Here is a 55,999-nt window from a genome sequence, read left to right as displayed (position 1 = left end):
GGCCTTCGAGCTCCTGGTGCTCCAGCGTGCTGGTCGCGGTGAAGTGCGCGAGCGGCGAGTCGACGTAGCGCTCCATCACCACGATGGAGCCGCTGTCGAGGGCGGGGCGCACCTGCCGTTCGACGACGTCGGCACGGACGGCGGCGGCCACGAGGGCCTGCGCGCGCACGCCGGCCAGTTCGGCGGACGACAGCATCGTGCGCAGCCGGCGTTCGTCGTGTTCGGGATCGGCGGCCAGCAACACCTCGAGACCCTCGGCGCGCAACGCCGCGGCCAGGCGCCTGGCCTGCACCGACGTGTCCTCGCGGGTGTCTCCCTCGACCGCGATCAACAGGCCCTTGTTGTGCCGGCGGCCGCGGATCGCGGCGAACAGCGACGACAGCACCGGCTCCTCGCGGCGGTCGTCCATCTGCCGGTACGCGACGAGGCCCAGCACGATCGCGATCACCGCGCCGCCGAGCATCACCGGACGGCTGGCGTCCACCTCCATCGGGTGGCCGAACACGCTGATCTGGCGCTTCTGCAGCAGCGTCAGCAGCAGCGGCGCGCCACCCGACGCACCGAACAGCACGACCTTCAGCAACGTCTGGATCAACGCGACCGTGCGGCCGCGCATGTCGTCCTGGACCTGCGAGCCCACGATCGTGAGGCCCGTCAGGAACGCCACGCCCGCGCACGCGCCGACCAGCGCCACGGTCAGCAGCGCGATCCACAGGTGCGGGGCCAGCGCGACCAGCGCGAGCGAGATGCCGGCGAGCACGATCGTGACGCCGAACAGGCGGTTGTAGGCGAGGCGCTGAGCCAGCCTCGGTGCCGTCGCCATGCCGACCGCAAGGCCGAGGAACACGGCCACGAACAGCAGTCCGAACGTCGAGGCGCCGCCCAGCAGCGACAACGCGTAGTTCTTCGCCGTGCCGATCACGACACCGGCCGCGGCGAACGCGCCGACCATGCCGATGAGCAGACCGCGCACGAGGGGCGTCCGGCCGGCGAACTTCAGGCCGTCGCGCAGCATGCCGACGAAGCCGAGCTCGTTGTCCTCGGCCTCCTTGCGGCGGGTCGACGAGACGCGGCCGGAGAGCTCCGGCAGGCGGGTCGCGACCAGGATCGCCGACGTGAAGTACAGCAGGCCGTTGATCACCACGGCGATCGTCGCGACCGTGAACTCGAGGTTCCCGCCCTGCATGTTCAGGTAGCCCGGGATGCCCGAGATCAGCGAGTACAGGCCGAAGCCGCTGATCGTGGAGATGCCGTAGGTCATCACCAGGCCGAGCTGGTTCGCCGACTCCACCTGGTCCGGGCGGCGCAGCAGGTTCGGGACCGCCGACTCCTTGGCCGGGATCCACAGCATCGCGCAGCAGCCGACCAGGAAGTTCGCGACGAACAGCCAGACCGGCGAGCCGACCAGCGCGATCGAGATGAACAACGAGCCGCGCAGGACGTCGCAGACCACCATGACCTTGCGGCGGTCGAACCGGTCCGCGAGCACGCCGCCGATCGGCGCGAAGAGGATGCCCGGCAGCAGCTGCGTGAGCACGACGAGCGGCAGCGCGAACGACTGCCACTCGTAGCTCTTCATCATCGTCGAGACCAGGCCGGTCAGCGCGAGCAGTGACAACCAGTCACCGACGCTGCACAGGTAGGTGACGAGCCAGAGCCGTCGGAACGGCCGGATGGCGAGTACCGATCGAAGCCGGTGGACCGTGGACACGCTGGACTGGGCCTGCCCTGCCTGGCCTGCCCCGGTCGCCGGTGTGTCCGCGTCCTGAATTTCAGTCACCCCTAAGTCGCCACTCCCGTGCGGTCAGCGTAACCGGATGTGGTGAGTCAGGTTGGCGGACTCAGGGCACAGCTAGCTGAAGATCGCTCCGAGGATGCCGAGCAGGACCAGCACGAAGAACCCGATGACGAGCAGGCAGCCGATGAACGCGGCCACCCCGCTGGTCTGCTGGGCGGGTTGCTGGGGCGCCTGTTCCTGTTGCCGCACAGGCGTTTGGGGCGCGGGAGCGTACTGCTGCGGGGCGTACTGGTGCTGGGGCCGCGGCGCCCGGCCACGCGGCCGCCGCTGCTCCCGCTGCATCTGCGCGTAGATCGCCTGGCGCATCTCCTCGGTGGGCTCCGGCGGTGTCGGCACGACCACACGTGAGCTGGACGACGTCCACTGAGGAGCGACGAAGCTGTCCGCCGTCACCAGCCCCGCGAGGGGGTCGGGGAACAGCCGGGGAGGCGGCGGGGCCTGAGTCCCGTCGGGTCCGAACTCGTTGGTCGGCACCGCCACCCCCTGCTCAGCTCTTGGTCTTGGCCGGAGCCTTCTTGGCCGCGGGCTTCTTCGCCGTCGTGGCCTTCTTGGCCGGGGCCTTCTTCTTGACCGGACCCTTGGCGCGCTTCTCGGCCAGCAGCTCCGCCGCGCGCTCGTCGGTGATCGACTCGACGCTGTCCGACTTGCGCAGCGACGCGTTCGCCTCGCCGTCGGTGACGTACGGGCCGAAGCGGCCCTCCTTGATCACCATCGGCTTGCCGGACACCGGGTCGTTGCCCAGCTCGCGCAACGGCGGCGCGGCGGCGGCCCGGCCGCGCTTCTTCGGCTCCGAGTAGATCTTCAGAGCCTCTTCGAGCGTGACCGTGAAGATCTGCGCCTCGTCGACCAGCGACCGCGAGTCCGTGCCCTTCTTCAGGTACGGGCCGTAGCGGCCGTTCTGCGCGGTGATCTCGGCGCCCGTCTCCGGGTCCTTGCCCACCACGCGCGGCAGCGAGAGCAGCTTGAGCGCGTCGTCCAGCGTGACCGAGCTCAGCTCCATCGACTTGAACAGCGAGCCGGTGCGCGGCTTCGGCGCCTTGGCCTTCGACGTCGAGCCGTTCTCGGCCGGCTCCGGCAGGACCTCGGTCACGTACGGGCCGAAGCGGCCCTCCTTGGCCACGATCTCGTTGCCCGAGACCGGGTCGGTGCCGAGCGAACGGCCCTCCTGCGGCGTCGAGAAGAGCTTCTCGGCGATCTCCTCGGACAGCTCGTCCGGCGCCAGGTCGTCCTGCACGTTCGCGCGCTGCGCGGCGCCGTCGACCTCGCGCTCGAGGTACGGCCCGAACCGGCCGACGCGCACGACGACCGTGCGCCCCTCGGAGTCGCTGAACAGCGGGATCGAGTTGACCTCGCGCGGGTCGATGTCCTCGACACCCGTGCCGACCAGCTTCTTCAGACCGCCGGAGCGGCCGATGGAGCCGTCCGGGCCGATGCTGCCGCCGAAGTAGAACCCGGACAGCCACGTCGTGCGACCCTGACGACCTGCGGCGATGCCGTCCAGCTCGTCCTCGAGGGCGGCGGTGAAGTCGTAGTCGACCAGGCGGCCGAAGTGCTGCTCGAGCAGCCCGACCACGGCGAACGCGACCCAGGACGGGACCAGCGCCGCGCCCTTCTTCCACACGTAGCCGCGGTCCTGGATGGTGCTGATGATCGACGAGTAGGTGGAGGGACGGCCGATGCCGAGCTCCTCCATCGTCTTGATCAGCGACGGCTCGGTGTAGCGCGAGGGCGGCGAGGTGGTGTGCCCGTCCGCCGACAGCTCCGTGATCGTCAGGTCCTGGTCCTTGACCAGCAGCGGCAGGCGCGACTCGGCGTCGTCCGACTCGCCGCCGGCCTCGGCGTCGACGGTCTCGACGTAGGCCTTGAGGAAGCCGGCGAACGTGATCGTGCGGCCGGACGCGGCGAACGTGACCTCCTGGCCCGTCGCGGCACGCCCCTGGATGCGGATGCTGGTCGTGTTGCCCCGCGCGTCGGCCATCTGGGAGGCGATCGTGCGCTGCCAGATCATCTCGTAGAGCTTGAACTCGTCGGAGTCGAGCTCGGCGGCGACCTGGCCCGGCGTCCGGAAGACCTCTCCGGCCGGCCTGATCGCCTCGTGGGCCTCCTGCGCGTTCTTGACCTTGCGGTTGTACTGGCGCGGCTGCGGCGAGACGTACTGCGCGCCGTAGAGGTCCGTCGCCTGCGTGCGGGCCGCGTTGATCGCCGTCTCCGACAGCGTGGTGCTGTCGGTGCGCATGTAGGTGATGTAGCCGTTCTCGTACAGCTTCTGCGCCGTGCGCATCGTGCGGTCGGCGGAGAACCGCAGCTTGCGGCCCGCCTCCTGCTGCAGCGTCGAGGTCATGAACGGCGCGTACGGCTTGCGCGTGTACGGCTTCTCCTCGACCGAGGCGACCTTGACCGGCGCGTTCTCCAGGCCGTTCGCGATGGCGCGGGCCTGCGCCTCGTCCAGCACGACCACGTCGGCCTTGCCGGTCAGCTTGCCGTCCGAGCCGAAGTCGCGGCCCGTGGCGAGCCTCGTGCCGTCGACGGCGACGAGACGCGCGCCGAACTGACGCGGCGTGGCGTCGGCACCGGCGTCCATCTGTGCCGAGATGTCCCAGTAGCTCGCGGAGACGAACTTCATCCGCTCGCGTTCGCGCTCCACGACCAGACGCGTCGCCACGGACTGCACGCGGCCCGCCGAGAGCTTCGGCATGACCTTCTTCCACAGCACCGGGCTGACCTCGTAGCCGTAGAGGCGGTCGAGGATGCGGCGGGTCTCCTGCGCGTCGACCAGGTCCTGGTCGAGGTCGCGGGGGTTCGCGGCGGCGGCCTGGATCGCGGACTCGGTGATCTCGTGGAACACCATCCGGCGGACCGGGACCTTGGGCTTCAGGGTCTCGAGGAGGTGCCAGGCGATGGCCTCACCCTCGCGGTCACCGTCTGTCGCGAGGTAGAGCTCGTCGACGTCCTTGAGGGCTTCCTTCAGCTCGGTGACCAGCGACTTCTTATCGGCGGAGACCACGTAGAGGGGCTCGAAGTCGTGATCGACGTCCACGCCGAGCCTGGCCCAGGCCTGGCCCTTGTACTTCGCGGGGACGTCGGCGGCACCGCGCGGCAGGTCCCGGATGTGTCCCCTGGAGGACTCCACGACGAAGTTGGCGCCGAGGTACGAGGCGATCTTGCGCGCCTTCGTGGGCGACTCGACGATCACCAGTCGTCGGGTGCTGCCCCCGCCTCCGCTGCTCTTTCTCGTCCGTGTCGATCCAGCCACTCGCCGTCCCGCTCTCTTCCAAACCCGGTTCCCAGGCCCGCCAGTGTTGCCCAGCGTCGGCCGAAAAGCACACCCATCCGTCATGTCCCGGCAACGCCCGTACGACGAGACAGGGTGACACAACCATGCCCGACGGCCCGCTCAGGCCGCCGGCCAGGTGCTCAGCGCCACTCCCTGCGGAGGGCTTCCGACCAGCTCAGCGAGCCTCGCCAGCCTCCGCCGGCCGGTCACCCGCAGCGCGGGTGCCCCTACCAGGGTGCACGGAAGTCCGGATGCGAGCAGGGCATTTTGCAACGGCAGGTGTGTCTGCGGTGCGTTGGGGTCCAAACCGAGCAGGTACGCCGACTCCACCCAGCTGCCCGCCGCGAGTGCCCAGACGCGCAGCACTGCTCCGTTCAGCTCGAAGTCGTCGGGCACGGTCTTCGAAGATCCATCCAGCCAGCGGGCGGCCAGAGGGGTGAGATCGGTGCGGAACGGCGTGCGGACGAAGTGCGTGCCCTCCCCGTTGACGCACAGCTCCGTGGTCACACCGCGTTCGGTGCAGGCCTGCTTGAGCGGCTGGTGGCGCCACTCGTCGCGCAGCTCGACGTAGACGCGGGCGGCCGTGCCGCGCGCGAAGCTGACGGCCTGACCCGGCCCGCAGAGGAAGCCGGCGAGGTCCGCCTTGGCCGGGGTCCGCGCCTCGGCCGAGAAGAAGGACAGCTGCCCAACCACGGCCCACAGGGTAGAACAGACGTTCGACTGTGACCAGTGGTGCAGTTGTTACAGGCTCACGCCCTTGAGCGCTTCACACGATCGGGAGCTGTCCAGCGCTTCGGCGTACTTCGGCCGCTTCTGGAGCTCCTGGAAGGTCGCCCGGAGGTCCTCCGGCGTGGTCACGACGTTGGTGTCGGCCAGCACCTTCTCGGCGTTCTCCCAGAACTGCGCGTCCGCCGCCAGCGCCTGCACCGGGGCCTGCGCGCTCCCGTACGACCTCGCGGACTCCGAGACGTACTTCAGCAGGCGTTCGTGCAGGTCCTCGAGGTCGCCCTCAGGGGCGCCGAGCTCCTTGAGCTTTTTCTCGGCACCGGCGAACGCGGTGGCGTTGGAGGTGACGAGCCGGACGTACGCGTCCTTCACCGCCGTGACGTTCGCCGGATCCTGTTTGCGCAGCTCAGCGCCCGCTTCCGCGCCGGGAGCGACTCCCCCGCAGAACGCGTCGACCCACTGGCGCTGCGCGTCGGTGATCGGCTTGTCCGCCTCGGACCCGCACGCGGTCAGCAGGGCGGAGCCGGTCAGCAGGGCAGCGAGCAGACGTGTCCTCACGCGGACCAGTCTCCCCCGGTCTACTTGGCGAGCCCCTGCCAGGCCGTGCACACCTTGTTCGCCCGGAACGCCTCGGCGTACTCCGGGGCGGTGCCGAGGATCTGCTTGAACAGGTTCTGCACGTTGTCGCTGCTGCTCCCGACCATGATCTGCTGGTACCGCTCGGGGAACTTGTCGTCCGCCGCCTGCGCCCGCAGCCGCGCCGCGCTGTCGTCGAAGGTCTTCGCCTCTTGGCGCAGCCCGCTGACCAGCCGTTCGTGCAGGCTGCGCACGTCGGAGCCCAGCGGGCCGAGCTTCTCGAGGTCGTCGGCCGTCTTGCGGTCCGACACCGCTGCTCCGGCCGCCCAGGCGACCACGGCGGCCTTGACCGCCTCCATGCCCTCCTGCCCCTTGCCCTGGGCCTGGAGCCGCGCGGCCTGCATGACGCCCATCGGGCCGCAGTAGGCGTCGAACCAGGCGGCAGGGTCGGCGCCGGGCACGTCCGCCGTCGTGGTCGTCGTGGGCGGCGCCTGCGGAACCGGGGCCGGAGGCGGCGTGGCGCACCCGGCGAGGACGAGACCTGCGCAGGCGGCAGCGATCGACGAACGTGCTCTCACGGCGGATTCCCCCAGGAAACAGCTGACCGGACCGCCGAACAGTACACGTTCGGGCGATCCGGCCAGCCGGTTTTCGCGCTGGTCAGGAGCTGGGCGGCGAGGCCTGGAGCCCCTTGCAGTTCGACGCCTTCTGCGCCACGCCCGCGAGACCTGTCTCGTCGAACTTCTTCTGCACGTCCGCGCCCGCCTTCTCGAGCTCGCCCGCCTTCGAGACCATCTCGGTGAAGGCGGTCACGACCTGCGTCGAGTCCTGCGAGGCGTCGAGCTTCGACTTGGTGTCGGCGAGCAGGGTCTTGATCTGGCCCATGCCGTCCTGCGCGGCGGTGGCCAGCTCCTTCGACTTCGGGTGCGGTCCGCTCTCGAGGCCCTTGAGGTCGGCGATCGACTTGTCGACCGCACCCACCTTCGACCCGAGCCAGTCCGAGAGGCCCGTCTTGAGCTTCGCCGGGTCGCTCATGTCGATCGGCGGCTCGTCCGACATGGCCTTCACGGTGCCGTCGACGGCGCCGCAGACCTTGTCCATCCACGCCACCACGTCGGCCTCGCTCGCCTCGGGCGTGGACGAACTCCCGCTGGTGCTGCACGCGGTGACCGCGAGCAGACAGCTCGTCATTACTGCGATGAATGTGCGGCGCATGGGCCGGAAGCTACTCCGAACGGACTTGGTCAGCTCGTCGGCATGACGTTGAGGCGCTGCATCTCCTGGCACTTCGGCGCGCTCTGCGTGGCCTTCTGCAGCTCGGGGACGTCCTTGAGGTCGCGCAACGGGTCGGCGAGCTCGGAGAGCTTGGCGATGGCCTCTCCGGCCGCCTGGAGGCCACCGGTGGCGTTGTTGGCGTCCGCCGCCTCGACCTTGGTCTTGGCGTCGGCGAACACGGCGCCGAGGGACGTGAACGTCTCGGCCATCTTGGTGACGGCCTCCTCGCCACCCGCGACGGGCGACGGGCCGACGTTCTTGAGGCCCTCGGCCGACTTGGTGAAGGCGTCGGCGAGCTGGCCCATGTAGGCGGCCATGTCGGCCTTGAGCTTGGCTGAGTCGCCGGCGTCGACCTTCGGGGCGGTCTTCTCCACCTTGGCGAACTCGGAGGCGGCGCCGCACACCTTGTCCATGTACGCGACGGCCTGGGCGTCGGCCGCGCCGCTGGTGGGGGTCGTCGAGGTGCCGGAGTTGCCGCCGGTGGTGCACCCGGCCAGCGCCAGGGCGGCAACAGCGGCGGTGGCGACGAGGCTGCGCCTCATGTCGGAACTCCTCGGTCGGGGTACGTCGGGGGAAGACCCGAACGTACCCCGACCGGAGGCGTGGAACTAAGCGGCGCCGTTGCTGACGGCCTCCGCGGGCGAGTCCGCGATCGCGGTGCCGCGACGCTTGGACACGACGATCGCACCGACGATGATCAGCGCCGCGACCACGGCGATCGCGATGCGCAGCGGGTCGGACGCGCTGTCACCGATGGAGAAGGTGACGATGGCGGGCGCGATCAGCACCGAGACCAGGTTCATGACCTTGATCAGCGGGTTGATGGCCGGACCGGCGGTGTCCTTGAACGGGTCGCCGACGGTGTCGCCGATGACCGTCGCGGCGTGGGCGTCGGAGCCCTTGCCACCGTGGTTGCCGTCCTCGACCAGCTTCTTGGCGTTGTCCCAGGCACCACCGGAGTTGGCCAGGAAGACCGCCATGAGCGTGCCGGTAGCGATCGCACCGGCGAGGTAGCCCGCCAGCGGGCCGACGCCGAGGCCGAAGCCGACGGCGATCGGGGCGAGCACGGCCATCAGACCAGGGGTCGCGAGCTCGCGCAGCGAGTCCTTGGTGCAGATGTCGACGACCTTGCCGTACTCCGGCTTGACCGAGTAGTCCATGATGCCCGGGTTCTCGCGGAACTGGCGGCGCACCTCGAACACGATGGCACCGGCGGCGCGCGTCACGGCGTTGACCGCGAGGCCCGAGAACATGAACACGACGGCCGCGCCGATGGCGACGCCGACCAGCACGTTCGGGCTGAACACCAGGTTGCTGAACGACACCGGCAGGTCGCCCGTGAGGTTGCCCACCTTGGCGATGGCCTGCGTGATCGCGTCCTGGTAGGAGCCGAACAGCGCCGTCGCGGCGAGCACGGCGGTCGCGATCGCGATGCCCTTGGTGATGGCCTTGGTGGTGTTGCCGACCGCGTCGAGCTCGGTGAGGATCTGCGCGCCCTCGCCGTGCACGTCGCCGGACATCTCGGCGATGCCCTGCGCGTTGTCGGAGACCGGGCCGAAGGTGTCCATCGCGACGATGACGCCGACGGTCGTGAGCAGACCACACCCGGCGAGCGCGATCGCGAACAGCGCGACGACGACCGAACCGGACAGCAGGAACGCGCCGTAGACGGCGGCACCGATGACCAGCGCGGTGTAGACGGCCGACTCGAAGCCGACCGAGATGCCGGACAGGATGACCGTGGCCGCACCGGTCAGCGAGGTCTGGCCGACCTCCTTGACCGGCTTGTGGTCGGTGCCGGTGTAGTAGCCGGTCAGCCACAGGATGACGCCCGCCAGCACGATGCCGATGATCACCGCGACGGCCGCGATCAGCTGCGGGTTGCCGGTGGTGGCCTTGACCGCGTCGCCGACGCCGCGGAGGTCCGCGAAGGAGCTCGGCAGGTAGGTGAAGGCGGCGATGGTGCACAGCACCGCGGAGATGACCGCGGAGATGTAGAAGGAGCGGTTGATGGCCGTGAGGCCGCTCTCGCCCACCTTCGCCCGCGTCGTGTACACGCCGATGATCGCGGTGATCACACCGATGGCGGGAACGATCAGCGGGAACAGCAGGCCCTGCACACCGAACGCGACGGTGCCGAGGATCAGCGACGCCACCAGGGTGACGGCGTAGGACTCGAAGAGGTCCGCGGCCATGCCGGCGCAGTCACCGACGTTGTCGCCCACGTTGTCCGCGATCGTGGCGGCGTTGCGGGGGTCGTCCTCGGGGATGCCCTGCTCGACCTTGCCGACCAGGTCGGCGCCGACGTCGGCGGCCTTCGTGAAGATGCCGCCGCCGACGCGCATGAACATCGCGAGCAGCGCGGCGCCGAAACCGAAGCCCTCCAGGACCTTCGGGGCCTGGCCGGTGTAGACGAACACGACCAGTGCGGCGCCGAAGAGACCGAGGCCGACGGTGGTCATGCCGACCACACCACCGGTGCGGAACGCGATGCGCGTCGCCTTTTCGCGACCGCCTTCCTCGTTCGCGGCGGCGGCGACACGCACGTTGGCGCGCGTGGACAACCACATGCCCAGGTAACCGATGGTCGCCGAGAACGCTGCACCGACGATGAAGAACAAAGATCGACCGATTCGCTCGGCCAAATCGTCAGCCGGGAGCGCGAACAGCAGAACGAACACGATCACGACAAAAATGCCGAGCGTGCGGAACTGCCGGTTGAGGTAGGCCGCTGCGCCCTCCTGAACCGCCTTGGCGATGTCCTGCATCTTGTCGGTGCCCTGGCCCGCGGCCAGCACCTCCTTGAGCAGCACGTACCCGACGGCGAGAGCAGCCAGGGCGACCACGGCGACCACGGCTACGACGCCGCGATCACCCCCGGAGAGCTCGAGGCCCTCCGCGAGGAATTGCCGGGACATCCGTCCTCCTGGTGAGTTGCCATGTGCAGCGCCAAGGCAGACCAGCCGCCCAGCGCGACGTGACGCATCCCTCATTGGATGCGATGAGCGGGGAGTCTAGGGGTTGGTTGCAACGAGGCAACGAAACGTCCCGATCCGTGCACACACCGTTATCTGCGCAGGAAGTCGAGCGGTGCCCGGCCGGGACTGTCGGTGGTGTATGCGAAGCTCGGCCCCGTGGTGGATCAGGGACGCCGGTTGCTGGACCGCGTGCTGGCGGGGGTGCCCGCCGGGGAGTCACCCCTCACGCACGCGCGCGACCTGCCGTTGCGGCAGGCAGATCACGTGGACTGGCCTGCGTGGACGGCGCCGGCGGTCGTCGAGGCGTTCGGCGAGACCGGTGTCCGCGAGCCGTGGCGGCACCAGGTCGAGGCGGCGTCGCTCGCGTGGTCCGGGCAGCACGTGGTCCTCGCGACGGGCACCGCGTCGGGGAAGTCACTTGCCTACCAGTTGCCCGTGCTTTCCACTCTTTTGGCGGACACGAAGGCCACCGCGCTGTACCTGTCGCCGACCAAAGCCCTTGGGGCGGACCAGCTCCGGTCGCTCGAGGAGCTGGGGATCAAGGGGGTGCGCGCGTCGGCCTACGACGGTGACACCCCGATGGCCGAACGCGACTGGGTCAAGGCGCACGCGAACTGGGTCTTCACCAACCCGGACATGCTGCACCGCGGAATCCTTCCGCAGCACCCGAAATGGCTGCGGTTCTTCCGGCGGCTGAAGTACGTGGTGATCGACGAGTGCCATTCCTACCGCGGCGTTTTCGGGTCGCACGTGGCGTTGTTGATGCGGCGATTGCGTCGCGTGGCGCGGAAATACGGCGCGGACCCGATCTTCGTTTTGGCATCGGCCACTGTGGCTGATCCTTCCGGTTCCGCGCAGCGATTGCTCGGCGTGCCCGTTTCCGCTGTCGTGGACGACTTCTCGCCCCGTGCGTCGCGCACGGTCGCGTTGTGGGAACCCCCGCTGACCTCTCTGGAGGGTGAGAACGGCGCGCCCGTCCGGCGGTCGGCGGGCGCGGAGACGTCCCGGATCCTCGCCGACCTGGTCGTCGAGGGCGCACGCTCGCTCGCGTTCGTGCGCTCCCGCCGCGGCGCCGAGCTGACGGCGCTGGGCACCCAACGCATTCTGTCCGAAGTGGACAGTGAGCTGCCCGGCCGGGTGGCCGCCTACCGGGGTGGCTTCCTGCCGGAGGAGCGCCGGGCGCTGGAGAAGTCGCTGTCCACGGGCGACCTGCTCGGCGTCGCCACCACGAACGCCCTGGAGCTCGGCGTCGACATCGCCGGCCTGGACGCGGTGGTGGTGGCCGGTTTCCCCGGCACCCTGGCGTCGTTCTGGCAGCAGGCGGGCCGCGCGGGCCGTTCGGGCGACAGCGCGCTGGTGGTGTTCGTGGCACGCGACGACCCGTTGGACACGTACCTGGTGCACAACCCGGCCGCGGTGCTGGACAGACCGGTCGAGGCGACGGTCCTCGACCCGCTGAACCCGTACGTCCTGGGCCCGCAGCTGGCGTGCGCGGCGTCCGAGATGCCCCTGACCCCGGCCTGCCTCCCGGACTTCGGCGGCGAGCTGGCCGAGTCCGTCCTGGCCGAGCTCGTGGCGGAGAAGCTGCTGCGCCGCAGGCCGGCGGGCTGGTACTGGGCATCGCACGACCGTCCGCACGCCGGCGTCGACATCCGCGGCTCCGGCGGCGACCAGGTGGCCGTCGTGGAGGCCGACTCGGGCCGCATGCTCGGCACCGTCGACCCGGGCTCCGCCTGCTGGCAGGTCCACCCCGGCGCCGTCTACCTGCACCAGGGCCGCGCGTACGTCGTCGACGAGCTCGACCTGGACAGCGGCCTCGCGATGGTGCACCGCGAGGACCCGGAGTGGACCACGCAGCCGCGCGACTGCGTCGACATCACGGTCGTGCGCGAGGTGGAACGCACGGACTTCGGCGGCGTCTCGGTGTCCTTGGGCGAGGTGGAGGTGACCACGCAGGTGGTCGGCTACCTGCGCCGCCTGCCGTCCGGCGTGGTGCTCGACCAGATCCCCCTCGACCTGCCCTCGCAGACGCTGCAGACCCGTTCCGTCTGGTACACGATCGACGAGTCGCTGCTGCTCAGCGCGGGTGTGGAGGCCAAGCGGATCCCCGGCGCCCTGCACGCGGCCGAACACGCGGCGATCGGCCTGCTGCCCCTCTTCGCGACGTGCGACAGGTGGGACATCGGCGGCGTGTCGACCGCCGCTCACCCGGACACGGGCATGCCGACGGTCTTCGTGCACGACGGCCACCCCGGCGGAGCGGGCTTCGCCGACCGGGGCCACTCGGCCCTGCGGGCCTGGCTGTCGGCGACGCGAGCGGCGATCAGCGCCTGCGCGTGCCCGATGGGGTGCCCGTCGTGCGTGCAGTCGCCGAAGTGCGGCAACGGCAACGACCCGCTGGACAAGGCGGGCGCCGTGCTGGTGCTGGACGTGGTGCTCGGCAAAATCGCCTGACCGGGTGGTGCTCACCCGGCTACGGTGGCCGGGTGAACGCCTGCAGCTGCAACGCCACTGACCGGACCCGTCGCTTCTGACCGCGGCGAGCCCGACGCCCGCCGTGCCTTGGCGCGGCCGCTCAGATCGCCTGACGCGCACTTGCGCGCGCTGCCGATCGCTCCGCCGCGCCCGTCCCCATCGGCCACGGGTTCCTTGGAGTCTGCCTTGTTCACGCCCTTTTCCGACCTGAACACCCTGCTCGCCGACCTGGTCTCCGCGGTCCGCGAGATCCTCGGCCCCACCTACGTCGGCACGTACGTCCAGGGCTCGTTCGCCCTCGGCGCCGGCGACGTCCACAGCGACTGCGACTTCATCGTCGCCTGCACCGAACTGCCGTCCGGCGACCGCGAAGCCGGCCTGCGCGCCCTGCACGACGAGATCCCGACCCGGCCCGGCCGGTGGTCGACGGAGATCGAGGGCTCGTACGCCGACGTGGAGTCGCTGCGCTCGGTGGCGGGCCTCGGGGTGCCGTGGCTGTTCAACGACCACGGCACGCGCACCCTCCAGTGGGACCTGCACTGCAACAGCCCGCACGCCCGGTGGATCCTGCGCCGCCACGGGATCGTGCTGGACGGGCCGCCGATCACGTCGCTGGTCGACGAGGTGCCGGCCTCGGTGCTGCGGTCGTCGATGCTGGCCGAGTTGCCGCACGTGCTCGAAGGCATCCGCGGGTGGGCGCCGATGGGCAACGCCTGGACGCAGCGCTACATCGTGTCGACCTACTGCCGCACGCTCTACACCATCCACACGGGAGAGGTGGAGTCCAAGCGCGGCGCCCTGGTGTGGGCGAAGAAAATGCTCGATCAGCGGTGGCACCCGCTGATCGAGCAGGTCCTGCAGGACCGGGACCTCGGCTGGGACGCCGACGCGGTACCGCGGCCCGGATCCTTGGAGGAGGCCTTCGCCTTCGCTGCGTACGCGGAAGGGCTCCATCGCTAGCTTTCGTGGGCGCGGCGGGGGCTCACGGGTACCCCCGCCGCGCTCTCCACGTGCCGAACACCGTGTTCCCGCCTGCTACCGCTTCGTGACCGGATCCCTTGGAACATCGGTGGAATCTGGTTCGTTCGTCTCGACAGGACACGCGGGAGGCGACGGTGTCGACTGTCTGCTGACGAACTCCGGGGAGGAGCCGGCTTCACCGACCGCGGCGGGGCTGGTGCTCCGCCACTAACGTTCCTCGGCCCGGTCACTGGTGCGGGAGGCTGTCCTTCGGGGTGCGTGTTCGGCTTTTCGCCCGTTCCTCTGCCGGCCCCCGACGTGCGGGGTGCGGAGGCCGATCTTCGGACCGGGCTTGGTGGAACGGCCGTGCAGGGCATCGCCTTCGGGGTTGTCGGGGAGAGTCCACGACGACACCCAGCACGGCCGGGCTTCTTTCAGTTGTGTGTCAGACGGTTTCGAGCTGGTACGCGGCCGGGGCGTGCAGCGCCTCGACGAGTGCGTCCTGCACGACGTGCGCGTCCGGCAGGTTCCAGCCGCAGACCTGCGGCTTGACCCGCCAGTGCACGACACCGTGCGCCATCGTGGTGGGCGGCAGCGGGATGTACTCGCCCTTGCCGTAGAGGTGCACGTCCGCGTTGTTGGCCAGCTCGGTGTTGAGCGTCGAACCGGACTTCACGAGGAACATCCACCGGCCGGACGGGGTCGCGGCGATCGGCACGGGAACACCGATCTGCCGCAGGGCGACGGCGGCGCGACGGCCGAGGTCGGTGCCGACCTCGATCGCGTCGACGACGTGCCCGGTGGCGACGAGGAGGCTGTACGAACGGCCCGCCCACCACGTGGCGACCTGGTCGGGATGGGTCCCGATGCGGTCCACCCAGTCGCGGTGCACGGGGATGGGGCCGTGGAGCTCGAGGCCGCTGCGCCCCGCCCACTGCGTCACGCCGTTCTCCGAACCGGCCGGATAGGTGCCGGGCAGCACGGGCCAACCGCGGTACGCGAGGCTCACGGCCTCGGCACGCAGTTCGATGCGGAAGGCCCCGCGCCAGCTATCCGACCAATCCATCTTCCGTCGCCTTCTTCCTAGGCTCTGACTCGACATCGACTTGGTGCCGGTGTTCGTGGAGACACCGCGTCGGTGCCGCCACTACAACTAACGACACCGGCACCGGCCTCCGTAACCCCCGCTCGACAACTGGTAGCTACGGGACGGCGAACGTCCTTTGGCAGACCGAGCAACTGAACGCCGCGCGTTTGGTTCGATCACCGTTCAGCATGTCCCGGCGCGGATGTGAGTCCGCTCACCGCTGGAAGTCGACCGCTCGTCGTGCTCCAAACGGCACGATCTTCGGCCGGACCTGCCCTGGCACGGGCGTTCACCGGGCCGAACGGCGTAATCGCCGACACCCCGACAACCACCTCCCATCCGCTCACCGCACAGCTCGTCAGCGCGCACCGGTTTTCCGAAGCCACGCGTTTTGCCTGCTCACAAGCACTTTCCTCGCCGTCGACGAGACGAGCGGCAGCCGCGAGCGCCGCCAGATCGGCGGCACCGGTCACCCGGTGCCGCGCGACGACCGCCGAACCGACCTGCCCGCCGGCCACCACGACGATGATCAGCGACAACATCGCCGCCACACCGCTCACCGCAGCCGAACCGCGGTCGCAACCGGACCGTTCGCCGTTCATCGCGGCTCCGGCACGGCGAACGCCCGCGCGCTGAGCGGCAAGCCGAGCGGTCCCCGTTTGCTGACGACGACCTCGATGGCGTCGCCCCGGCCGCTGATCACGACGTCGGCGCCGACCGCGATCCGCCGGGCCGCCTCCTCGCCGAGCTGCCGTTCGCCGCGAGCGGTGAGCCGCGCCGCCTCCCTGGCCGCGTCGGTGCACCGCATGTGCTCGGTGACCGCCATCAGCCCGTTCGCGCCCAGCCACAGGGCGACCAGCAACGCGGACACGGCGATCGCCGCCTCGACCGTGACCATGCCCCGGTCGTCAGACCGCGGACATCGCACGCTGTATGACCCCTTCGATCAGCTTCCGCACGACGTCACTGGTCACGATCACGTACAGCAGGCCGCCGAACGCGGCGGCCGCGAGCGTCCCGATCGCGTACTCGACGGTGCTCATGCCGCTGTCGTCCTTCAACAGGTCCATCTTGTTCTCCTAATTGAGGAATTGTCGGGCCAGGCCCAGCACCACCGGCGCGACGCCGAGGCACAGGAACGCCGGCAGGAAACACAGTGCGAGCGGCGCGGCCACCGCGACGGCGGCCCGTTGCGCCTTGGCCTCGGCGTCGTCCCGCGCCTCGGCCCTGGTCCGCTGGGCGAGTTCGGCGGTCTGCCGCGCCAGCGCCGCGCCGGACCGCGCGGTCCGCCGGGCAGCCCGCGCGAGCAACGCCGTCTCGGGCCGGTCGAGCGCGGACGCCCAGGCCGTGACCGGGTCCGCCCCCAGCCTGAGCAGCTCCGCGACCTGACCCAGCTCGGTCAGTCCGGCCGCCTGGATCGCCGTGGGCACCGGCAACCCCGCCCGCAGGCACGCGGCCAGCAGGTCCCAGGCCGCGGCCCGTTCGAACGGACCTCCTGGCTCCGGATCCCGTCGCGGCGGGTCGTGGGTCCGGGGCCTGAAGCGATCAATCGATCGCTGAGGCTTCGGCGCCACCAACAGCGCCAGCGCGAGCAGCAGGAACGTCACGGCTCCACCTCCGTGATCCGCTGCGTCCACCAGATCCCGGCTGCCCCGAACACCGCGCCCAGCACCAGCAGGACCTGTCCGGGCACCGTGCCGGTGAGGACGTGCACGGGCCCGGCACCGCTGAGCTCGCCCAGCAACACCCCCATCACCGGAAGCACCGCCAGAACCACCGCGCTGGCCCGCGGCCCGGCCATCCGCGCGTGCACCTGCCGGGCGAACGCCGCCCGTTGGTCGAGGTCGAGCCGCGTGGCGTCCAGCACGTCCGCCAACGCGACCCCGTGCCGCGCCGACACGTGCCACGCCCTGGCCAGCTGTTCCACGGCCTTGCCGAGCAACGGCTGCCGCAACTCCCGCAACGTCCGCTCGACGTCACCACCGAGCCGCGCCGCGGACGCGGCCGCCCGGAGCACCTCCTTGGCTGGCGCCGGGGTGTCCTCCGCCGCGCCTTCGGCGGCCTGCGCCGGATGCGCTCCCGCTCGCAGCTCGTCGATCACGCCACCCAAGCCGCTGCTCAACGCCTCCGCCGCCTGCTGTTGAGCCTTGGTTTTCTTGCGCCGCTTGAGGATTCTCCTCGTGGTGACCGCCAGCACCGCTGCGGCGATCACGCCGCCCACGTCAGCGAGCAGGTAGACGAACCCGGCCCCTGCCGCCACCCAAATGTACTGCGGCACAACGACTTCCCGTTTGTTCTGCGGCCTGAGCCTGCGGATCGGCTCCAGCCTCGGCCACACGATCAACGCTGCCGCGACCAGCAAGAGACTCAGCACAGCGACTCCTTCGCGATCCACCCGTCTTTCTTCGTCCACACAGGACGGACGTGCAGCCCCGGTTCGCGCCCGAACACACCGATCTCGTTGAGGTACCTGCGGTTGTCGTCGCGACGCATGTGCAACACGACCCGCACGGCTGCGGCCACCTGACTGCGCACCGCCTCGGGCGACAACCCGCCCAGCGCGCCCAGCGCTTCGAGCCGCGCCGGCACCTCCGCCGGCGAGTTGGCGTGCAACGTGCCGGCACCGCCTTCGTGCCCGGTGTTCAGCGAGGTGAGCAACTCCCGCACCTCGGCACCCCGCACCTCACCGACGACGATCCGGTCGGGCCTCATTCGCAACGCCTCCCGCACCAACTGCCTGGTGGTGACCTCGCCGGCCCCCTCGACGTTCGCCGGCCGCGCGGTGAGCCGCACGAACTGCGGGTGGTCCGGACTCAGCTCACTCGCGTCCTCGACGCACACGACGCGTTCCGTCGCGGGCACGCACCCGAGCAGCGCGGACAGCAACGACGTCTTGCCCGACCCGGTACCGCCGATCACCAGGAACGCCAGCCGCTGCCGGACCACCGCCCGCAGCGCGTCCGCGATCTCGGCGTCGAAGGTGCCGAGCGCCTGCAACGTCGCGAGGTCGTGTGTCGCCGGCCGAAGCACGCGCAACGACAGGCAGGTCCGGTCCGCGATGGGCGGCAACACCGCGTGCAACCGCACCCCGCTGCCCGGCAACCACCCGTCGACGCACGGCGACGCGTCGTCCAGCCGCCGGCCCGCCGCCACCGCCAGACGTTGCGCGAGGCGCCGGACGGCGTCTTCGTCGGGGAAGGTGATGTTGGTGCGGTGCAGGCCCGTCGTGCCGTCGACCCACACCTGGTCCGGCGCGGTGACCAGCACGTCGGTGGTGCCGGGGTCGTCGAGCAGCGGATCGAGCGGACCGGTGCCGCTGAACTCCTGGCGGAGGACCTGGAGGGCTTCGAGGACGTCGGAGTCGGCCAGGACGCCACCGGCCTCGGAGCGGACGGCGCCGGCCACCACCGCGGCGGTCATCTCCATGTCGCTGCCCGCGAGGCGGTGGCGGACGCGGTCGATCAGGGCGGAGGTCATGTCGCGGCCTCCGGGCGGCGGGCGTGGCGGCCGTAGCTGATCTCGCGGCCGGTGGCGCGGAGCCAGGTTTCCTTGCACCAGATGAGGAAGCGGTTCACTTCGGCTCCTTCTTGAAGATGTAGCGGGGTGGGTAGAGGCGGCGGTAGACGACGAGGTTGCGCAGCATCCGGCACAGGATGCGGAGGAGTGTCACGACGGGACTTCCTTCTATGCGGAGGGAATCGCGCGGTGGGGTGGGCGCGATGAGGGCGGGGTGGAGCGGCTGGCACGGGGAGGTGGGGCGCTAGGTCGAGGGGTGCGACCGAGGTGAGGCGGTGGTGTGGCTCGGGGTGCGGCGGGGTCGGGGCGGAGGGTTGGGGTGGCAGGGGCGCTGGTTGCGGGGGAGGTCGCCGGCCGCTCGGGACGGAGAGCGGGAGGGGACTTTGGGGTCACGGGGGCCGGGTGGAGGGGATGGGCGGAGGAACGGCAGGCGGAGATCGGGCAGCGGGCTGAGGAATGCGGCGGGGTTGAGGCGGAAGGGTTGGGGCGGAGGGGCGGAGAGGTCAGATTGGGTGTGGCGTGAACACTTCCCACGGCGGGTCGTCGGCCCAGGCGAGGAACTCCTCCGCCGTGACGAACTCCGGTGTCGTGGCCGGCTGGCGTGGGTGTGGGAGTGCCGGCTCGGGCTGGAGCAGGGGGACGCAGCCGCAGGCGAAGTGGTCTGGGGGTGTGGGGTCGGTGTCGGTGGTCATGGGCGGAGTTCCTTCAGGACCGCACGGGCCGCCGCGGCCAGTGGACCCTTCGGGTTGTGGGGGAAGCGGCCTCGTTCCAGGGACTGCGCCAGGCCTGGTTCCGGGCGCATCGCCGTCAGCAGGGGGACGCCGATCACCTCGGCCATCTCCGGTGGTTGGAGGTTGCCCGGGGAGGGGCCTCGGACCACCAGGCGGAGGTTGCGGCCGTTGGTCAGGAGGGTGGTGGCCACTCGGCTGGCGGCTGCTGTGGCTCGCACCTCTGCCGGGACCACCAGGACTGTCAGGTCTGTTCGGTCCAGGGCTGCGGAGGCTGCCGCTGTGGGGAAGCGCGGGAGGTCGCAGATCACCGTGCAGCCTGCTCGGCGGCCTGCGTCGAGGACTGCCGCCACTGCTGCGGGTTCCGGGTCCGGGGCGGCTCGGTCGCAGGCCAGGACGCTCAGGTTGCCCGTGGTGGGGAGGGCTGCTCGCAGCGCGGACATCGGGACCCTGCCGCCGGTGGCGTGGACGCCCGGCCAGCGGGCGCCCTCGGCTGACTCGGTGCCCAGGGCCAGGTCTATGCCGCCGCCGAGCGGGTCGCAGTCGACCAGCACTGCTTCGCCGCCCTGGGCGATGGCCTCGCGGCCGCAGGCGATGGCCAGGGTCGAGGCTCCGGCGCCTCCTCGGCCGCCGATGAACGACACCACCCTGCCCCGGTCCGAGGGTGGGCCCTCGCCCAGGTCGGTCAGGGCCGTCACCAGGGAGCGGCCCTCGACCGGGAGTTCCAGAACGCCGTCCGCTCCCAGGGCCACGGCCGGTGCCCACGGCGGGTCGCCTCCGTGGACCACCAGGACTCCGGTGCGGCGCGGCAGGCCCGCGTCCAGGCAGGCGGTGACGGCCGCCGGGTCCAGGAGGACCAGCGGGGCCGTGTGCCACTGGGAGCGCAGGGAGGTGACGTCCGGGGCGCAGGAGAGCGGGCAGTCGGCCGCGGCGGCGACGCGGAGGACCTCGTCGAGGAGGTCCTGGTCCGTGAGCAGGGCGATGGGGTGGGTCATGGGGTCGACGGTGGTCTGTCGTGATGAACGACACAACGCACGAAGATCCAGATGTGGACAGATCGGCGGCTGTGGACAAGTCGCGATCTTGAAAGCCTTGGGAGGCCTGGACTGTCGGACCCTCGTGGGACGCTGAGGGGTTGGGGGCACCACAGCCGCGGCAGAGCGGCAGAGGTCCAGTCGCACCCGCGCGGAAACGGGCTGCGGATATGGGACGACCCCCGCCAGGGGGGAGGGACGGGGGTCGTCAATGGTTCAGTCCCGGGGGGTCGGACTGAACCCGTCCGTCGAACCGGACTCTCCTACTGTATCCCCATGCGCCAGTGCCGCGCGCAACTTCCGCAACAGCCGAGGGCCAAGTTTCGGTAACCGTGCAGCACAAGGGTTTCGTACACGAACGAAATGCCGCCCGAACGGCCTACTGGCGAGTACACCTAAGCTGAGCCCCATGAGCCGGATCGCCGCCTTCTTCGACCTCGACAAGACCGTGATCGCGAAGTCGAGCACGCTGGCGTTCAGCCGACCCTTCTTCCAGGAGGGCCTGATCAACCGCCGCGCGGTCCTGAAAAGCGCATATGCGCAGTTCGTGTTCATGCTCGCCGGCGCGGACGCGGACCAGATGGACCGGATGAGGGCGCACATCACGGCTCTCGCCTCGGGTTGGGACGTCGAGCAGATCCGCAGCATCGTCAACGAGACGCTGCACGACATCGTCGACCCGCTCGTCTACAAAGAAGCGACACAGTTGATCGCCGACCACAAGGCGGAGGGCCACGACGTCGTCATCGTGAGCGCGTCCGGCGAGGAACTCGTCGCCCCCATTGCCCAGATGATCGGGGCGGACTACAGCGTCGGCACCAAAATGGTGGTCCTGGACGGCCGCTACACCGGAGACGTCGAGTTCTACTGCGCCGCGGACAACAAGGCCGTCGCGATCAAGCAACTCGCCGCCGAGCACGGCTACGACCTCGCGAAGAGCTACGCCTACTCGGACAGCGTCACGGACCTGCCGATGCTCGAGGTCGTCGGCCACCCCACGGTCGTGAACCCCGACCGGGGCCTGCGCCGCGTCGCCCTCGAGAAGGACTGGCCGGTGCAGCAGTTCGTCGACCCGGTGAGCCTGCGCGGCCGCATCCCCACCCCGTCGGGCAAGGCGGTGGCGGTCACGGCCATCAGCCTTGGCGCCGTCGCGGCGGCCGGAGCGGCCTGGTACGGCCTGCGCCGCAAGCGCGGCAACAGCTGAAGTCAAGCCCCCGCAACCACAAAGCACCGAGAAGTGACGGGTACCGGCCGGTAGCGGCAACGCCCCGCGCACGTGGTGCCCGCGTGGGTGCACGGCACCGCCCGGCCGGCGGTACCCGAACGCGAACACGCGCTCACAAATCCAGAAACGCCAGTACTTTCCTTACTGAACGTGGCTTGAACGGTGCACCCGTCCGAGCCCTTGCTGTGACCCGGCCCACGCACTTAAATGGGTGGTGCGGACCTCGGGTCGGCCAGGGACCTGGCGAAGAGAAGCCAGAATCCACCCCGGCAGGGCTCCGTGCGCGGACTTCGAGTACCCACGCGCAGCACGCCGCGGGAGGCTTGTCGTCTAGGGCCTGCGTACCGGGACGCCGGACGCCGAGGCCAGGGTTGTACGACTGGAGTTGCACGCTTGGTAACTCGCAAGCCCGCGCTGAAGACGGGGCACCCTTCCGAGGGTGCCCCGTCTGCTTGTTAGGCAGGTCTTTGGCACCACCCGGCACAATGTGCCCCCGTTGACCCACCACGCAGCTGTGAGTAACTTGCGAAATGCGCCAGTTACCTGTGGGAACATCACCGGGAGGCACGGACAAGTGCGGAAAATCGCCGCGTTGACGCTGGTCACAGCCATGGTCGCCCTCACGCCGGTGGCGAGAGCGGACGCCTCTGTGACCACGCTCCGCGGGATGTCGCTGGAACAGAAGGTCGGCCAGCTCTTCGTCACGTACGTCAACGGCCAGGCCGCCGACGTCCCGCACCCCAAGAACCAGACCGACTTCGGCGTGGCCACGGCCGCGGACATGGTGCGCAAGTACCAGCCGGGCGGCGTCATCTACTTCAACAACTCGAGCCGCGACAACATCGACACCCCGAAGCAGATCGCGGAGCTCTCGAACGGCCTGCAGAAGGCCAGCAAGATCCCCCTGCTCATCTCGATCGACCAGGAGATGGGCGTCGTCACGCGGATCGGCCCGCCGGCCACCCAGCTGCCGGGCAACATGGCCCTCGGCGCGGGCCGGAGCACCAAGGACGCCGAGGAGGCCGCCCGCATCACGGGCTCGGAGCTCCGCGCGATGGGCATCAACCAGGACTTCGCGCCGGACGCCGACGTCAACTCGAACCCGGCGAACCCGATCATCGGCGTGCGCAGCTTCTCGAGCGACCCGAAGCTCGCGGCCGACATGACCGCTGCCCAGGTCAGGGGCTACGAGGGCCGCCGCTGGTTCGACATGAGCTCGGTGACCTCGACAGCCAAGCACTTCCCCGGCCACGGTGACACGTCCGAGGACAGCCACACCGCCCTGCCGGTCTCGAACCGCAGCCTCGACCAGTGGCGCCAGATCGACGCGCCGCCGTTCAAGGCCGCCATCGACGCCAAGATCGACTCGATCATGACCGCGCACATCCAGGTGCCGCAGATCGACCCCTCGGGCAACCCGGCCACGCTCAGCCCGAAGATCATCACTGGGCTGCTGCGCGAGGAGCTGAAGTACGACGGCGTGGTCGTCACGGACTCGCTGGAGATGGCAGGTGTGCGCAAGCTGCACTCCGACGCCGAGATCCCGGTGCTGGCCATCAAGGCGGGCGTGGACCAACTGCTGATGCCGCCGAACCTCGGCGGCGCGATCGACAGCGTCGTCAAGGCCGTCCGCAGCGGCGAGATCAGCGAGCAGCGCATCGACCAGAGCGTGCTGCGCATCCTCAAGATGAAGCTGCTGCGCGGCGTCATGCTCACCGCCGAGGTCGACGTGAACAAGGTCGACCAGGTCGTCGGCTCCAACACCCAGCAGGCCCAGGCCATCGCCGACCGTTCCATCACGGTCGTCCGCAACGACGGTCAGGCGCTCCCGCTGAACGCCACCGCTCCCCTGGTCGTCGGGACGAGCGACGCGACCACGTCCGCACTGGCCACGCGCCTCAAGGGCACGAAGTTCGTCACCGGGACGAGCCCCACGGCCGCGCAGATCCAGCAGGCCGTGGCCGCGGCGGCGAACGCGGACAAGATCGTCGTGCTCACCAACAACGCGAGCACCAGGCCCGCCCAGGTCGAGCTGATCAACCAGCTCGTCGCCACCGGCAAGCCCGTGGTCGCGGCCGCCACCGCCAACCCGTACGACGTCGCGCACAGCGGCGCCAAGACGTGGCTCGCCACCTACTCGACCACCACGGTCTCGATGGAGGCGCTGGCCAAGGTCCTGCTCGGCGAGGTCAAGCCGCAGGGCAAGCTCCCGGTCGACGTGCCCGGCCCCACCCCCTACCCGTTCGGCCACGGGGTGACCTGGTGAGAAGGCGGAGCTTCCTCGCGGCAGGCGCCCTGTCCGTCCCCCTCGTCAGCGCGAGCACGGCCACCGCGGCCCCGAAGCTCGCCACCGCTTCCGAGCAGCTCGCCCGGGACGGCTGGCGCAAGCTCAAGGGCCGCAAGGTCGGCGTGCTGACGAACCCGACGGGCATCCTCAAGGACCAGACGCACATCGTCGACTCGATGGTCGCGCACGGCGCGAGGCCGACCGCCGTGTTCGGGCCGGAACACGGCTTCCGAGGCACCGCACAGGCAGGCGGCTCCGAAGGCGACTACGCGGACCCACGCACCGGTATCCCGGTCTACGACACGTACCAGGCCAACCCCGCGAAGATCCGTGCGATGTTCACGAAAGCAGGCGTCGACACGGTCGTGTTCGACATCGCGGACGTAGGCGCGCGCTTCTACACGTACATCTGGTCGCTCTACCAGGCGATGGAAGCGGCGGAGGGCCTGGACTTCATCGTCCTCGACCGCCCGAACCCCATCGGTGGCACGGCGAACGGCCCGCAGCTCGACCCCGCCTACGCCACCTTCGTCGGCCTCAAGCCGATCGTGCAGCAGCACGGCATGACGGTCGGCGAACTCGCCCGCTTCTTCCAGGGCGAGTTCGGCCTCAAGACGGACCTCGAGGTGGTCAACGTCCAGGGCTGGCGCCGTTCCCAGCTCGACACCGGTCTGCCGTGGGTGCCGCCGAGCCCGAACATGCCGACCCAGGACACCGCGCTGGTCTACCCCGGCACGTGCATGTTCGAGGGCACGGTCCTGTCCGAGGGCCGCGGCACCACCCGCCCGTTCGAGACCGTCGGCGCGCCGGGCATCGACTGGCGCTGGGCCGAGGCGCTGAACGCGTCGGGCCTCGACGGCGTGCGGTTCCGCGAGACCTACTTCTCGCCCACGTTCAACAAGTTCCAGGGCAAGACCTGCGGTGGTGTCACCCTGCACGTCACCGACCCGCGGGAGTTCGACGCGATCAAGGCCGCCGTCGCCATGCTGATCACCGCGAAGTCGCTGTACCCGAGCATCTTCGCGTGGCGTCCCGACAACTGGATCGACAAGCTCAGCGGCTCCGACCGGCTGCGCACGATGATCGACGCCGGGGCGCCCCTGGCCGAGGTCGTCGGTGCGTGGCAGCAGGAGCTCCAGCAGTTCCGCCGCACCCGCCTGCCCTACCTGCGCTACCGGTGAGGACGCCATGCTCATCCCTGCCCTGGCCGTCGCGCTCGTGACGACGGCGGCCCCCGGCCACTTCGACCAGCCCCAGGACGGCTTCGCACCGCAGTGGACGACGCTGCGCCAGTCGAACCCGTTCTTCGCGGGCCTCGACCCGGAGCCGATCAACGCGGCCCTTGGCCAGCTCCGCGACTTCACGAAACCCCAGGCCAACGGCAAGCCGCTCTACGCCGGCGCGGTCACGATGTACGTGCACGACGGCAAGATCGTCACGCACGACCGCACCGGTTACGCGGTGCTCTACCAGGACCAGCAGACCCAGCTGCCCGAAGACGAACGCGTCCCGATGCGCAAGGACACGATCTTCGACTTCGCCTCCATCTCCAAGCTCTTCACGTCGATCGCGGTGATCCAGCAGGTCGAACAGGGGCGCGTCGCCATCGACGAACGCGTCGCCACCTACCTGCCCGAGTTCGGCGTGAACGGCAAGGAGAACATCACCGTCAAGCAGCTCCTCACACACACGAGCGGCCTTGAGCCGTTCATCCCCTTGTGGCAGAAGTACCCGGACGTCGCCACACGCATCAAAGCCGTCATGGACGTGAAGCCGAAGTCCACGCCCGGCACCACGTACGTCTACTCCGACCTGAACCTGATCACGCTCGGCGAACTGGTCTTCAAGGTGAGCGGCAAGAAGCTCGACCAGGCGGTCAGGGACGGCATCACCAGGCCGCTCGGCATGAAGGACACCGGCTACAACCCGACCGAGAAGGACCGCACGGCCGCGACGGAGTTCCAGTCCTCACCGCCGCGCGGCATCGTGCGCGGCGAGGTGCACGACGAGAACGCGTGGTCCCTCGGAGGAGTCGCCGGCCACGCCGGTGTGTTCGGCACGGCCAAAGACCTGGCCGTGCTCGGCCAGACGATCCTCAACGGCGGCACCTACGCCGGCCGCCGGATCCTCAGCGAGCACTCCGTCGAGTTGATGCTCACGAACTTCAACCAGCAGTTCCCGGACAACGCCCACGGCCTCGGCTTCGAGCTCGACCAACGCTGGTACATGGGCGCGTTGAGCGGCATGGGAACCGCAGGTCACACGGGGTACACCGGCACGTCGTTCGTGATCGACAAGGCCTCGCGCTCGATCGCGATCCTGCTGACCAACCGCGTGCACCCGAGCCGTGACTGGGGCAGCGTCAACCCGGCCCGCCGCGCCGCCGCCGACGGCCTGGCGAACGCGCTCGCCGTGAAGTCGCACGGAAAGCAGTGGCGTGCAACGACTTCCGGCGGCGCTCTCACCGCGGAACGCCCCGTCGAGGTCTTCGTGGACGTCGACAAGGGCGACAAGCTGACGGTCCAGCACTGGAACGGCACGGACTGGCAGGACGCGCGCACCATCACCACGACCGGACGCCGTTGGGTGCCAACGGAATCCGTGAAGACCAGGTTCGTCTACACCAAGGCAGGCCAGTACAACGGCCGCGGTGTCTACGTGCACGCACGTGGCGACGTCACGGCCGACGGCTGGTCAGTGGCACGCCGCTAGCACCTCGGTGAACAGCGGGAGCGCCCGTGGGAACGCGGGCGCTCCGAAGCTCACCACGATCCCCGTGCGGTCGTCGTCGCTCAGCTCGTGGCGGAACCACGAGAGAGGGCTGAGCTTCATGCCACGCTCACGCGCGGTCTCCACGATCTCCTTTTCATAAGGCGTATCAAGCACTGCGTGCATTCCAGCTGCGATGCCGGACACCGACGCGTACGGCGAAACAGCCTCCACGAGCCGATCCCGCCGCCTCTGGTACTTGAGTCGCATCCGACGCACATGGCTGTCGTAGGCACCGCACGACAAGAAGTCAGCCAACGTCAACTGGTCGAGCATGCTGATGTGCTGCTCGCGGTCGGTCTTCAGTGCCAGCACCGGATCCACGAACCGGTCCGGCAGCACCATCCACGCGATCCGCAACGCCGGCGACAACGCCTTGCTCGACGTGCCCAGGTACACGACGTGCTCGGGATCGAGGCCCTGCACCGCGCCGACGGGTTGCCGGTCGTAGCGGAACTCGCCGTCGTAATCGTCTTCCAGCACAAGGCCGTTCACGCGCCGTGCCCACTCCACGGCCGATGCACGCCGTCGTGGGTGCAACGGACCGCCCAGCGGGAACTGGTGCGCCGGTGTCAACACACACGCACGCACCTCGTCGGGCAACTGCTCGGTGTTCGCGCCGTGGTCGTCCACCGCCAACGGCACCGTGGACGTCCACAGCGACCGGTGGAAGCCCAGCCCGTACTCCTCGACGACGACCGGCGGCTCCAGGAGCCGGTCGAACATCTGAACCGCACCGCCGAACCCCGAGCACACCACGATCCGTTCGGGATCGGCCCGCACCCCGCGCGCCCGCGCCAGGTACTCGGCCAGCGCCGTGCGCAGCTCGATCCGCCCCTGCGGGTCCCCCGGCCCGAACGCGTCCGCGGGTGCTGCCATCAGCGCCCGCCGCGTCGACCGGACCCACTCCGCGCGCGGGAACTCCGTGACGTCCGGCGTCGACACCGTGAGGTCGAACCGCACGTCGTCGGCACGACCACGCCTCGTCACCGGCGCCGGCGGCGCGACCCGTTGCGCGACAACGGTCCCGGACCCCTGACGCGCGGTCAGCCAGCCTTCCGCCACCAGCTCGGCGTAGGCCTCGGCGACGGTGTTGCGCGCGATCCCGAGGTCCGCCGCGAGCGAGCGCGAGGCCGGTAGCCGCGTCCCCGGCGGCAGGCGCGCCGACCGGACCGCTTCGCGCAGCGACGCCGTCAAGCGCTGCCGCAGGCCACCCGGACCGGACAGGTCCAGGTGGAAGTCGAGATTGGCCCACGATTCCACGTGAAGATTGCACCACGCCCCGGGCCAATGCCGGTCATAGATTTCTGGTCATGACGAACCGCATCGACCTCGCCAAGAAGGCCCCGAAGGTCTACCGCGCCATGATCGCCCTCGACGCCGCCGCCCGCGAGGGCCTCGACGAGCAGCTCGCCGAGCTGGTCCGCATCCGCGCCTCACAGCTCAACCACTGCGCCTACTGCCTCAACATGCACACCGTGGACGCACGCAAGGGTGGCGAGACCGAGGCGCGCATCTACCTCCTCAACGCGTGGGAGGAGGCCGGCGACCTCTACACCGAGAAGGAGCAGGCGGCGCTGCGGCTCACCGAGGCCATCACGGTCCTGAGCAGCCACGAGTACGTGAGCGACGAGGTCTACGAACGGGCCGCGCAGCACTTCGGCGAGGAGGAGCTCGCGCAGCTCATCGCGTTGATCTTCACCATCAACGCGTGGAACCGGATCGCCGTGTCGACCCGCAAGAAGCCGGACGTCCACTAGGTCCGCGCCGACAGAGTGACTTTCGGACACAGTCCGTTGACCGTCGCAGTGGCGGTTAGTAAGTTTCCCACGTGTCCACTGAGAGCAGTGCCGAGTCCAGTCCGCTGGTGAAGATCCGGTCGTTGCTGCCGGGTCTCGCGCGCGCCGAGCAGCGCGTCGCGAAGGTGGTGCTGGAGAACCCGGCGACGGTCGCGCACCGCAGCATCACCGAGGTCGCCGAGCAGGCGGGCACCAGCGAGACGACGGTGACGCGGTTCTGCAAGGCCATCGGCGTCGGCGGGTACCCGGAGCTGCGCATCGCGCTCGCCGCGGACACGGCCCGCAGCCAGGCCAGGGCCAACCACGACATGGGTGGCGACATCGGACCGGGCGACGACCTGAGGCAGGTCGTCGGCAAGGTCGCGTTCGCCGATGCCCGCGCCGTCGAGGAGACCGCCGAGCAGCTCGACGTCGAGTCGCTCGACAAGGTCGTCCAAGCGGTCGCGGGCGCCCGTCGCGTGGACGTCTACGGTTTCGGCGCTTCCGCGTTCGTGGCGTTCGACCTGCAGCAGAAGCTGCACCGCATAGGGCTCACGTGCTTCGCGTGGAACGACACGCACATCGCGTTGACGTCGGCCGCCGTGCTGACCGGCGCGGACGTCGCCGTGGGCATCTCGCACACCGGCTCGACCGCGGAGACCGTGGAGGCGCTGCGCGTCGCCCGCGAGACCGGCGCCACGACCGTCGCGCTGACGAACTTCCCGCGGTCGCCCATCACCGAGGTCGCCGACCACGTGCTGACCACGGCCGCGCGCGAGACCACGTTCCGCTCCGGCGCGATGGCGAGCCGCATCGCGCAGCTCACGGTGATCGACTGCCTGTTCATCGGCGTCGCCCAGCACCACGTCGACACGGCGAAGACGGCGCTGGAGGCGACCTACGAGGCGGTGTCCGGCCACCGGCTCGGCGCCAGACCAGACGGCCGGCGCAGGCCGCGGGAGACGACTAAATGATCTCCCCCCGGAACGGTGTGGTGGTGCGTGTGGAATCTCCGACCGAGCAACGGAACCCGCGCACCGCGGACATCGACCGGGTACCCACGATCGACGTGCTGCGCATGATCAACGACGAGGACCGCACGGTTCCCGCCGCGGTCGCGGAGGCGCTGCCGGACCTGGCCAGAGCCGTCGACCTCGGCGTCGCGGCGATCATGTCCGGCGGCCGCGTCCACTACGTCGGCGCCGGCACGTCCGGCCGCCTGGCCACCCTGGACGCGGCGGAACTCGTCCCCACGTTCAACGCCCCGCCCGACTGGTTCGTCGCCCACCACGCAGGGGGTGCGGAAGCCCTCGTCCGCGCCGTCGAAGAGGTGGAGGACCACTCCGGTGCCGCCCAGATCCGCCGCCACGCCACGGCGAAGGACCTGGTCGTGGGCATCGCGGCGTCCGGGCGCACGCCGTTCGTGATCGGCGCGCTGCAGGAGGCGCAAGCGCTTGGCGCCCACACCGTGCTGGTGTCGAACAACGCCTCGGTGCCGTTCACGCCGGACGTCCTGGTCGTGCTCGACACCGGTCCCGAGGCCATCGCCGGGTCCACCCGGATGAAGGCGGGATCGGCCCAGAAGCTCGTCCTGACCTCGTTCTCCACCGCGGTGATGGTCAAGCTCGGCCGCACCTACTCGAACCTGATGGTCAGCATGCGCGCCACCAACGCGAAGCTGCGCGGCCGGACGATCCGGATCCTGCACGAGGCCACCGGCCAGCCCGAGAACGCCTGCGAGCAGGCGCTGGCGGACGCGTCCGGTGACCTCAAGGTGGCGTTGGTGCACCTGTTGTCGGGTGAACCGACCGAACGTGCGGCCGCCGCCCTGGAGGACACCAAGGGCCACGTCCGCAACGCCCTGGACCGGCTAGCCGGCTAGGTCGGGGCCGAAGACCTCGTAGTGGATGTCCGTGACGCCCATCGCGAGCAGCTGGGCCCGCATCGCGCGCAGGAACGGCACCGGCCCGCACAGGTAGGCGGTGGTGTCCGCGGGCACCTCGACGCCGGCGAGGTCGACGTACCCGGTCCGGTCCGCGGGCCACTCCCCGATCGGCCGCTCGTAGAAGACGTGCGCCCGCGCGTCCGCCAGCTTGGCGGTGAGCTGAGCGAGCTCGGCGCGGAACGGGTGCGTGAGCTGGTCGCGGTCGCCGTGCACCGCGATGACCCGCCGGGGCGAGTCGGTGAAGGCCAGCTCGGCGAGCATCGCGATCATCGGTGTGCAGCCGATGCCGGCCGACGCGAGCAGCACCGGGCCGTCGCCGTCCTGCAGCGTGAGGTCCCCGGCGGGCTGGCTGACCAGCACGGTGCCGCCGACCGGCACGTTGTCGTGCAGGTGGTTCGAGACCTCGCCGTCGCGCTTCACCGAGAACAGCAGCGCGTCGTCGGACCGTCCGGACAGGCTGTACTGGCGGATCTGCCGGGCCCCGTCGGCGAGCGGCACCTGCACCGACACGTACTGGCCCGGCTCGCCCGCGCGCACCTGGCCGTCGAGCGGCCTGACCACGAACGTCACCACGTCGTCGGTCTCCTGGAACCGCGCGATCACCCGGTGCTCCTGCTGTCCCTGCGGCAGGAACCGCTCGAGGCCGATCAGCGTGTCGGCCATCAGCCAGTACACCTCGCTCCAGGCCTCGCCGACCTCCGCCGAGACGTCCAGCACCTCGGCGACGGCACCCAGCAGGTGCTTGTGCACCACCGCGTACTGACCGGGCGTGACGCCGACCGACACGTGCTTGTGGGCGATGCGCCGCAGCATCCCGTCGGGCGTCTGCCCGGCGAGCAGCCCGGACGCGAACGCGGCGATCGAACCGGCCAGCGCCTGCGCCTGGGTGCCGTTGGCCTGGTTGCCTCGGTTGAACATGTCGCGCAGCAGCATCGGGTGCTCGGCGAACATGCGCTCGTAGAACAACGCGCTGATCTCGCCGATCGCGGCGCCGACGGCGGGCAGGGTCGCTGCCACGAGTTCGGTGGACTTCGGGGACAACATCGACGTGCTCCTCACTTCTGCCCCAGCGTGAGCAGAACGGGACCGGTGGGATCGGCGACGAGGTCCTCGACGCGCAGTGGATCGAGCGAGGCGTAGAAAGCTTCCTGGGCCCGGCGCAGCGCGTGCCGCAACCGGCAGGCCGCGGCCAACGGGCACGGCACGTCGCCTTCGCAGTCCACGACGTCGCCGACACCCTCCAGCCGGCGCACCAACCCGCCGATCGACCCGGCCCGGCCCTCGGCGGTGAGCGCGAGCCCACCGCCCCGGCCGCGCCGCGCCTCCACGACGCCGAGGTGCTGCAACTGGGCGACGACCTTGGCCGCGTGCGTGTACTGCACGCCCATGACCTCGGCGACGTCCCGAGTGGTCGGGTTCGCCGGGCCGGCGACGGCCAGCCGCATCACGATCCGCAACGCGATGTCGGTGCTCTTGGTCAGCCTCACGGAGCTGACGTTAGCTTAATTGGAATCTCAGATGCATGTTATCCGGGCAACACCGGGCGCCACGGGATCGGCGTCGACAGCACCATTGCGCTGGACGTCTCCCCGTGTGCGGCCAGCCGGACCAGCAGCCGTTCCAACTCCACGATGGACGTGGTGACGACCTTCACCACCGAGCAGATGTCGCCGGTCAGCCGCACGACCTCGACCACCTCGGGCAGGTCGTCGAGCAGTTCGGGGTGCACGGTGATGCACCGGGGGCCGTAGCACTTCATGCGCACCAGCGCGACGACCGGACGTCCGACGACGGTCGGGTCGACCACGGCGCGGTAGCCGGTGATCGCGCCCATGTTCTCCAGCCGCCGGACCCGCTGCGCGACCGTCGGCGGTGAGACGTGGACCCGGCGCGCGAGCTCGTTGTACGACAGGCGCGCATCCTCTTGGAGCGCCTCCAACAGGGCCTTGTCCACCTCGTCCAACATGAACGCAAAGCTACTCGGCGATCTGTTTTGCGATCGGAAGAACTTCGGGGCGAACGCCTTTCGTCGCCCATTCAGGTGACGAGGCCCAGGCAGGACGATTGGGACCATGAGCTGCCCCGTCTCCCCGAAGCTGGATTTCGGCGGCACCACGCCGTACGAGGACTACGTGCACGCGTCGGTGCTGCACACCCTTCAACAGCAGTGGTCCAAAGATCCCCGCGAGATGTCGTTCCTGGTCATCACGCAGGTGATGGAGCTGTACTTCGGCCTGCTCTGCTTCGAGTGGCGCCAGGCCCAGACCGAGCTGCGCGCCGACGACCTGCGCGCCGCCGTCCGCACGCTGCGCCGCTCCGACCTGCACCTCCAGGCCCTCTCCGCCGCGTGGCGGCCGATCGCCCGCATGACGCCCACCGAGTTCAACTCGTTCCGCGACGCACTCGGTGAGGGCTCCGGGTTCCAGAGCGGCATGTACCGCGAGATGGAGTTCCTGCTCGGCGAGAAGTCCCGGTCGATGCTGGTGCCGCACCGCGCGGTGCCCGCGATGCACGACCAGCTGGAGAAGTCGCTCGGCGAGCCGTCGCTCTACGACGACGTGCTGGCCGCGTTGCAGCGCAAGGGTTTCGACATCCCGCAGTCGGTGCTGGACCGCGACCTCACCCAGGCCTACGAGCCGTCGGCCGAGGTTGAGCAGGTGTGGGCGGCGATCTACCGCGGTGACGACCGCGACCTGCTGGAGCTGGGCGAGGCGCTGACCGACATCGCCGAGGAGTTCGCGCGCTGGCGCTACGACCACCTGCTCGCGACCCGTCGTTCGATGGGTTCCAAGGTCGGCACGGGCGGCTCCGCTGGTGTTGCATGGCTGGAGAAGCGCACCCAGCGTGCGGTGTTCCCCGAGCTGTGGACCGCGAGGAGCTACGTGTGAGGCGCGAGCTGTTCGATATCCCCGAAGGCGTCGTCTACCTCGACGGCAACTCCCTGGGCGCGCTGCCGAAGCACGTCGCCGGGCGCATGCAGGAGGTGATCGGTCACCAGTGGGGCACGCGGCTCATCCGGTCGTGGAGCGAGGGCTGGTGGGAGACGCCGCAACGGGTCGGTGACCGCGTCGGCCGGCTGATCGGAGCCGCTCCCGGTCAGGTCGTCGTCGGCGACTCGACGTCGGTCAACGTCTTCAAGGCGTTGATGGGCGCGGTGAAGGGCACCGACCGCACCGAGATCGTGTGCGACGAGTCGACGTTCCCGACCGACGGCTACATCGCGCAGTCCGTGGCCTCGTTGACGGGCATGAAGATCCGGGCCGCGCATCCGTCCTCTTTGGACCTGACCGAGGACACCGCCGTGGTGCTGCTCAACCAGGTCGACTACCGGACCGGCGAGCTGCACGACATGAAGGCGCTCACCGAGCAGGCCCACGCCGCCGGCGCGCAGGTCGTCTGGGACCTCTGCCACAGCGCGGGCGTGCTGCCCATCGAGTTGGACGCCCTCCGGGTCGACTTCGCGATCGGCTGCACCTACAAGTTCCTCAACGGCGGACCGGGCTCGCCCGCGTTCATCTACGTGCCTCACCACAAGCAGGCGAGCTTCGAGAACCCGCTCTCGGGCTGGAACGGCCACCGCGAGCCGTTCGGCATGAAGCCGTCCTACGAACCGGACCCCGGCATCGCGCGCGCACGGGTCGGTACGCCGGACATCCTCTCGATGCTGGCCCTCGACGCGTCACTGGACGTGTGGGACGACGTCGACCTCGTCGAACTGCGCGAGCGCGGGCTCCAGCTCACCGCGCTGTTCCGCGAGCACGTCGAGAAGCTCACGACCCTCGAGGTGATCACGCCCGACAACCGCGGCAACCAGATCTCCGTCCGCTGCCCCGATGCCAGGGCCGTGATGGACGAGCTGATCGCGCGCGGCGTCATCGGCGACCACCGGCCGCCGGACATCCTCCGGTTCGGCTTCGCCCCGCTCTACGTCACCGACGAGGACGCGGTCAGGGCCGCCGAGGTGCTGGCCGAGATCGTCAACTAGCGAGCGCGGCGTCCGCGATGCTGCGAGCCTCGCGGGCGCCCGCCTCCAACGACGAGCACACGAACAGGATCCACTGGGCCAAGCCCTCCAGGGACCCCGACGCGAACGCCACCGACGCGGCCTCGTACTCGGCCGGCCGCCGCAGGCACGCCACCTCCGGCACGCCGAGGCCCTTGGGGTCGAGCCCTGTCGAGATCGACGTCATCCGTGCCGCGGCCCGCGCCACCACGCCGTTGGCGACGTCGAACGGCGCGAGACCGAGCAGTTCGCCGTGCACCACCGCGACGACGATCGGCGCCGGCACGGACGTCCCGCCGGTGACCAGCGACCCGAGCATGTCCAACCGCTGCGAGACGTCCTCGGACACGCGCGGCCGTCCGACGTCGGTGGTCAGGTCGGCGGCGGCGAGGACGTGCAACCGCGCGAGGGCCTGCAACGGCGCGCGCTGCCACGTGGCCACCAGGCCGCCCAACGCCTCCGCGACGCGCAACGAGCCGGCCAGCACCGGGTCCGTGACCTCGCCGGACTCCGGGATCTCGGTCGGACCGCCCTCCAGCGCCGCCGACGCGCGGGCCGCTCGGACGGACGCCTCCGCGGCCGTCGTGGCCCAGCCGCGCAGGTTCACCCGATGGCGGTGCACCTGGAAGACGGCGTCCTTGGCGGCGTTCGCGGCGTCTGCCACGCCGGGCAAGGAAAGCAGCGGAGCGAGAGGATCGGTCACGGTCGCGCAGAGTACCTGACCAGGTGAAACGGGTGACCCAGCTCACTGGACGGACCGTTGAGCGCGCAACTTCGCCCGTTCAACGCGCCACACGTGCCTGGACCAGACAAAACGGGTTACAACGTGACAGCCGTGTAACCGACCTCCCCAAATTGGTCTGAACCTTTTTGGGGAGGAACCTGTTGGAAGTGAACTGGCTCGCACTACGGTCAGTACCCGCATCCCCAACCGGTCTGGACTTTCCAGGAGGTCTCGCACCATGACGCAGTCGCCAGGCCAGGGCAACGCTCTGGACAACCTGCTCACGGAGAGCAGGACGTTCCCGCCTTCCGACGAGTTCGCGGCACAGGCGAACGCACAGCCCGCGCTGTACGAGGAGGCGAAGGCCGACCGCGAGGCGTTCTGGGCGAAGCAGGCGGATCGGTTGCACTGGGACACCAAGTGGGACCAGGTGCTCGACTGGTCGAACGCCCCCTTCGCCAAGTGGTTCGTCGGCGGCAAGCTCAACGTGGCCTACAACTGCGTGGACCGCCACGTCGAGTCCGGCCACGGCGACCAGGTCGCCATCCACTGGGAGGGCGAGCCCGGCGATTCCCGCGCCATCACCTACGCCGAGCTGCAGCGCGAGGTCTCCAAGGCCGCGAACGCGTTGACGTCGCTGGGGATCGGCGCCGAGGACCGCGTCGCGATCTACATGCCGATGGTCCCCGAGGCGATCTTCGCGATGCTCGCGTGCGCCCGCGTCGGCGCGCTGCACAGCGTCGTGTTCGGCGGCTTCTCCGCCGAGGCGCTGCGCACCCGCATCGAGGACTCCTCGTGCCGCCTCGTGATCACGACCGACGGCCAGTACCGCCGCGGCAACCCGGCGCCGCTCAAGCCCGCCGTGGACGAGGCCGTCGCCGGCGCGCCGTCGGTGGAGAAGGTCATCGTCGTCAAGCGCACCGACACCGAGGTCGCGTGGACCGACAAGGACGTCTGGTGGCACGAGCTGGTGGACTCGCAGTCCGACCAGCACACCCCCGAGGCGTTCGACTCGGAGCACCCGCTCTTCATCCTCTACACCTCGGGCACCACGGGGAAGCCGAAGGGCATCCTGCACACGTCCGGCGGCTACCTCACGCAGGCGTCGTACACGCACAACTACGTGTTCGACCTCAAGCCGGACACCGACGTCTACTGGTGCACCGCGGACATCGGCTGGGTCACCGGCCACAGCTACATCGTCTACGGCCCGCTGTCGAACCGCGTGACGCAGGTCGTCTACGAAGGCACGCCGAACACCCCGAACGAGGGCCGGCACTGGGACATCGTGCAGAAGTACGGCGTCTCCATCTACTACACGGCGCCGACGCTGATCCGCACCTTCATGAAGTGGGGCGCGGACATCCCGGCCAAGTACGACCTCTCGACGCTGCGCGTCCTGGGCTCGGTCGGCGAGCCGATCAACCCCGAGGCGTGGATCTGGTACCGCGAGAACGTCGGCGGCGGCAAGGCCCCGATCGTCGACACGTGGTGGCAGACCGAGACCGGCGCGATCATGATCTCGCCGCTGCCCGGCGTCGTCTCGACCAAGCCCGGTTCGGCGCAGCGGCCGCTGCCCGGCATCGGCGCGAAGGTCGTGAACGACGAGGGCGTCGAGGTCGAGCACGGCGGCGGTGGCTACCTGGTGCTGGACGAGCCGTGGCCGTCGATGCTGCGCGGCATCTGGGGCGACGAGGAGCGCTACCGCGACACGTACTGGTCGCGCTTCGGCGAGCAGGGCTTCTACTTCGCCGGTGACGGCGCGAAGTACGACAACGACGGCGACATCTGGCTGCTCGGCCGCGTCGACGACGTGATGAACGTGTCCGGTCACCGCATCTCGACCACCGAGGTCGAGTCGGCGCTCGTCTCGCACCCGACCGTGGCCGAGGCCGCCGTCGTCGGCGCGTCCGACGAGACGACCGGCCAGGGCATCGTGGCGTTCGTGATCCTGCGCGGTGGCGCGGGTGCGGACGCCGGTGGCGCCGAGGCGATCAAGGCGCTGCGCGACCACGTGGCCAAGGAGATCGGCCCGATCGCGAAGCCGCGCCAGATCATGGTCGTGCCGGAGCTGCCGAAGACGCGCTCGGGCAAGATCATGCGCCGCCTGCTGCGCGACGTGGCGGAGAACCGCACGGTCGGCGACGTGACGACGCTGGCCGACTCGTCGGTGATGGACCTGATCTCGGCGGGCCTGCAGTCGGGCAAGTCCGAGGACTGACACTGATCTGCGCAAACGTGACGGGCGTCCTCCTCGGGGGACGCCCGTTCGCGTTAGGATTCCACCAGGGTGAGCCGGGAAGTCTGGTCGGCACGAGGATCTGTCGTGCCCGCCGACCCCTGGGAGACCCGTGTCCAGCAAGATCGCTGACTTCGCCCGTTACCTGCGCACCGAGACCGTCGGTGGCACCGTGCTGCTCGGCGCCACGGCCGTCGCGCTGCTGTGGGCCAACTCGCCGCTCTCCCCCGCGTACTTCGGCCTGCGAGACCTGCACCTGGGGCCGCTGAGCGTCGGCGACTGGGCCAAGGACGGGCTGCTGGCGATCTTCTTCTTCGTCGCCGGGCTGGAGCTCAAGCGCGAGCTCGTCGTCGGCGAGCTGTCGAACTTCAAGGCCGCGGTCCTGCCGATCATCGCGGCGATCGGCGGGATGATCGTGCCCGCGCTGGTCGCGCTGGGGATCGGCTGGGGACAGCCGGGCATCGAGAAGGCCTGGGCGATCCCCGTCGCGACGGACATCGCGTTCGCTCTCGGGGTGCTGGCGCTGACCGCGTCCGGGCTGCCGTCGAGCCTGCGGGTGTTCCTGCTGTCGTTGGCCGTGGTCGACGACCTGGGAGCGATCATCGTGATCGCGATCCTGTTCACCGCGCAGTTCAACCTGCTCGCGGCGGGTGCGGTCGTGCTGCTGCTGGCGTTGTACTGGTTCCTGCAGCACAAGCGGATCACGTCGCCGTGGCTCTACGTGCCGATCGCGCTGGCGACGTGGTGGTTCATGCACGAGTCGGGCATCCACGCCACCATCGCGGGCGTCGCGCTGGCGTTGCTGACGCGGGTGAAGCGCGACCCGTACGAGGCCGAGGCACCGGCCGTGCGGTTGGAGCACCGGCTGCAGCCGTGGTCCGCCGGGGTGGCCGTGCCGGTGTTCGCGCTGTTCGCGGCGGGTGTGCCGGTGGGCGCGGAGGCGTTCGGGAAGCTGTTCTCGGACAAGATCGCGATCGGCGTGATGGTGGGCCTGGTCGTCGGCAAGGTGGTCGGGATCGTGGGGGCCTCGGCGCTCGCGGTGTGGTTCAAGGCCGCCGTCTGGCCCTCGGGCGCGGGGCCGCGCGACATCGTGGCCGTGGCCGTGCTCGGCGGGGTCGGGTTCACCGTCAGCCTGCTGATCGCGGACCTCTCGCTCGACCAGCCGGAGACCGCGAAGGCGGCCGTTCTGCTCGCTTCGATGATCGCGTCGCTGCTCGCCGCGGTGTTGCTCATTCGTCGCAGCCGGGCGCATGGCACGATGTCCGGGTGACCACCAGGGAACACATCGCGTCGATTCCGCTGACCGCAGACGACCCGACTGCCGAGGCATCGATCGGCGGTCTCGTTCGTGATGCGACCGCTCACGTGTCGACTCTGGTCAGAGCAGAGGTCGAGCTCGCCAAGGGCGAGATCGCGGCCGAGATCAAGAAGGGCGTGAAGGGCAGCGTCTTCTTCATCGTCGCCCTGACGATCCTCTGCTTCAGCCTGTTCTTCCTGTTCATGGCCCTCGGCTTCGGCTTCGCCGAGTGGTTCGGCTGGGGCTACTGGGCGGGCTTCGGGCTCGTGTTCGGCGTGATGCTGCTCAGCGCCGTCGCCTTCGCCTTCCTCGGCTACCGCAAGGTCAAGAAGATCAGGGCGCCGGAGAAGACGATCGCGGCCGCGAAGGACACGGTCGCGACCTTCACGCGCAGGGGCGACGACAACTGAGCCGCAAACCCGACCCGTCCGTCGTGCGGGTCGCGGGTCCGTGGACGCACCGCGACGTCTCGGCCAACGGCATCCGCCTGCACGTCGCCGAGCTCGGCGAGGGCCCCCTCGTGCTGTTCCTGCACGGGTTCCCCGAGTTCTGGTGGTCGTGGCGGCACCAGCTGACCGCACTGGCCGAGGCCGGCTATCGCGCCGTGGCCGTCGACCTGCGCGGCTACGGCGATTCGGACAAGCCCCCGCGCGGCTACGACGGCTTCACCCTCGCGGGTGATGTCGCGGGCCTGATCAAGGCGCTCGGCGCTCCCCGCGCCCACCTGGTGGGTCACGCGTGGGGCGGCGCCACGGCGTGGACGGTCGGCGCCCTGCACCCGCGCGTGGTCTCGTCGATCTCCGTGCTGTCCGCGCCGCACCCGCTGGTGACGCGCCGGGAGTTCCGCCGGCACCCGCGGACCAACTCGCACGTGCTGCGCTTCCAGCTGCCGATCTACCCGGAACGGTGGCTGACCGGCGAGAACGGCCTGCAGGTCGCCAAGCTGATCTCGGCCTGGTCCGGTCCGAAGTGGCGGTCGGCGCCCGAGTTCGACGAGGTCATCCGCCGCTGCCGGCAGGCCGTGACGGTGCCGGGCGTGGCCCACAGCGCGCTCGAGTACTACCGCTGGGCGGTGCGCTCGCAGCTGCGCAGCGACGGCCGCCGGTTCGCCGAGGCCGTCGACAAGCCGGTGCAGGTGCCGGTGCTGCAGATCCACGGCTCGCTGGACCCGATCGTGCGGGAGTCCGCCGCGCGCGACTCGCTGCCGTGGCTCGGGCCCGAGTCGGAGTTCCGCTACCTGCCGGAGGCGGGGCACTTCCCGAACCAGGAGGCGCCCCACACCACGAGCCGCCTGATCACCGAGTTCCTGCAGAAGCAGAGCTGAACGCGGCTTCCAGGGCTCCGGCCGGGTCGTCCGGCAGGTCCGTCGACCGCCAGGCCACGTAGCCGTCCGGCCGGACCAGCGACGCGCCCTTCGCGGACAGCCCGAACAGGTCCAGCTGCTCGACCCGTTCGTACCGCACGAGACCGGACGCGGCCTCCTCCCACTGCGGGTGGTCGGCGACGAGCACCCAGTCCCGGCCGAAGAGGTCCACAGTGGACTTCCCCGGCTCGATCCACGCGTGCGGGGCGCGCGTGCCGGGCTGACCCTGCCACTGCTCGGGCAGCGCGGCGGGCGGGAGGTCCGGGCCGGCGCCGAGCACGGCGTCCGAGCGGTAGAGCACACCGAAGTGCATGGCGTTGTTGTCGAACAGCTCCGCGTCCTCCGGCTCGCCGTCACGGTTGTGCCCGTCGTTGCGGGCGAAGATCTGCTGGTGGCACAGGGTGGCGACCGGACGCCGTTCCGCGTCGTAGGTGTCCAGGAGGGACGGTCGGGACGCGCCCTCCAGCACGGCGGCGAGCTTCCACGCGAGGTTGTGCGCGTCCTCGATGCCGACGTTCGCCCCGAACCCGCCGCGGCTCGGCGGCAACGTGTGCGCGGCGTCGCCCGCGAGGAAGACCCGTCCGGCGGAGAACCGGTCGGCGACGGACGCGCTGATCGTCCAGCGCCCGGTCGTGATGATCTCGACCTCCAGGTCGTCGCGGCCGATGGCCCGCACGATCTGCTGCCGCAGCTCGGCCTCGGTGTACTCGCGGTCCTCGAGCATCAGGACCCAGCGGCCGTCGCCGTAGGTGGTGAGGAAGCCGACGTCGTCGATGACGAACTGGCCGATGCCGTCCTTCAGGTACTCCTCCAGCGGCGCGCGGAACAGCACGCTGCGGGAGGTGTGCATGAACCCGCGGCCGGTGCGGGTGATGCCGAGCTGCTCGCGGATCGGGCTGCGGTGGCCGTCGGCCGCGACCAGGTAGTCCGCGCGGATCTCGTACGGCTCGCCGTCGCCCTGCACGACGGCGGTGACGCCCTCGTCGTCCTGGGAGAACTCCAGCAACCGGGTGCTCATGCGGATGTCGGCGCCGAGCTCACGGGCCTTGTCCCGCAGGATCGGCTCCATCCGGTCCTGGGCGACGCCGACGCCCCTGACCGGCGAGTGCTCGACGTCGGAGAGCTCGGCCGGCGGCGTCCAGAACGTCTCGTCGTACTTCCTGCCGACCAGGCTCTCGGCCCGCACCCGCCGGACGCCGAAGCCCTTGCTCATCCGGCTCTTCGGCAGCGCGTCCTCCAGTCCGACCGCGCGCAGCAGCTCGCCCACCCGTGCGTTGAACCCGACCGCCCGCGGGTGCGGTGAGCTGCCGGGGTGCTTCTCCACGAGCACCACGTCCACCCCGCGCCACGCGAGGAACAGGGCGGCCGACGTGCCCGCCAGGCCTCCCCCGACCACCAGTACCGATGTCTTCATCACATCTCCTCAATACGCCGTATCGCTCGATACACTGTATCGCTATGAGACGCTGTATTGTCCAGGCCGATGTCGAACGAAGCCGTGTGGGACCGCCCAGAGCCGCCCAGCAAGCCGTCTCCGACCCCGCTGAGCAGGGACCTGATCGTGAGCGCCGCGATCAGGCTCGCCGACGAGGGCGGGCTCGACGAGGTGTCGTTCCGCAAGGTCGCCGCCGCCCTCAACGCCGGTCCGATGCGCCTGTACGGCTACGTCGAGACCAAGGACGAGCTGCTCGACCTCATGGTCGACGAGGTCTACGGCGAGATCACGCCGCCGGCGAAGTCAGCGGACTGGCGCGAGGGGCTGCGGCACGTCGCGCACGGCGTGCGGGACGCGGCGAAGCGGCACGAGTGGTTCATCGACCTGCTGAGTAACCGCCCGCACCAGGGCCCGCACGCGCTCACGCACATGGAGACCACGCTCGCCGCAGTCCGGTTCGACGACATCGACCAGGTGCTCGACGTGGTCGGCGCCGTGATGGCGTACGTCTTCGGGGCCGTGCGCGGCGAGATCACCGAACTGCGCGCGGAACGGTCGTCCGGCCTGACCGAGGAGCAGTGGCAGCGGGCATCCGGGCCGTACATGCAGCGGATGCTCGCCACCGGCCGGTTCCCGACGCTCGCCAGGGTCATGCACGAGTCCAGCGACCGCGACTCCGCGGTGAGGTTCGAGACGGGCCTCGGCTACGTCCTCGACGGCATCGCTACGAGGCACAACCCTGCGTAGAGGCGCGCTTGGTCAGCGTGGGCGCCTTCTGCACCATCGACTGGACCTGCTGGGCCGTGAGCACGAAGCCCGTCTCCGGGTCGTCCACCGCGGCACCGAAGACCACGCCCATCACCCGGCCGTTCGGGTCGACCAGCGGGCCGCCCGAGTTGCCGGAGCGGACCTCGGCGCGAACCGTGTAGACGTCGCGGGTGACCGTCTGGGCGTCGTAGATGTCCGGGCCGCGCAGGAGCGGGATGCGCTCGCGGACGCGGGCCGGCGAGGACTTGTACGGGCCGTCGAGGGGGTAGCCGAGCACGATGCCGTCCTCGCCCGGCTGCACCTCGTCGCTGCGGAACTGCAGCGGCGTGGCCTCCAGGTCCGGCACGGCGAGCACGGCGATGTCCGTGCGCGGGTCGTAGGAGACGACCGTCGCGTCGAACTGGCCGCGGCCGACCTCGACCGTCACCTCGTTGGTGCCGGCGACGACGTGCGCGTTGGTCATGACCCGCTCGGGGGCGATGACGAACCCGGTGCCTTCGAGCGCACGGGAGCACGACGGCGCACGGCCGCGGACCTTGAGCACGCTCGCCTGGAGCCGTTTCGCGACCGGGGAGTCCGCGAGCTGGCTGTTCGGCGGCTCGACGTCCTTGAGCGGCGTCCGGTTGAACGGGTCCATCGCCTGCGGGAAGCCCGAGACGTCGAAGAGCTTCTGCAGGTCGCCCGACAGCACGCGGGCGGCCTGCGGCATGGTCTGGTCGACCTTGCCGAGGATCACCGACTGCTTGAGCGACGAGGTGAGGTCGGGCAGGCCGACGACCGACGTCAGCGGCAGCGCGATCATCCACGCCACGACGAAGACGACGAAGCCCTGCACGATCGCGCCCAGGGCGTTGTCCGCGCCCCGCAACGGCGACGCGTTGACCCTGGCCTTGATCGTGCGGCCGATGTAGACGCCGATGGTCTCGCCGAGCGCCACGAGCAGCACGACGATGCCGACCGCGAACACGACCTTGGTGACGACGTTCTCGAACTGGGACACCAGCAGCGGTGCGATCTGCGTGCCCAGGATCAGGCCGACGAGCACACCGACGAACGCGGGCAGCGCGACGACCATGCCTTGCCTGGCCCCGGAGACCGCGGCGATCGCGGCCAGGCCCAGCACCAGCAGGTCAACCCAGTTCAACCCGAAAACCTCCGCCTCACTGTGTAGCGCGCAACGCTAGTTCAAGGTCACGCACATCGGTCGCATCCCACGGCTGTTCCCAGCCGCCGAGTGCGATCAGGCCGTTGATCAACCCCGCGGTGAAACCCCAGACCAGCATCCCCGGCGCGGAGAAGGCCGCGGCGACGTAGCCCGTGGGGTGACGCACGCGGAACCTGTTCGCAGGATCCGCGAGATGCGCCACGGGCACGCGCGCGACGGCGGCGGTCTCCGCCGGGTCGACAGGCGCGACGGGGCTCGGCTGTTCCCAGTAGGCGAGCACGGGCGTGACCACGAACCCGGACACCGGCACGTACAGCTCCGGCAGCAGGGCGAGCGGTCTCACTCCTGACTCAAGTACACCGGTCTCCTCGTAAGCCTCGCGTAATGCCGTGCCGACCGGCCCGTCGTCCGTTTCGTCCGAAGCGCCGCCGGGGAACGCGACCTGGCCCGGATGCGAGCCCAGCGTGTCCGAACGGCGCAGCAGCAGGACGTCCGGCCCGTGCTCCTCCGACTCGCCGAACAGCATCAGCACGGCCGCCTTGCGGTACGCCCGCACCGGCATGCGCGGGTCCCGCATGAACGTTCGCGCGTCGATCTCCTCGGTTGCCTTGGCCAGGCGCTGCATCCAGTCGGGTGGCTCTGCCGCCTCCGTCATCGAACCGCCTTCTCCACCTGGTCCGGAGCCTTGAAGTACGGCGGATCGGTGATCTGCCGGACCTGACCGTCCGCTGCTACGTAATACGTGGCGGGGAGCGTCATCGGCGCCTTGACTTGCTTGCGCAGCTCGTCGGCGCCGTCGTAGACCGACGGCAGCCGCACGCCGAGCCGGGCGAGCAGCTCCAGGCCGTCCGCCTCCCTGCTGTCCACAAGAACTGGGACGACCGGCACGGCACCTGGTTGCTTCGCGTAGGAATCCAGCACGGGCAGCTCCTCCTGGCACGGCTGGCACCAGGTCGCCCAGAAGTTGATCAGGAGGGGGCCCTTCAGCGCGAGGGCCGTCCGGGTGCCGTCGCCGAGGCACGTCACACCGACGCCCTCTCCCTGTTGCGGCACGCACGGCCGGAGCTGGGCCTGCGCGCGCAATGCGGCCATGTCCTGCGTCGGGCGGGTGGACGTGGGCGGCGGCCCCGGTGCGTCGTCACGGGGCCACAGCGCCACGACACCCGCCACGCCGAGGACGAGCACCACGACGAGCCAGCGCGTGCGGTTGTTCACACCCCTAGCTTCTCACCGGCCCGCACCCGCTCGGCGAGCTCGATCAGGTGCGGCTTCTCGTCGCCCTTCACGAGCTTGGCCGCCTTGTCCGGATCCTCCGGTCCGAGGCCGTACGACGGGCAGTCCTTCATGAGCAGGCAGGCGCCGCAGGCGGGGGTCTTGGCGTGGCAGACGCGCCGGCCGTGGAAGACGATCCAGTGCGAGGCCATGGTCCAGTCGCGCTTCTCGATCAGCTCGCCGATCGCGTGCTCGACCTTGACGGCGTCCTCGAGGTCGGTCCAGCCCCAGCGGCGCACGAGGCGACCGAAGTGGGTGTCGACTGTGAGCCCGGGCACATCGAACGCGTTGCCGAGAACCACGTTGGCCGTCTTGCGTCCTACACCGGGGAGCTTGACCAGCTCCTCCATGTTGTTCGGCACCTCACCGTTGTGCTGCTCCACCAGAGCGGCACCGAGACCCAGCAGAGACGTCGCCTTGTTCCGGAAGAACCCGGTGGGGCGGAGCATCTCTTCGAGTTCCGTCCGGTCGGCACCGGCGTAGTCGGCGGCCGTCGGGTAGCGCTTGAAGAGCGCCGGGGTGACCTCGTTGACCTTCTTGTCGGTGCACTGCGCGGACAGGATGACCGCCACGACGAGCTCGAGCGGAGTGGTGAAGTCCAGCTCGCAGTGCGCGTCGGGGTATCCCTCGGCCAGCACGCGGACCATCCGGCGGGCCCTTCGGGTCAGGCCGAGCTTGGTTTCCGGTTTCTTGGTTGCGGGCACTGATCCAGAGTAGTCAACACGCCGGAACCGACCCCTAGATCCGCACTCGAATCCCTCATGCGCCACACTTCGGAGCATCATGACTGCCTGGCTTGTGATCGTCGTTCCGATCGTGATCATGTTCTTCGCGCTCTTCATGGAGCGGGTTGAAGCGAAGCTCCGGCACGTTGCCGTGCAGGAGAACGAGGTCGAGGAGTTCCTGGAGTCCGCCAGGCCCGAAGAGGTCAAGGCGCTCTACGGACACGGCATCGGTCGCGCACTCGACATGTTCCGCCTGCGTCGCCGTGGTCGCGGGGGTGCGCGCAAGCGCGTCCGGTGATGGCCCCGTCCTAGGCGGCACCCGAATGGCGTAGACTGGTTCGTTGGGCTCTGGATCGAGTCAGTCGGGTTGTTCCTACCAAGACGGCGAGCCGAGCGGCGATCCACAAGAGAGCCCTTAGACTGCACTGCAGTGATCGGCGGCACGGCGCTGACTCCACCAAAGATGGTGGTAGGCGTGCCGTCGCGTCGATTAGGAGGGACGAGGTGGACGAGACCCTGGCGCGAGCGGGCATCTTCCAGGGGGTGGACCCGGCGGCCGCAGAGGCGCTGGCGACGACCCTGGAGACGGTGGAGTTCCCGCGTGGCCACGTGATCTTCGCGGAGGGTGAGCCGGGCGATCGCCTGTACATCATCCAGTCCGGCAAGGTGAAGATCGGCCGCAAGTCGCCGGACGGCCGCGAGAACCTGTTGGGGATCTTCGGGCCCTCCGACATGTTCGGCGAACTGTCCATTTTCGATCCCGGCCCCCGCACGTCGACCGCGACGACGGTGACCGAGGTGCGCGCGGTGTCCATGGACCGCCCCGCGCTCCGCCAGTGGATCACCAACCGGCCGGAGATCGCCGAGCAGTTGCTGCGCGCGTTGGCCCGCAGGCTGCGCCGCACGAACTCGATGCTGGCCGACCTGATCTTCACGGACGTGCCCGGCCGCGTCGCCAAGGCGTTGCTGCAGCTCGCGCAGCGCTTCGGCTCGCAGGAGGCCGGCCTGCTCCGCGTCACGCACGACCTGACGCAGGAGGAGATCGCGCAGTTCGTCGGCGCGTCCCGCGAGACCGTGAACAAGGCGCTCGCCGACTTCGCGCACCGCGGCTGGCTGCGGCTCGAAGGCAAGAGCGTGCTGATCCTGGACCCGGAGCGCCTCGCGCGCCGCGCCCGCTAGCTCTTCACGGCTGGATCTTCACGGCCAGATCCTCACGGCAAGGCTTCGGCAGGGCGAGCTCGTTCGCGAGTTCGCGCTGGTCGTCCGTTCGCCTCTTCGTCTCGATTCGACGAAGTCCAATCGGGGCGAAGCGGCGGACGGACGACCAGCTTCCCGGCGAACTCGCCGGAGTCTGCGAAGCAGCGACCAAAAAGCACAGACCAAAAACAAAGGACCGGGCGCCACCCCCGACGTGGCGCACCGGTCCTTTGTGTTGCGCGGCCCATCCCCCGACGAACCGCGCTCTTCCTCCCTCTGGCGTGCAGGCCCCGACCCTCGAGCCAGAGGTTGGTCTTTCGGTCGACGAGTCAACTTTCGCATGTCGGCACCCCGACCGCTCAAGCCCTTTCACCCTCAAGGACCTCGTGTGTGGCCGATTCGTTGCATGTTTCACCCGGTCATCCCATTCCTGTGACCCAATCGCAACCATCGTGACACCGCGCACCCGATCTGGTACATCGGTACCAACTTTGGCATACTGGTACACATGTACCACTCCGCTCGTCTGTCCGACTACCGTGCTGCCCTGACGACCCCCGGCATGCGCGGCCCCGTGGTCGCGTCGCTGCTCGCCCGCCTGCCCATCGCGATGGTCGGGCTCTCGCTGCTGCTCTACGTCGAGCGCGAGACGTCGTCGTTCGCGATCGCCGGCACGGTCTCGGCGGCGGCACTGGTGGGCGTGGCACTCGGCTCCGTGGTCCAGGGACGCCTGATGGACCGCTTCGGCCCGACCCGCCCGCTGTTCTGGGTGACCGGCCTGTTCGCCGCGTTCGTCACCGTCTCCGTGCTCGCCGTCGAGGCGGGCGCGTCGGTGTTCGCGCTGGTCCCGCTCGCCCTCGGCGTCGGCGCGACCGAACCGATGGTGGGCTCCGCGTCCCGTGCGCTGTGGGAGCGCATGGTGCCGTCCGGCCCGACGCGGATGGCGGGCTACGCCTACGAGGCGATCAGCATGGAGGTCTTCTTCATCCTCGGCCCCGGCCTCGCCGGGGTGCTGCTCGCCGCCCCGTGGGCGGGCACCGGCGTGGTGGTCGGCGCCGTGCTGATGGTCATCGGCGCGCTGTGGTTCGCGTCCAACCCGGTCGTCCGCGCCTGGGGCCCGGTCGAGGCGGCACCCCGCCCGCTGCTCGGCGCGTTCGCCTACCCCGGCATGCGCACGGTCGCGCTGGCCGCGCTCGGCTTCGGCGTGACGATCGGCTTCGTCGAGGTGGCCGTGCCGGCGTTCGCGAAGGCCGCGGGCCACGCCTCGATGGGCGGCCTGATGCTGTCGCTGTGGTCGATCAGCTCGGTGATCTTCGGCGTGCTCTACGGCATGCGCCCGTGGCCGCGCCCGATGCACCTGCGCCTGCCGGTGCTGCTGGCGGGCTTCGCGCTGCTGACGTTCCTGCTCGCGATCCCGCTGACGCTGGTCGGCCTCGCGGTGGCGCTGTTCCTGGTGGGCACGCTGATCACGCCGCAGTCGACGGCGCACTCGGCGGCGATCGAGCAGGTGACGCCGAACGGGATGGCCGCGGAGGCGTTCGGCTGGGTGATCACCTCGGTGACCGTCGGGCTGGCGCTCGGGCAGGGCGTGTCGGGGCAGTTGATCGAGCACTTCGGGACTCGGCCGGCGTTCGTGGCGGCCGGGGTCGCGGGGGTGCTGATCGCGCTGGCGGTGTGGGCGTTGCGCGGGACGGTGCAGCGCGGGGTGCCGGCCGAGGTGCCTGCGCGGTCCGAGATGGAGCTCGCGTCGCGGTAGCGCGGTAGTGCAGAGGGAAGGCCGGTCCGGAGTGGGCCGGCCTTTCGCGTTTCTGGGGGCTGGCGGTGGCGAGGGACCGGCAAGGGTGTGCCGGGTCGGTCGGCGGCGCGAGGCGGGCAGGGTGTGCTCGGCTCGGGCGCGGGTTACCGGGTGGCGCGGCCTGCCGAGTGGCGCGGCCTGCCGGGTGGGCGGCGGGTGGCCGGTGAGCGCGGGTGGCCGGTGGGCGCGGGTGGCGCGGCCTACCAGGTGGCGCGGCCTACCAGGTGGCACGGCCAGCCGGGCGGCGCAGGCGGTGCGGCGTTTCGTGGGCGCGAACTGTCACGTGGCAGGGGCGGCAGGCGGGCAGGTCGGTGCACCAGCCTCGCCGGGGCACCCAGTCCACGCCGGCGGCGCAGTTCGCGCGGCTCCGTCGGCCAGTCCGCCGGTTCGGTGGCTAGGCCACCGACCGCATCGGCACCACCAGGTAGGTGAGCTCCACGCCGTCCTCCCCCGGCGGCGACGTCAGCACCGTCGAGCGGAGGCCTCCCTGGATCTTCAGCTCGATCCGGCGGCCCGCGAACGCCTTCAGGGCGTCCGCGAGGTAGCGGGCCTGGAAGGTCTTGGTCAGGTGGTCGCCCTCGACCGTGGCCTTGACGAACTCCTCCGACTCGCCCTGCTGGGGATCGCTGCCCTTGACCCTGACCTCCGAGTCCTCGACCTGGATGGTCACGGCCTGGTGGGGGCCGCCGTAGGGCGTGGCTCTGCGGACGGCGCGGGCCAACGCGTCGGCGTCCACGAGCACCGTGCTGTCGATGACTGCCTCCAGGAGTCGGCGGGCTCGGTCGTCCGGGAACGGCGCGGCCAGGAGTGCGGTGGAGATCGAGTTGCGGGCCCACGCGAGGCCCAGGCGGTCTTCGTTCGCGTGCAGGGCGACTCGGCCGTGGGCCTGCCGGGCTGCTTCCGCGAGTGGTTTCGCTGGGACCAACAGGTCGAGGCCGCCGGATTGTTCCCACGGGAGTGTGGCGTAGGCCATGCGGTAGCGGTCCGTCGCCATGACGTGCAGCTTCTGCTCGTCGGACTGGATGCGGATGCCGGTGAAGATCGGCAGCGCGTCGTCCTTGCTCGCCGCGCCCGCCACCGCGGCGATCATCCTGAGGCTCTCGGCGGGCAGGTGGCCCTGCAGCGCCGGGAGTTCGGGGACGCCAGGGTGGTCGGCCAGTTCCAGCAGCGGGAGGGCGAACCTCGACGTCGGCGTGCGGACGGCGAGCCGCTGGCCCTCCACCTTCAGCCGCACCTGCGGGTCGTCCAGCGCCTGGAGGGTCGCGGCCAGCGGCTTGGCCGGCACGAGCACCTCGCCCTCGGTGTGCACCGTGGCGGGGACGGTGAGGCGCACGCCGTGCTCGTGGTCGCTGCCCGCGACCTCGACGTCCGTGCCCGCGCGCAGCCTCAGCCCGGCGAGCACCGGGTCGAGCACGCGGGTGGGCAGCAGGCGCGCCACCTCGGCGGCGGCGCCGGCCAGCTCGGCGGTCGTGGCGGTGAGGTCCATGTCTGGGACGCTAGCGGGCACCCCTGACAATTTTCTGAAGGCGGCGGGAGGGTCGCGACGTGGACGAGTGCCTGATCTGCGCCAAGCACCGGGGTGAGGGGCCTCTCGCGGGGCCTGTGGTCCACAGCGACGAACTGGTCGTCGTGTCGCACCAGCCCGCCGCGATGCTCGGCTACCTGTTCGTGGAGACGCGCCGGCACGTCGCCACCCTGGACGCGCTCACCGAAGCCGAAGCCGTGGCCGTGGCGCGCGCGGTCCGGCTGGCGGCCATCGGGTTGCGGGCCGAACTGGACCCGGAGTTCGTGTTCTCCGCCGTCGTGGGACGGGCCGTGGCCCACTTCCACCAGCACGTGTTCGTCCGGCACCGGGGGACGCCGGGCGAAGTGGCGTGGGACGCGGACTGGCCCGGAGCGCCCCGAGGCGACGCGACGGCGTTGTCCGCGAGGCTCAGCGAGTACTTCCGGCCTTCCGGCGCGCCAGGTCGATGATCCGCTGCAGGTGCAGCCCACGGCGCACGTCGCACTCGTGCGTGGTCGTGCCGCTGTCCACCATCGCCACGAAGTCGTCGAGCAGGTTCGTGAAGCACTCGGCGGCGGGCGTGTCCCGGTTCGTCAGGGTGCGGTGGCCGTGCGTGCCGAAGACGGTGAAGTCCGCGAACGGCGGCTGCAGCGGCAGCGACAGGCACAGCGAGACGGTGCTCGTGGCGCCACCCGCGTGCTGCAGGATCAGCTGCCACAGGCCGGTGTCCGACACGTTCGCGGCGAGCACGTCGGTGATCTCGCCCAACGCGGCGTCGAGCAGGTCGAACGCGTGCGGGCCCACGTCGTCCAGCGCGCCCTTGTCGTGGCGCCACGGGGAGTTCGAGAACGGTCCGTCGAGCAGCGCGCCGGAGATCCACCGGCTGTCGGCGCCGGTCCAGCCGCCCGTGCGGTGCAGCTGCGCCAGCATCTCCTTGGTCTCCGGGGCGTAGCGGCGGGTCAGCACGACCAGTGACGCGACCCCCGCCTCCTCCACGGCTTCAGCCAACGACGAAGCCACCTCGGCGGTCTCCGCGATCGGCTTCTCCAGCACGAGGTGCTTGCCGGCGCGGGCGGCCTCCACGGCCATCGGTCCCTGCACGCCCGGCGGCACGCAGAACGCCACGGCGTCCACAGTGGACAGCATGGCCGAGTAGTCGGCGAACGGTTCCGCGCCGAACGCGCCGGCGAGCGACGCCGCCGCCTCCGGACGACGCGCCCACACGCCGGTCAACGTCGTGCCGGGGTGGTTCGCGATGCCGGGGGCGTGGATCATCTCCGCCCACGGCCCCGCACCGACAAGTCCTACGCGCAGCTGTTCGTCCACTCGCACATCCTGCCTCAGGAGTAACTGGCCTTGGGCACGAAGATCTCGCCGCCGTTGCCGAACTTCAGCCGCAGCCCGCCGTCCGAGGACTCGCGCCTCGGCTCGTGGTCCCACCCGCTGGGCACGGTCACGACGTGGCCGCGGTCCGGCGACGGGCCGAGCCAGATCTCGTAGTAGGTGCCGCCCACGAGCCGTTCGACCTTCTTCACGTACACGCCGGGAGAGTCGGACGTGGGATCAACGCTGCTCACGGTCGTGCGGTCCGGCACGAACATCACGACACCGGCCACCGCCGTGAGCCCTGTGCCCAGCACGGCTCCCAGCAGGAACAGCAGGGTCTGCACCAGACAACCGGAGACCTTCGTCGCCATCACACCATCCTCGGGTAAGCGCGGTCGTACGCTCGGAGAATGCCCGACGACATGACCTTGCCGGGAAACCTGGTACCCGCGAAGCCCGCTTCCCAACCCGCGCAGCCGAAGGACGCCGTCACCGTCGTCCTGCTCCGCGACGGCGCGGAGGGCCTCGAGGCCTTCCTGCTGCGCCGCGTGAAGGGCATGGCGTTCGCGGGCGGCATGTCCGTCTTCCCCGGCGGGGGCGTCGACCAGCGCGACGCCGACACGTCCGTCGCGTGGGCCGGGCCGCCGCCGCGGTGGTGGGCCGAGGTCTTCGACGTCGACGAGGCGACGGCCCGCGCGTTCGTGTGCGCGGCCGTGCGCGAGACGTTCGAGGAGTCCGGCGTGCTCCTCGCGGGTCCGGACTCGGCCTCCGTCGTCAAGGACACCGGGGACTTCGCGCAGGCGCGGCAGCAGCTCGTCGACCGCGAGCTCTCGCTGGCCCAGTTCCTCGCGAAGAACGACCTCGTCCTGCGCGCGGACCTGCTGCGACCGTGGGCGAACTGGGTGACCCCGCAGGAGGAGCCCCGCCGCTACGACACCCGCTTCTTCGTCGCCGCGCTGCCCGAGGGCCAGAACGCGGACGGCGAGACGACCGAGGCCTCCGACGCGGCCTGGCAGACGCCCGAGGCGGCCGTCCAGGACGCGCAGGAGGGCCGGCGCATGCTCATGCCGCCGACCTGGCGCACCCTGGAGGAGGTCGGCGCCCTGGGCACCGTCGAGAAGGTCATGGCGCAGGAGCGCAGCGTCGAGAAGATCATCCCCAAGCTCATCCGCGACGGCGACGTCATCCGGGTGGTGCTGCAGTGAGCGGCTCCCCGCTGATCGGGGCCCGCGCCGAGCACCCGCGCTACGGCGAGCTCCGCCAGGTCACCCCGCACGCCGCCGTGCTGCTCGCCGACAACCCGTCCCCGATGACGCTCGACGGCACCAACACGTGGCTGCTCAAGGCACCGGATGCGACGTCGTACGTCGTCGTCGACCCCGGCCCGCTCGACGAGGCGCACCTCAAGCGCATCGCGGCGATCGGACCGGTCTCCGAGATCCTGCTGACCCACGGCCACCCGGACCACTCCGACGGCGCACGCACGTTCGCCGAACTCGTCAACGCCCCGGTGCGCGCGCTCGACCCCACGTTCACGTACGGCTCAGAGGGCCTCAAGAACGGCGACGTGGTCACGAGCTCGGGCCTGGAGCTCAAGGTCCTCGGCACGCCCGGCCACACCAGCGACTCGCTGTGCTTCGTGCTCGACGGCGAGGCGGTGCTGACCGGCGACACCGTCCTCGGCCGCGGCACGACGATCGTGGCCCACCCGGACGGCAGGCTCGGCGACTACTTCGAGTCGCTCAAGGTCCTGGCCGACCTGCCGGAGCACACGGCGGTGCTGCCCGGCCACGGCCCGGAGCTCGCGGACGCGGGCGAGGCCGCGCGGATGTACCTGGCCCACCGCACCCAACGGCTGGAGCAGGTGCGCAGGGCCGTCGAGGCGCTCGGCGGAGCTCCGACCCCGCGTCAGGTCGTCGAGGTCGTCTACGCGGACGTGGACAGGGTGCTGTGGCCCGCCGCCGAGTGGTCGGTGCGGGCCCAGCTGGAGTACCTGCGGAGCGGTTACTGAGGCTGGTGGCCGTTGTTCGTGGCCCCGAACGCCGACTGGCGCGACGACGAGCGGTCGATCTGCCAGCGGCCGCTGTCGGGGCCCTTGGCCCCGGTCTGCTCCCGCTGCGCCAGCTCCTCGTGCAACTGCTGGAGCAGGGCCCGTTCGCGCTCGCTGAGGTTCGCGTCCACGGAGGACGGCTCGGCGGGCTCGGCCAGGGCGGCCTGCAGCGCGGCCAGCTCGTCGGGCTTGAGCTCGGTGGTGATCTCGGCCCGGTTGATCGGCGTGGGCTCGGGGAGCGCCTCGGCCTCGGGCTCCACCGAGGCCATCGGGATGCGCTTCACCGGCTTCGGCGGGAAGGGCTGCGAGCTCTCCAACGCCGTCGGTGTGGAACGTGTGCGTCGTGAGCCGGTCTCTTCCTGCTGCTCCGGCGCCGGTGTCGGCTCGGCCACCGGCGCCGGAGCGGGAAGCTCCTCGGCCGGCTGGTCGAACCAGGCTTGTTGCTGCTGCGCGACGTGGTCGGACACCGAGGCCATGCCGCCGGAGATCGGCACCGCGCGCGAGGCCGACACCGCGGAGGCGTGGTAGTCGCTGAGCTGCACGCCGGTCGTCAGGACCTCGACGGCGGCGCGGACGCCCGCCTTGCGCAGCACCGAGTCGACCCGGTAGGCGGTCGCGGGCGGGAAGCCCTGCGGACCGACGTCCACCAGCACGACGCGCTGCGGCAGCGGACCCGGCGTGGAGCCCGTCGGCGACGAGCGCCAGACGCACCGCACCGACCGGATGTCCGGCAGCACCGAGACCGCACGGGTCAGGTCCGCCGCGATGTCCGAGGCCGGGTCCGTCTCCGCGGTGAAGCGGTGCCGGATGAACGGCAGCATCTCGACCACCGGCAGGCGGTCGGTCAGCGACGCGTCCGAGCGGACCTCGTGCAGGACCCACGTGATGGCGGCGCGTTCGTCCGGCAGCACCGGGATGCTGCCCGCGAGGAGCGTGCCCACGAGCAGTTCGATCGAGCGGTCCAGTTCTCCGACCGCGAGGAACTCGCGGGCCTGCGACAGAGCGGCGTCGTCCACGCGCCCGGCCATCGACAACAGGAGATCGTGGAGACGGACCGGCAGGCCGACACCGTCGTTCGTCACGTCAACTCTCCTTAGCTCAGCACGAGGTGCTGATCGGACTCGGCGCCGGCGCACACCAGCTCCGATGCCGCCAACGCCGCCCGGTGGTAGGGCGGCAGGTCCAGACCGGACGGCACGACCTCGACGCACGGGTCGTGCTCGCCCAACGCCCGCAGAACGCGTTGCAGCTCACCCGTCAGCCGGGCGTGGCCGGTGCTCGCCGCCACCAGCAGGACGCGGTTGATCCCGGACGGACCGATGCGCCAGCAGGAGCGAACCTCACCGACCCCGATCCGGCCACGCAGCGTGGCTCCGAGGACGACGGTCGCGGAATCCCCCATCGGCACCCGATCGGGTGATTCTGGGGAAAAGGTGTAGTCGGTGGCAGGCAGTTCGTCCAGCCCTTTGACCGAACTGAGCGAACCGGGATCCGCCCCGTAGGGCACGAGCGCGTCCTGCAAAAGGCGCAGTTCGTGATCCGTCAGAGGGATGCGTCCGTGCAGAAGGGTGCGCGGCAGCGACCGTGCGAGCACCGCGTACGCGTCCGAAGCGGCCCAGTCCCGGTACCGCCACAGCAGGTCGTCCGGAAGGCGTCCGGCGAGCCGCAGCAGCAGTTCGTGGCACGTGTCCGACATGTCACACCCTTCAGCAGAACCCGGTACGCGAACCGGGAACTCAGACCTCGACGATCAGTTCGATCTCCACCGGAGCGCCGATCGGCAGCTCGGCCACGCCCACGGCGGACCGGGCGTGCTTGCCCTCGTCACCGAAGATCTCGCCGAGCAGTTCCGAGGCGCCGTTGATGACACCCGGCTGGCCGGTGAAGCCCTCGGCGGAGGCCACGAACCCGACAACTTTCACGACTCGCTTGATCGAGTCAATCCCCACGAGCGCGTGCACGGCCGCGAGAGCGTTGAGGATGCAGGTCGCGGCGTACTGCTTGGCCTCCTCCGGGGAGACCTCCGCGCCGACCTTGCCGGTGGCGGGCAGCTTGCCGTCCACGAACGGCAGCTGGCCGGAGGTGAACACCCACGGACCGCTCTGCGTGGCGGGCACGTACGCGGCGAGCGGGGCGGCCACACCGGGGAGCTCGACGCCGAGCTCCTCGAGGCGCTCGCTCCAGGTGCTCATGCCTTCTCCCGCTTCAGGTACGCGACGTGCTGCTCACCGGTCGGGTTGGTCAGGACGGTGACGAGCTCCCAGCCGTCCGCACCCCACTGGTCAAGAATCTGCTTCGTGGCGTGGATCAACAACGGCACGGTGGCGTACTCCCACTTCGTCATGCGCGGAGCCTAACTTGCCACCCGTGCGGCGCCTGCGCGGTTCTGCCGTTCGGGGCTACCTTGATCACATGGAGACCTGGCGACTCGTCGCCACCGCCCTGTTCGCGGTGGGTGGACTGGTGATGGTCCTCGTCGCGATGGCGCAGGTGCGTGACCGCAAGCACAGCCGCCGCAGCCAGGTGGTCCAGGCCGGACTGATCGGGCTTGTCGTCGTGGTCGTCGTCACGGCCGCCATCGCGCTGTTCCTGCCGTCGGTCGTGGCCTGGGCGTTGGTCGCCGCGACGGCGATGGCCGTTCTCTTCCTCACCATGGTCGATTGACCGACCGATCCACCTTCGACCGATTTCACACATAGTCTGGA

General features: G+C 70.2%; 58 protein-coding genes (1 of these 58 running past the window's edge). 23 read left to right on the top strand and 35 right to left on the bottom strand.

Annotation, left to right across the window (positions count from 1 at the left end; genetic code table 11):
* The 9 genes from ABZX02_RS37110 to ABZX02_RS37070 form a co-directional block, all read right to left on the bottom strand.
* Positions 1 to 1,711 carry the 5' portion of an MFS transporter gene (locus ABZX02_RS37110; protein ID WP_355305696.1) on the bottom strand. 257 nt of this gene lie to the left of the window's left edge, so 1,711 of the gene's 1,968 nt are visible here — the first part of the coding sequence; it begins with the start codon at positions 1,709 to 1,711; its stop codon lies beyond the left edge, outside the window.
* A 141-nt stretch (positions 1,712 to 1,852) separates the two neighbouring features.
* Positions 1,853 to 2,272, bottom strand: coding sequence for a hypothetical protein (locus ABZX02_RS37105; RefSeq protein ID WP_355305613.1), 420 nt, complete (start codon positions 2,270 to 2,272; stop codon positions 1,853 to 1,855).
* 13 nt (positions 2,273 to 2,285) lie between these two features.
* Complete coding sequence (gene topA, locus ABZX02_RS37100) at positions 2,286 to 5,051, bottom strand: type I DNA topoisomerase (RefSeq protein WP_355305611.1); 2,766 nt, start codon at positions 5,049 to 5,051, stop codon at positions 2,286 to 2,288.
* Positions 5,052 to 5,192: 141 nt separating this feature from the next.
* A complete protein-coding gene (locus tag ABZX02_RS37095) occupies positions 5,193 to 5,765 on the bottom strand; it encodes a hypothetical protein (protein WP_355305609.1) in 573 nt (190 codons plus the stop codon).
* 48 nt (positions 5,766 to 5,813) lie between these two features.
* The gene (locus tag ABZX02_RS37090) at positions 5,814 to 6,356 is read right to left on the bottom strand and encodes a hypothetical protein (RefSeq protein WP_355305607.1); all 543 of its coding nucleotides are present in this window, start codon (positions 6,354 to 6,356) and stop codon (positions 5,814 to 5,816) included.
* 20 nt (positions 6,357 to 6,376) lie between these two features.
* Entirely contained in the window at positions 6,377 to 6,952 is a 576-nt protein-coding gene (locus ABZX02_RS37085; RefSeq protein ID WP_355305605.1) for a hypothetical protein, read from the bottom strand.
* An 82-nt stretch (positions 6,953 to 7,034) separates the two neighbouring features.
* Positions 7,035 to 7,565, bottom strand: coding sequence for a hypothetical protein (locus ABZX02_RS37080; protein ID WP_355305603.1), 531 nt, complete (start codon positions 7,563 to 7,565; stop codon positions 7,035 to 7,037).
* Positions 7,566 to 7,618: 53 nt separating this feature from the next.
* Positions 7,619 to 8,191 (bottom strand): hypothetical protein, encoded by a 573-nt coding sequence (locus ABZX02_RS37075; RefSeq protein WP_355305601.1) that lies wholly within the window; start codon positions 8,189 to 8,191, stop codon positions 7,619 to 7,621.
* A gap of 66 nt (positions 8,192 to 8,257) precedes the next feature.
* Positions 8,258 to 10,567 (bottom strand): sodium-translocating pyrophosphatase, encoded by a 2,310-nt coding sequence (locus tag ABZX02_RS37070; RefSeq protein WP_355305599.1) that lies wholly within the window; start codon positions 10,565 to 10,567, stop codon positions 8,258 to 8,260.
* A gap of 216 nt (positions 10,568 to 10,783) precedes the next feature.
* Here ABZX02_RS37070 and ABZX02_RS37065 point away from each other — a divergent pair, with 216 nt between their 5' ends.
* Positions 10,784 to 13,081: a DEAD/DEAH box helicase gene (locus ABZX02_RS37065; protein ID WP_355305597.1), complete on the top strand. Its 2,298-nt coding sequence runs from the start codon at positions 10,784 to 10,786 to the stop codon at positions 13,079 to 13,081.
* A gap of 207 nt (positions 13,082 to 13,288) precedes the next feature.
* Positions 13,289 to 14,062, top strand: coding sequence for an aminoglycoside adenylyltransferase domain-containing protein (locus tag ABZX02_RS37060; RefSeq protein WP_355305595.1), 774 nt, complete (start codon positions 13,289 to 13,291; stop codon positions 14,060 to 14,062).
* A gap of 445 nt (positions 14,063 to 14,507) precedes the next feature.
* Here ABZX02_RS37060 and ABZX02_RS37055 read toward each other — a convergent pair whose 3' ends face one another.
* The 9 genes from ABZX02_RS37055 to ssd all read right to left on the bottom strand — a co-directional run bounded on the left by ABZX02_RS37055 (position 14,508) and on the right by ssd (position 20,388).
* A complete protein-coding gene (locus ABZX02_RS37055; RefSeq protein WP_355305593.1) occupies positions 14,508 to 15,128 on the bottom strand; it encodes a bifunctional DNA primase/polymerase in 621 nt (206 codons plus the stop codon).
* 197 nt (positions 15,129 to 15,325) lie between these two features.
* Complete coding sequence (locus ABZX02_RS37050) at positions 15,326 to 15,751, bottom strand: Rv3654c family TadE-like protein (RefSeq protein ID WP_355305591.1); 426 nt, start codon at positions 15,749 to 15,751, stop codon at positions 15,326 to 15,328.
* The gene (locus ABZX02_RS37045; RefSeq protein ID WP_355305589.1) at positions 15,748 to 16,047 is read right to left on the bottom strand and encodes a TadE family type IV pilus minor pilin; all 300 of its coding nucleotides are present in this window, start codon (positions 16,045 to 16,047) and stop codon (positions 15,748 to 15,750) included. Before ABZX02_RS37045 ends, ABZX02_RS37050 begins: the two co-directional genes overlap by 4 nt.
* Before the next feature lie 10 nt (positions 16,048 to 16,057).
* The gene (locus ABZX02_RS37040; protein ID WP_355305587.1) at positions 16,058 to 16,219 is read right to left on the bottom strand and encodes a DUF4244 domain-containing protein; all 162 of its coding nucleotides are present in this window, start codon (positions 16,217 to 16,219) and stop codon (positions 16,058 to 16,060) included.
* Between the two features lie 9 nt (positions 16,220 to 16,228).
* Entirely contained in the window at positions 16,229 to 16,756 is a 528-nt protein-coding gene (locus ABZX02_RS37035) for a type II secretion system F family protein (protein WP_355305585.1), read from the bottom strand.
* Positions 16,753 to 17,523 carry a type II secretion system F family protein gene (locus ABZX02_RS37030; RefSeq protein ID WP_355305583.1) on the bottom strand — a complete coding sequence of 257 codons (771 nt, stop codon included), beginning with the start codon at positions 17,521 to 17,523 and terminating at the stop codon, positions 16,753 to 16,755. The genes ABZX02_RS37035 and ABZX02_RS37030 overlap by 4 nt, the downstream gene beginning before the upstream one ends.
* Entirely contained in the window at positions 17,517 to 18,626 is a 1,110-nt protein-coding gene (locus ABZX02_RS37025; protein ID WP_355305581.1) for a TadA family conjugal transfer-associated ATPase, read from the bottom strand. The genes ABZX02_RS37030 and ABZX02_RS37025 overlap by 7 nt, the downstream gene beginning before the upstream one ends.
* 542 nt (positions 18,627 to 19,168) lie before the next feature.
* Complete coding sequence (locus tag ABZX02_RS37020) at positions 19,169 to 19,357, bottom strand: hypothetical protein (protein ID WP_355305579.1); 189 nt, start codon at positions 19,355 to 19,357, stop codon at positions 19,169 to 19,171.
* Complete coding sequence (gene ssd, locus ABZX02_RS37015; RefSeq protein ID WP_355305577.1) at positions 19,354 to 20,388, bottom strand: septum site-determining protein Ssd; 1,035 nt, start codon at positions 20,386 to 20,388, stop codon at positions 19,354 to 19,356. Before ssd ends, ABZX02_RS37020 begins: the two co-directional genes overlap by 4 nt.
* A gap of 448 nt (positions 20,389 to 20,836) precedes the next feature.
* Between ssd and ABZX02_RS37010 the strand changes: the two genes are divergently transcribed.
* From ABZX02_RS37010 to ABZX02_RS36995, 4 genes are all read left to right on the top strand, one after another.
* The gene (locus ABZX02_RS37010; RefSeq protein ID WP_355305575.1) at positions 20,837 to 21,631 is read left to right on the top strand and encodes an HAD-IB family hydrolase; all 795 of its coding nucleotides are present in this window, start codon (positions 20,837 to 20,839) and stop codon (positions 21,629 to 21,631) included.
* Positions 21,632 to 22,319: 688 nt separating this feature from the next.
* Entirely contained in the window at positions 22,320 to 23,918 is a 1,599-nt protein-coding gene (locus tag ABZX02_RS37005) for a glycoside hydrolase family 3 N-terminal domain-containing protein (protein ID WP_355305573.1), read from the top strand.
* Positions 23,915 to 25,120, top strand: coding sequence for a DUF1343 domain-containing protein (locus ABZX02_RS37000; RefSeq protein WP_355305571.1), 1,206 nt, complete (start codon positions 23,915 to 23,917; stop codon positions 25,118 to 25,120). The genes ABZX02_RS37005 and ABZX02_RS37000 overlap by 4 nt, the downstream gene beginning before the upstream one ends.
* Positions 25,121 to 25,127: 7 nt before the next feature.
* The gene (locus ABZX02_RS36995) at positions 25,128 to 26,651 is read left to right on the top strand and encodes a serine hydrolase domain-containing protein (RefSeq protein ID WP_355305569.1); all 1,524 of its coding nucleotides are present in this window, start codon (positions 25,128 to 25,130) and stop codon (positions 26,649 to 26,651) included.
* On the opposite strand, the gene ABZX02_RS36990 is transcribed toward ABZX02_RS36995, so the two are convergent.
* On the bottom strand, positions 26,634 to 27,971 hold the full coding sequence (locus ABZX02_RS36990; RefSeq protein WP_355305567.1) for a PLP-dependent aminotransferase family protein: 1,338 nt from the start codon (positions 27,969 to 27,971) through the stop codon (positions 26,634 to 26,636). The genes ABZX02_RS36995 and ABZX02_RS36990 overlap by 18 nt on opposite strands.
* A 50-nt stretch (positions 27,972 to 28,021) precedes the next feature.
* Here ABZX02_RS36990 and ABZX02_RS36985 point away from each other — a divergent pair, with 50 nt between their 5' ends.
* From ABZX02_RS36985 to ABZX02_RS36975, 3 genes are all read left to right on the top strand, one after another.
* Positions 28,022 to 28,468, top strand: a complete 447-nt coding sequence (locus tag ABZX02_RS36985; RefSeq protein WP_355305565.1) for a carboxymuconolactone decarboxylase family protein — start codon at positions 28,022 to 28,024, stop codon at positions 28,466 to 28,468.
* 71 nt (positions 28,469 to 28,539) lie between these two features.
* Positions 28,540 to 29,460 carry a MurR/RpiR family transcriptional regulator gene (locus tag ABZX02_RS36980; RefSeq protein ID WP_355305563.1) on the top strand — a complete coding sequence of 307 codons (921 nt, stop codon included), beginning with the start codon at positions 28,540 to 28,542 and terminating at the stop codon, positions 29,458 to 29,460.
* Positions 29,457 to 30,368, top strand: a complete 912-nt coding sequence (locus tag ABZX02_RS36975) for an N-acetylmuramic acid 6-phosphate etherase (protein WP_355305562.1) — start codon at positions 29,457 to 29,459, stop codon at positions 30,366 to 30,368. The genes ABZX02_RS36980 and ABZX02_RS36975 overlap by 4 nt, the downstream gene beginning before the upstream one ends.
* Here the strand turns inward: ABZX02_RS36975 and ABZX02_RS36970 are convergent.
* From ABZX02_RS36970 to ABZX02_RS36960, 3 genes are read right to left on the bottom strand one after another with little or no spacing between them, the layout of a single operon-like run.
* Positions 30,357 to 31,475, bottom strand: coding sequence for a globin domain-containing protein (locus ABZX02_RS36970; protein ID WP_355305560.1), 1,119 nt, complete (start codon positions 31,473 to 31,475; stop codon positions 30,357 to 30,359). The two genes, ABZX02_RS36975 and ABZX02_RS36970, sit on opposite strands and share 12 nt — an antisense overlap.
* An 11-nt stretch (positions 31,476 to 31,486) precedes the next feature.
* On the bottom strand, positions 31,487 to 31,918 hold the full coding sequence (locus tag ABZX02_RS36965; protein ID WP_355305558.1) for an Rrf2 family transcriptional regulator: 432 nt from the start codon (positions 31,916 to 31,918) through the stop codon (positions 31,487 to 31,489).
* A gap of 38 nt (positions 31,919 to 31,956) precedes the next feature.
* The gene (locus ABZX02_RS36960) at positions 31,957 to 32,397 is read right to left on the bottom strand and encodes an Lrp/AsnC family transcriptional regulator (protein WP_211257779.1); all 441 of its coding nucleotides are present in this window, start codon (positions 32,395 to 32,397) and stop codon (positions 31,957 to 31,959) included.
* Positions 32,398 to 32,503: 106 nt separating this feature from the next.
* On the opposite strand from ABZX02_RS36960, the gene ABZX02_RS36955 reads away from it, so the two are divergent.
* Both ABZX02_RS36955 and kynU read left to right on the top strand, forming a co-directional pair.
* Positions 32,504 to 33,319: a tryptophan 2,3-dioxygenase family protein gene (locus ABZX02_RS36955; RefSeq protein WP_355305556.1), complete on the top strand. Its 816-nt coding sequence runs from the start codon at positions 32,504 to 32,506 to the stop codon at positions 33,317 to 33,319.
* Positions 33,316 to 34,416, top strand: coding sequence for a kynureninase (gene kynU, locus ABZX02_RS36950; protein ID WP_355305554.1), 1,101 nt, complete (start codon positions 33,316 to 33,318; stop codon positions 34,414 to 34,416). Before ABZX02_RS36955 ends, kynU begins: the two co-directional genes overlap by 4 nt.
* On the opposite strand, the gene ABZX02_RS36945 is transcribed toward kynU, so the two are convergent.
* Positions 34,409 to 35,137 carry an oxidoreductase gene (locus ABZX02_RS36945; RefSeq protein WP_355305552.1) on the bottom strand — a complete coding sequence of 243 codons (729 nt, stop codon included), beginning with the start codon at positions 35,135 to 35,137 and terminating at the stop codon, positions 34,409 to 34,411. The genes kynU and ABZX02_RS36945 overlap by 8 nt on opposite strands.
* 259 nt (positions 35,138 to 35,396) lie before the next feature.
* Here ABZX02_RS36945 and acs point away from each other — a divergent pair, with 259 nt between their 5' ends.
* The 4 genes from acs to ABZX02_RS36925 all read left to right on the top strand — a co-directional run bounded on the left by acs (position 35,397) and on the right by ABZX02_RS36925 (position 40,018).
* A complete protein-coding gene (gene acs, locus ABZX02_RS36940; RefSeq protein WP_355305550.1) occupies positions 35,397 to 37,379 on the top strand; it encodes an acetate--CoA ligase in 1,983 nt (660 codons plus the stop codon).
* A 130-nt stretch (positions 37,380 to 37,509) separates the two neighbouring features.
* The gene (gene nhaA / locus ABZX02_RS36935) at positions 37,510 to 38,667 is read left to right on the top strand and encodes a Na+/H+ antiporter NhaA (protein WP_355305548.1); all 1,158 of its coding nucleotides are present in this window, start codon (positions 37,510 to 37,512) and stop codon (positions 38,665 to 38,667) included.
* Complete coding sequence (locus tag ABZX02_RS36930; protein WP_355305546.1) at positions 38,664 to 39,104, top strand: phage holin family protein; 441 nt, start codon at positions 38,664 to 38,666, stop codon at positions 39,102 to 39,104. Before nhaA ends, ABZX02_RS36930 begins: the two co-directional genes overlap by 4 nt.
* Positions 39,101 to 40,018 carry an alpha/beta hydrolase gene (locus ABZX02_RS36925; protein ID WP_355305694.1) on the top strand — a complete coding sequence of 306 codons (918 nt, stop codon included), beginning with the start codon at positions 39,101 to 39,103 and terminating at the stop codon, positions 40,016 to 40,018. The genes ABZX02_RS36930 and ABZX02_RS36925 overlap by 4 nt, the downstream gene beginning before the upstream one ends.
* On the opposite strand, the gene ABZX02_RS36920 is transcribed toward ABZX02_RS36925, so the two are convergent.
* Entirely contained in the window at positions 39,990 to 41,471 is a 1,482-nt protein-coding gene (locus tag ABZX02_RS36920) for an FAD-dependent oxidoreductase (protein ID WP_355305544.1), read from the bottom strand. The two genes, ABZX02_RS36925 and ABZX02_RS36920, sit on opposite strands and share 29 nt — an antisense overlap.
* A 69-nt stretch (positions 41,472 to 41,540) precedes the next feature.
* Here ABZX02_RS36920 and ABZX02_RS36915 point away from each other — a divergent pair, with 69 nt between their 5' ends.
* Positions 41,541 to 42,239 (top strand): TetR/AcrR family transcriptional regulator, encoded by a 699-nt coding sequence (locus ABZX02_RS36915; protein WP_355305542.1) that lies wholly within the window; start codon positions 41,541 to 41,543, stop codon positions 42,237 to 42,239.
* Here ABZX02_RS36915 and ABZX02_RS36910 read toward each other — a convergent pair.
* The 4 genes from ABZX02_RS36910 to nth are packed head-to-tail and all read right to left on the bottom strand — an operon-like array spanning position 42,217 to position 45,344.
* Entirely contained in the window at positions 42,217 to 43,404 is a 1,188-nt protein-coding gene (locus tag ABZX02_RS36910; RefSeq protein ID WP_355305540.1) for a MarP family serine protease, read from the bottom strand. The genes ABZX02_RS36915 and ABZX02_RS36910 overlap by 23 nt on opposite strands.
* A 16-nt stretch (positions 43,405 to 43,420) precedes the next feature.
* Complete coding sequence (locus ABZX02_RS36905) at positions 43,421 to 44,080, bottom strand: CoA pyrophosphatase (protein WP_355305538.1); 660 nt, start codon at positions 44,078 to 44,080, stop codon at positions 43,421 to 43,423.
* On the bottom strand, positions 44,077 to 44,640 hold the full coding sequence (locus ABZX02_RS36900; RefSeq protein ID WP_355305536.1) for a TlpA disulfide reductase family protein: 564 nt from the start codon (positions 44,638 to 44,640) through the stop codon (positions 44,077 to 44,079). The genes ABZX02_RS36905 and ABZX02_RS36900 overlap by 4 nt, the downstream gene beginning before the upstream one ends.
* Positions 44,637 to 45,344, bottom strand: a complete 708-nt coding sequence (gene nth, locus ABZX02_RS36895; protein ID WP_355305692.1) for an endonuclease III — start codon at positions 45,342 to 45,344, stop codon at positions 44,637 to 44,639. Before nth ends, ABZX02_RS36900 begins: the two co-directional genes overlap by 4 nt.
* 136 nt (positions 45,345 to 45,480) lie before the next feature.
* Between nth and ABZX02_RS36890 the strand changes: the two genes are divergently transcribed.
* The 3 genes from ABZX02_RS36890 to ABZX02_RS36880 all read left to right on the top strand — a co-directional run bounded on the left by ABZX02_RS36890 (position 45,481) and on the right by ABZX02_RS36880 (position 48,375).
* Complete coding sequence (locus tag ABZX02_RS36890; RefSeq protein ID WP_030477588.1) at positions 45,481 to 45,720, top strand: hypothetical protein; 240 nt, start codon at positions 45,481 to 45,483, stop codon at positions 45,718 to 45,720.
* Positions 45,721 to 45,926: 206 nt separating this feature from the next.
* Positions 45,927 to 46,601, top strand: a complete 675-nt coding sequence (locus ABZX02_RS36885; RefSeq protein WP_030477589.1) for a Crp/Fnr family transcriptional regulator — start codon at positions 45,927 to 45,929, stop codon at positions 46,599 to 46,601.
* 526 nt (positions 46,602 to 47,127) lie between these two features.
* Positions 47,128 to 48,375: an MFS transporter gene (locus ABZX02_RS36880; RefSeq protein WP_355305532.1), complete on the top strand. Its 1,248-nt coding sequence runs from the start codon at positions 47,128 to 47,130 to the stop codon at positions 48,373 to 48,375.
* Positions 48,376 to 48,808: 433 nt separating this feature from the next.
* Here ABZX02_RS36880 and dnaN read toward each other — a convergent pair whose 3' ends face one another.
* Complete coding sequence (gene dnaN, locus ABZX02_RS36875) at positions 48,809 to 49,900, bottom strand: DNA polymerase III subunit beta (RefSeq protein ID WP_355305530.1); 1,092 nt, start codon at positions 49,898 to 49,900, stop codon at positions 48,809 to 48,811.
* A 59-nt stretch (positions 49,901 to 49,959) separates the two neighbouring features.
* On the opposite strand from dnaN, the gene ABZX02_RS36870 reads away from it, so the two are divergent.
* Positions 49,960 to 50,388 (top strand): HIT domain-containing protein, encoded by a 429-nt coding sequence (locus ABZX02_RS36870; RefSeq protein WP_355305528.1) that lies wholly within the window; start codon positions 49,960 to 49,962, stop codon positions 50,386 to 50,388.
* Here the strand turns inward: ABZX02_RS36870 and ABZX02_RS36865 are convergent.
* Positions 50,348 to 51,244, bottom strand: coding sequence for a Gfo/Idh/MocA family oxidoreductase (locus ABZX02_RS36865; RefSeq protein WP_355305526.1), 897 nt, complete (start codon positions 51,242 to 51,244; stop codon positions 50,348 to 50,350). The two genes, ABZX02_RS36870 and ABZX02_RS36865, sit on opposite strands and share 41 nt — an antisense overlap.
* A gap of 14 nt (positions 51,245 to 51,258) precedes the next feature.
* Positions 51,259 to 51,615, bottom strand: a complete 357-nt coding sequence (locus tag ABZX02_RS36860) for a hypothetical protein (RefSeq protein WP_355305524.1) — start codon at positions 51,613 to 51,615, stop codon at positions 51,259 to 51,261.
* A gap of 39 nt (positions 51,616 to 51,654) precedes the next feature.
* On the opposite strand from ABZX02_RS36860, the gene ABZX02_RS36855 reads away from it, so the two are divergent.
* The gene (locus ABZX02_RS36855) at positions 51,655 to 52,449 is read left to right on the top strand and encodes an NUDIX hydrolase (RefSeq protein WP_355305522.1); all 795 of its coding nucleotides are present in this window, start codon (positions 51,655 to 51,657) and stop codon (positions 52,447 to 52,449) included.
* Positions 52,446 to 53,255, top strand: coding sequence for an MBL fold metallo-hydrolase (locus ABZX02_RS36850; protein WP_355305520.1), 810 nt, complete (start codon positions 52,446 to 52,448; stop codon positions 53,253 to 53,255). The genes ABZX02_RS36855 and ABZX02_RS36850 overlap by 4 nt, the downstream gene beginning before the upstream one ends.
* Here ABZX02_RS36850 and ABZX02_RS36845 read toward each other — a convergent pair.
* Genes ABZX02_RS36845 through ABZX02_RS36830 form a run of 4 tightly spaced genes read right to left on the bottom strand, consistent with a single transcriptional unit; the run spans position 53,249 to position 55,638 of the window.
* Positions 53,249 to 54,376 (bottom strand): hypothetical protein, encoded by a 1,128-nt coding sequence (locus ABZX02_RS36845; protein ID WP_355305518.1) that lies wholly within the window; start codon positions 54,374 to 54,376, stop codon positions 53,249 to 53,251. The genes ABZX02_RS36850 and ABZX02_RS36845 overlap by 7 nt on opposite strands.
* Before the next feature lie 11 nt (positions 54,377 to 54,387).
* On the bottom strand, positions 54,388 to 54,990 hold the full coding sequence (locus tag ABZX02_RS36840) for a hypothetical protein (protein ID WP_355305516.1): 603 nt from the start codon (positions 54,988 to 54,990) through the stop codon (positions 54,388 to 54,390).
* 40 nt (positions 54,991 to 55,030) lie between these two features.
* Positions 55,031 to 55,486 (bottom strand): RidA family protein, encoded by a 456-nt coding sequence (locus ABZX02_RS36835; RefSeq protein ID WP_355305514.1) that lies wholly within the window; start codon positions 55,484 to 55,486, stop codon positions 55,031 to 55,033.
* Positions 55,483 to 55,638: a DUF4177 domain-containing protein gene (locus ABZX02_RS36830; protein WP_355305512.1), complete on the bottom strand. Its 156-nt coding sequence runs from the start codon at positions 55,636 to 55,638 to the stop codon at positions 55,483 to 55,485. Before ABZX02_RS36830 ends, ABZX02_RS36835 begins: the two co-directional genes overlap by 4 nt.
* A gap of 68 nt (positions 55,639 to 55,706) precedes the next feature.
* Here ABZX02_RS36830 and ABZX02_RS36825 point away from each other — a divergent pair, with 68 nt between their 5' ends.
* On the top strand, positions 55,707 to 55,958 hold the full coding sequence (locus ABZX02_RS36825) for a hypothetical protein (protein ID WP_355305510.1): 252 nt from the start codon (positions 55,707 to 55,709) through the stop codon (positions 55,956 to 55,958).
* Positions 55,959 to 55,999 lie beyond the last annotated feature (41 nt).

The organism is Lentzea sp. NPDC003310 (assembly GCF_040610935.1).
Lineage (GTDB): Bacteria > Actinomycetota > Actinomycetes > Mycobacteriales > Pseudonocardiaceae > Lentzea.
This window is presented reverse-complemented; position numbering and strand designations above follow the sequence as displayed.

Coding starts and splice junctions, on each gene's coding strand:
- ABZX02_RS37080 (WP_355305603.1), bottom strand. CDS start 7,565: ATGACGAGCTGTCTGCTCGCGGTCACCGCGTGCAGCACCAGCGGGAGT.
- ABZX02_RS37075 (WP_355305601.1), bottom strand. CDS start 8,191: ATGAGGCGCAGCCTCGTCGCCACCGCCGCTGTTGCCGCCCTGGCGCTG.
- ABZX02_RS37070 (WP_355305599.1), bottom strand. CDS start 10,567: ATGTCCCGGCAATTCCTCGCGGAGGGCCTCGAGCTCTCCGGGGGTGAT.
- ABZX02_RS37055 (WP_355305593.1), bottom strand. CDS start 15,128: ATGGATTGGTCGGATAGCTGGCGCGGGGCCTTCCGCATCGAACTGCGT.
- ABZX02_RS37050 (WP_355305591.1), bottom strand. CDS start 15,751: ATGAACGGCGAACGGTCCGGTTGCGACCGCGGTTCGGCTGCGGTGAGC.
- ABZX02_RS37045 (WP_355305589.1), bottom strand. CDS start 16,047: ATGGTCACGGTCGAGGCGGCGATCGCCGTGTCCGCGTTGCTGGTCGCC.
- ABZX02_RS37040 (WP_355305587.1), bottom strand. CDS start 16,219: ATGGACCTGTTGAAGGACGACAGCGGCATGAGCACCGTCGAGTACGCG.
- ABZX02_RS37025 (WP_355305581.1), bottom strand. CDS start 18,626: ATGACCTCCGCCCTGATCGACCGCGTCCGCCACCGCCTCGCGGGCAGC.
- ABZX02_RS37020 (WP_355305579.1), bottom strand. CDS start 19,357: ATGACCACCGACACCGACCCCACACCCCCAGACCACTTCGCCTGCGGC.
- ssd (WP_355305577.1), bottom strand. CDS start 20,388: ATGACCCACCCCATCGCCCTGCTCACGGACCAGGACCTCCTCGACGAG.
- ABZX02_RS37010 (WP_355305575.1), top strand. CDS start 20,837: ATGAGCCGGATCGCCGCCTTCTTCGACCTCGACAAGACCGTGATCGCG.
- ABZX02_RS37005 (WP_355305573.1), top strand. CDS start 22,320: ATGTCGCTGGAACAGAAGGTCGGCCAGCTCTTCGTCACGTACGTCAAC.
- ABZX02_RS36995 (WP_355305569.1), top strand. CDS start 25,128: ATGCTCATCCCTGCCCTGGCCGTCGCGCTCGTGACGACGGCGGCCCCC.
- ABZX02_RS36985 (WP_355305565.1), top strand. CDS start 28,022: ATGACGAACCGCATCGACCTCGCCAAGAAGGCCCCGAAGGTCTACCGC.
- ABZX02_RS36975 (WP_355305562.1), top strand. CDS start 29,457: ATGATCTCCCCCCGGAACGGTGTGGTGGTGCGTGTGGAATCTCCGACC.
- ABZX02_RS36970 (WP_355305560.1), bottom strand. CDS start 31,475: ATGTTGTCCCCGAAGTCCACCGAACTCGTGGCAGCGACCCTGCCCGCC.
- ABZX02_RS36960 (WP_211257779.1), bottom strand. CDS start 32,397: ATGTTGGACGAGGTGGACAAGGCCCTGTTGGAGGCGCTCCAAGAGGAT.
- ABZX02_RS36955 (WP_355305556.1), top strand. CDS start 32,504: ATGAGCTGCCCCGTCTCCCCGAAGCTGGATTTCGGCGGCACCACGCCG.
- acs (WP_355305550.1), top strand. CDS start 35,397: ATGACGCAGTCGCCAGGCCAGGGCAACGCTCTGGACAACCTGCTCACG.
- ABZX02_RS36920 (WP_355305544.1), bottom strand. CDS start 41,471: ATGAAGACATCGGTACTGGTGGTCGGGGGAGGCCTGGCGGGCACGTCG.
- ABZX02_RS36915 (WP_355305542.1), top strand. CDS start 41,541: ATGTCGAACGAAGCCGTGTGGGACCGCCCAGAGCCGCCCAGCAAGCCG.
- ABZX02_RS36905 (WP_355305538.1), bottom strand. CDS start 44,080: ATGACGGAGGCGGCAGAGCCACCCGACTGGATGCAGCGCCTGGCCAAG.
- nth (WP_355305692.1), bottom strand. CDS start 45,344: ATGGTCCGCGTGCTGGCCGAGGGATACCCCGACGCGCACTGCGAGCTG.
- ABZX02_RS36890 (WP_030477588.1), top strand. CDS start 45,481: ATGACTGCCTGGCTTGTGATCGTCGTTCCGATCGTGATCATGTTCTTC.
- ABZX02_RS36880 (WP_355305532.1), top strand. CDS start 47,128: ATGTACCACTCCGCTCGTCTGTCCGACTACCGTGCTGCCCTGACGACC.
- dnaN (WP_355305530.1), bottom strand. CDS start 49,900: ATGGACCTCACCGCCACGACCGCCGAGCTGGCCGGCGCCGCCGCCGAG.
- ABZX02_RS36860 (WP_355305524.1), bottom strand. CDS start 51,615: ATGGCGACGAAGGTCTCCGGTTGTCTGGTGCAGACCCTGCTGTTCCTG.
- ABZX02_RS36855 (WP_355305522.1), top strand. CDS start 51,655: ATGCCCGACGACATGACCTTGCCGGGAAACCTGGTACCCGCGAAGCCC.
- ABZX02_RS36840 (WP_355305516.1), bottom strand. CDS start 54,990: ATGTCGGACACGTGCCACGAACTGCTGCTGCGGCTCGCCGGACGCCTT.
- ABZX02_RS36835 (WP_355305514.1), bottom strand. CDS start 55,486: ATGAGCACCTGGAGCGAGCGCCTCGAGGAGCTCGGCGTCGAGCTCCCC.
- ABZX02_RS36830 (WP_355305512.1), bottom strand. CDS start 55,638: ATGACGAAGTGGGAGTACGCCACCGTGCCGTTGTTGATCCACGCCACG.
- ABZX02_RS36825 (WP_355305510.1), top strand. CDS start 55,707: ATGGAGACCTGGCGACTCGTCGCCACCGCCCTGTTCGCGGTGGGTGGA.